General features: G+C 37.7%; 28 protein-coding genes and 3 pseudogenes (1 of these 31 running past the window's edge). 11 read left to right on the plus strand and 20 right to left on the minus strand.

The features are described from left to right. Positions 1 to 4204 carry the 3' portion of a calcium-binding protein gene (locus SAGCYANO_RS15360; RefSeq protein WP_237396192.1) on the plus strand. The gene continues 1136 nt to the left of window position 1, outside the view, so the window shows 4204 of its 5340 coding nt (coding positions 1137–5340); the start codon falls outside the window, past its left edge; its stop codon occupies positions 4202 to 4204. A 389-nt stretch (positions 4205 to 4593) separates the two neighbouring features. Next, positions 4594 to 4752, plus strand: a complete 159-nt coding sequence (locus tag SAGCYANO_RS15365; RefSeq protein WP_202220875.1) for a helix-turn-helix domain-containing protein — start codon at positions 4594 to 4596, stop codon at positions 4750 to 4752. Positions 4753 to 5712: 960 nt separating this feature from the next. On the opposite strand, the gene SAGCYANO_RS15375 is transcribed toward SAGCYANO_RS15365, so the two are convergent. The 6 genes from SAGCYANO_RS15375 to SAGCYANO_RS47585 all read right to left on the minus strand — a co-directional run bounded on the left by SAGCYANO_RS15375 (position 5713) and on the right by SAGCYANO_RS47585 (position 14160). After that, entirely contained in the window at positions 5713 to 6228 is a 516-nt protein-coding gene (locus tag SAGCYANO_RS15375) for a hypothetical protein (protein ID WP_202220877.1), read from the minus strand. A gap of 419 nt (positions 6229 to 6647) precedes the next feature. Next, entirely contained in the window at positions 6648 to 7232 is a 585-nt protein-coding gene (locus tag SAGCYANO_RS15380) for a PEP-CTERM sorting domain-containing protein (protein WP_202220878.1), read from the minus strand. A 152-nt stretch (positions 7233 to 7384) separates the two neighbouring features. Continuing rightward, a complete protein-coding gene (locus SAGCYANO_RS15385) occupies positions 7385 to 11719 on the minus strand; it encodes a DUF4347 domain-containing protein (protein WP_202220879.1) in 4335 nt (1444 codons plus the stop codon). A 1077-nt stretch (positions 11720 to 12796) separates the two neighbouring features. Beyond that, the gene (locus tag SAGCYANO_RS15390; RefSeq protein ID WP_202220880.1) at positions 12797 to 13276 is read right to left on the minus strand and encodes a helix-turn-helix domain-containing protein; all 480 of its coding nucleotides are present in this window, start codon (positions 13274 to 13276) and stop codon (positions 12797 to 12799) included. Continuing rightward, entirely contained in the window at positions 13254 to 13904 is a 651-nt protein-coding gene (locus SAGCYANO_RS15395) for an IS607 family transposase (protein ID WP_202220913.1), read from the minus strand. Before SAGCYANO_RS15395 ends, SAGCYANO_RS15390 begins: the two co-directional genes overlap by 23 nt. Before the next feature lie 121 nt (positions 13905 to 14025). Further along, a complete protein-coding gene (locus SAGCYANO_RS47585) occupies positions 14026 to 14160 on the minus strand; it encodes a hypothetical protein (protein ID WP_255502565.1) in 135 nt (44 codons plus the stop codon). A gap of 211 nt (positions 14161 to 14371) precedes the next feature. Here SAGCYANO_RS47585 and SAGCYANO_RS15400 point away from each other — a divergent pair, with 211 nt between their 5' ends. Together SAGCYANO_RS15400 and SAGCYANO_RS44775 are read left to right on the plus strand one after the other, a co-directional pair. Then, complete coding sequence (locus tag SAGCYANO_RS15400; protein ID WP_202220914.1) at positions 14372 to 14566, plus strand: hypothetical protein; 195 nt, start codon at positions 14372 to 14374, stop codon at positions 14564 to 14566. Positions 14567 to 15103: 537 nt separating this feature from the next. After that, positions 15104 to 15928 (plus strand): DUF362 domain-containing protein, encoded by an 825-nt coding sequence (locus SAGCYANO_RS44775; protein WP_237396193.1) that lies wholly within the window; start codon positions 15104 to 15106, stop codon positions 15926 to 15928. Positions 15929 to 15945: 17 nt separating this feature from the next. Here the strand turns inward: SAGCYANO_RS44775 and SAGCYANO_RS15410 are convergent, their stop codons facing one another. The 8 genes from SAGCYANO_RS15410 to SAGCYANO_RS15455 all read right to left on the minus strand — a co-directional run bounded on the left by SAGCYANO_RS15410 (position 15946) and on the right by SAGCYANO_RS15455 (position 20970). After that, complete coding sequence (locus tag SAGCYANO_RS15410) at positions 15946 to 16902, minus strand: replication initiation factor domain-containing protein (RefSeq protein ID WP_202220881.1); 957 nt, start codon at positions 16900 to 16902, stop codon at positions 15946 to 15948. Then, positions 16859 to 17221, minus strand: a complete 363-nt coding sequence (locus SAGCYANO_RS15415) for a hypothetical protein (protein WP_202220882.1) — start codon at positions 17219 to 17221, stop codon at positions 16859 to 16861. The genes SAGCYANO_RS15410 and SAGCYANO_RS15415 overlap by 44 nt, the downstream gene beginning before the upstream one ends. Positions 17222 to 18440: 1219 nt before the next feature. Then, a complete protein-coding gene (locus SAGCYANO_RS15425) occupies positions 18441 to 18692 on the minus strand; it encodes a hypothetical protein (RefSeq protein WP_202220884.1) in 252 nt (83 codons plus the stop codon). A gap of 45 nt (positions 18693 to 18737) precedes the next feature. After that, positions 18738 to 19505 (minus strand): hypothetical protein, encoded by a 768-nt coding sequence (locus SAGCYANO_RS15430; protein WP_202220885.1) that lies wholly within the window; start codon positions 19503 to 19505, stop codon positions 18738 to 18740. Further along, a complete protein-coding gene (locus SAGCYANO_RS15435; RefSeq protein ID WP_202220886.1) occupies positions 19502 to 19660 on the minus strand; it encodes a hypothetical protein in 159 nt (52 codons plus the stop codon). The genes SAGCYANO_RS15430 and SAGCYANO_RS15435 overlap by 4 nt, the downstream gene beginning before the upstream one ends. Continuing rightward, complete coding sequence (locus tag SAGCYANO_RS15440) at positions 19657 to 19974, minus strand: hypothetical protein (RefSeq protein ID WP_202220887.1); 318 nt, start codon at positions 19972 to 19974, stop codon at positions 19657 to 19659. Before SAGCYANO_RS15440 ends, SAGCYANO_RS15435 begins: the two co-directional genes overlap by 4 nt. Continuing rightward, a complete protein-coding gene (locus SAGCYANO_RS15445) occupies positions 19975 to 20232 on the minus strand; it encodes a hypothetical protein (protein WP_202220888.1) in 258 nt (85 codons plus the stop codon). 327 nt (positions 20233 to 20559) lie between these two features. Further along, the gene (locus tag SAGCYANO_RS15455) at positions 20560 to 20970 is read right to left on the minus strand and encodes a hypothetical protein (protein WP_202220890.1); all 411 of its coding nucleotides are present in this window, start codon (positions 20968 to 20970) and stop codon (positions 20560 to 20562) included. A 432-nt stretch (positions 20971 to 21402) separates the two neighbouring features. Here SAGCYANO_RS15455 and SAGCYANO_RS15460 point away from each other — a divergent pair, with 432 nt between their 5' ends. The 3 genes from SAGCYANO_RS15460 to SAGCYANO_RS15470 all read left to right on the plus strand — a co-directional run bounded on the left by SAGCYANO_RS15460 (position 21403) and on the right by SAGCYANO_RS15470 (position 22897). Then, the gene (locus tag SAGCYANO_RS15460) at positions 21403 to 21615 is read left to right on the plus strand and encodes a hypothetical protein (RefSeq protein WP_202220891.1); all 213 of its coding nucleotides are present in this window, start codon (positions 21403 to 21405) and stop codon (positions 21613 to 21615) included. Beyond that, the gene (locus SAGCYANO_RS15465; protein WP_202220892.1) at positions 21606 to 21761 is read left to right on the plus strand and encodes a hypothetical protein; all 156 of its coding nucleotides are present in this window, start codon (positions 21606 to 21608) and stop codon (positions 21759 to 21761) included. The genes SAGCYANO_RS15460 and SAGCYANO_RS15465 overlap by 10 nt, the downstream gene beginning before the upstream one ends. Before the next feature lie 536 nt (positions 21762 to 22297). Next, positions 22298 to 22897 carry a hypothetical protein gene (locus SAGCYANO_RS15470; protein WP_202220893.1) on the plus strand — a complete coding sequence of 200 codons (600 nt, stop codon included), beginning with the start codon at positions 22298 to 22300 and terminating at the stop codon, positions 22895 to 22897. Positions 22898 to 23559: 662 nt separating this feature from the next. Here the strand turns inward: SAGCYANO_RS15470 and SAGCYANO_RS15475 are convergent. Further along, entirely contained in the window at positions 23560 to 24312 is a 753-nt protein-coding gene (locus SAGCYANO_RS15475) for a hypothetical protein (protein WP_202220894.1), read from the minus strand. A gap of 30 nt (positions 24313 to 24342) precedes the next feature. Next, positions 24343 to 24747, minus strand: coding sequence for a hypothetical protein (locus SAGCYANO_RS15480; RefSeq protein WP_202220895.1), 405 nt, complete (start codon positions 24745 to 24747; stop codon positions 24343 to 24345). 139 nt (positions 24748 to 24886) lie between these two features. Here SAGCYANO_RS15480 and SAGCYANO_RS15485 point away from each other — a divergent pair, with 139 nt between their 5' ends. The 4 genes and pseudogenes from SAGCYANO_RS15485 to SAGCYANO_RS15500 form a co-directional block, all read left to right on the plus strand. Further along, positions 24887 to 25393, plus strand: a complete 507-nt coding sequence (locus SAGCYANO_RS15485) for a hypothetical protein (RefSeq protein WP_202220896.1) — start codon at positions 24887 to 24889, stop codon at positions 25391 to 25393. After that, on the plus strand, positions 25394 to 26422 hold the full coding sequence (locus SAGCYANO_RS15490; protein ID WP_202220897.1) for a hypothetical protein: 1029 nt from the start codon (positions 25394 to 25396) through the stop codon (positions 26420 to 26422). It begins immediately after the preceding gene. A gap of 279 nt (positions 26423 to 26701) precedes the next feature. After that, positions 26702 to 27886, plus strand: a complete 1185-nt coding sequence (locus SAGCYANO_RS15495; RefSeq protein ID WP_202220898.1) for a transposase — start codon at positions 26702 to 26704, stop codon at positions 27884 to 27886. Between the two features lie 357 nt (positions 27887 to 28243). After that, positions 28244 to 28795: pseudogene (locus SAGCYANO_RS15500) on the plus strand (DUF362 domain-containing protein); the annotation flags it as partial. A 721-nt stretch (positions 28796 to 29516) separates the two neighbouring features. Here the strand turns inward: SAGCYANO_RS15500 and SAGCYANO_RS15505 are convergent. The 4 genes and pseudogenes from SAGCYANO_RS15505 to SAGCYANO_RS15535 all read right to left on the minus strand — a co-directional run. Beyond that, positions 29517 to 35157 (minus strand): annotated as a pseudogene (locus SAGCYANO_RS15505) (AAA family ATPase). Between the two features lie 1008 nt (positions 35158 to 36165). Further along, a complete protein-coding gene (locus SAGCYANO_RS15515) occupies positions 36166 to 41706 on the minus strand; it encodes an ATP-binding sensor histidine kinase (RefSeq protein WP_202220900.1) in 5541 nt (1846 codons plus the stop codon). 195 nt (positions 41707 to 41901) lie between these two features. Then, positions 41902 to 47553 (minus strand): annotated as a pseudogene (locus SAGCYANO_RS44780) (AAA family ATPase). Positions 47554 to 48561: 1008 nt separating this feature from the next. Next, positions 48562 to 50434, minus strand: a 1873-nt coding sequence (locus tag SAGCYANO_RS15535) for a sensor histidine kinase (protein WP_237396195.1), incomplete at its 5' end; no start/stop codon positions are given.

The raw sequence follows: 50434 nt of genomic DNA on the forward strand, positions 1-50434 counted from the left end.
TGGTGAAATTAGCGTCATCGAACTCGCGATTGGTATTGCGGAATTGGCGGGCAATCCTCCCAACGCTAGATTTCAGGAGGCTTTCGATCAAATTACCGAACTGTTCGCTCTGTCAGATGCTCTCAATGAATCGATCGCTGGTGATGAAGGCATCCTCATTGATGTTGGTTCTTTCGAGTTGGGTAATTTTGATGCTAGCGATCCCGATGCCGATCCGACGGGCGTTGAAGCAGATCAAACCGAGTCCGAACCAGATTTAGAGCAACAACTCGATGATGCTCCTAATGGTGGTAGCAGAAATACCCAGAAAGCAAATACCAATAGAATACTTAATAACGATAATTTCGATATTCCTCTAATTAACGATCCCTTCAGCGCCATCGACTTACTCTTGGGTAAAGATGTCGCACTCTTTACTTACGATCTTCCTGCATTAGAAGTTGGATTCGACGTACAACAAACGTTTCCCATTTTTGGCCCGATTAGCGGTTTGCTGGAAGGGGATTTTAATGTCGCTTTGGATCTCGCTTTTGGCTTCGATACCTTTGGTTTCAATCAATGGGCGGCTAATGATTTCGACCTCGCAGAATCCTTTAGAGTCCTCGATGGTTTCTTTGTCAGCGATCGCGAAAATCCAGACGGTACAGGGGAAGATATCGATGAGTTGGTTGCTACCGCCACTATTGCAGCAGGTTTAGGTGTAGACCTTGTTATTATTTCGGGCTTTCTCAAAGGAGGTTTAGAAGGAATTATCGGTCTGGATCTAATTGATGGTGGTGAAATAAACGGCACAGATGATGGCAGACTGCGTGCTTCGGAGATTGCAGACCGCATTTCCACACCCTTTGAACTGTTCCAATTAAACGGTATCGTTAACGCCTTTTTGGGTGCAGAAGTTAACTTGTTTCGTAGGACGGTATTCGAGCAACGTATTGCCACTTTCCCCCTAGCTGAGTTTAGTGTCGGGGGTAAGGGAAATAGTTTTAGTAGTGTCTTGGATGGGGTAATTTCTGGCGGTACGGTCTTCTTTGATGCCAACTTCAATGGTATTCAAGACCCCAACGAACCCGTTACCATTAGTAATGCCGATGGTAGTTACGATCTCGATATTCCCTTCTCTCCCTTCGATCTTAATAGTAATGGTGTTATAGATCCCGAAGAAGGTAGAGTGGTTATTATTAACGGCATTGATATCTCCACTTCCTTACCTCAAACCGCACCGATTATTACTACTCCCAATGCGACTGTTGCCACACCTTTAACGAGCTTGGCCGCAGAAATTGCTGAACCCGATCTCGAAGCAGCACAAGCAGAAGTAATTAATGTTTTCGGTTTATCAGAAAATAGCGATTTATATAATGATGACCCCCAAACTTCCGACGTATCGGTCTTGGGTTTACAATCTCAACTGCAAAATTTGATTATTTTAGCTACCCAAACTATCGGTGCGACTTCTTTAACAGGGCAAACCATCAATGGTAGCGAAATTTTGAGTAAAGATGGTCTGATTTATCTCGATAACAACAATAACCAACAGTTCGACGATGGAGATTTAGAAGTAGTTCAAGCTGATGATGGCTCTCGTTTTTTCGATGTTAACGACAACGGAGAATTAGATAATAACGAGGTTTCTTCTACAGTAAATGAAGCACAAATTGCCAGTGCTATTCTGCAAGCGATTGTTGATCGCGCCAACAATGGGGGAGTCCCCGGTCTTGCCGATACTGATACCGTAACTGCTATTATTAACGAGGCTTTAACCTTTGCAATCGCCGAAGATAGCAATACCAATCTTAATGAAAATGCCATTTCTCAACTAACCGCAAGCATTGTGGAGAAAAACCTCAATATTGATGGCATATTAGGTAAAGCTTTCCTTTCTGAAGCCCAACAAAGACAACAAATTAGCGGTCGCTATGTCTTTATTGATGTTAACGATAATGGGATACAAGATACGGGCGAACCTTCTTCTTTAGTAGACGAAACAGGCGCAGATGAGCTAGATATTACTCCCTTTGACACCAATGAAAACGGTCTATTAGACGTGCGCGTTGTCGTCGAAGGAGAATCCCCAGATTTTGTCTTTGTAGATAGTAATGGCAACGGCGAATTCGATTCAGACGAACCCTTCTCAGTTGTTAATCCCAGCGGTGACAATAACTTAGAAATTGATTTTATTGATAATAATGGCAACGGTGTACAAGATGACAACGAATCCTTCTCGATCGCTTCTCCTCTCAATCCCGATGGTACTGAAATTGTAATTTCTCCTTTCGATCTTAATGAGAATGGGGTTTTAGAAGCAGGAGAAGACGATAACAATAACGGTATCTTAGATCCAGGAGAAGATAATAATCAAAATGGCGTCTTAGAATTAGACGAACTAGGACAAGTAGTGCTTGAAAGTCCCCCTGTAGATCGATGGTCCTTTGTAGATAGTAATAGCAACGGAGAATTCGATCGCGGAGAACTCTTCTCTCCTGTCTTTGATGATGGCACAGACCTCCTCGATCCTTTTGTCGAACCTGGTAAAGTATTTGTCGATGCTACAGAATCTCCCGAATTAGCTGGCGGGTTCCAACATCTAGTCACCAATCCTTTAGCAACCATCTCCCGTCTGCTTGCCGAAGCAACCGATACCGCAGTAGCTCAAAACCGAGTTAAAACCGCATTAGGACTACCAGAAGATGTGGATCTGCTCAACTACGATGCTTTAGAAGCAGCCTCCGACGACGATCCCAACTGGCTAGAAGTTTATGCAACACAGGTTCAGGTGCAAAATACCCTCGTCCAAATAGAGGCGGTAACGGGAGTTTCCGAAACCGAAATTGTTGAAGCACTATCAAATGAAATCGCTAACTCTGAAAATCTTGATTTGAGCGACTCAACTCAAGTAGAAGAAATCATCAACGAACTTGCTCCCGAATTAGCAGACAATACTGTTGATGGTGCAGCAGAAATCATTACTGAAACTAACGAACGCATTGATGACATCGCTGACGATAGCACGATGGACGATCGCGAAAAATCAATAGAAATAGTCCAAGTACAGCAAGTAGCTCAAAGCGATAATCCAGAAGGTTTAGTAGAAGATTTACTACAATTAGGAACACAAGAGAAAAATGTTGCACAAATTGTTGATAATAATACAAGAGCAAAACTTACCGAACAAATTGAAAATACAGAAGAAATAGACCCTACTACCCGTCCTGACTTTAGCAATAGTCGCCCCATCGCTGAAGCAGATTTGGCAGATACTGAGATTGGTACATCAGTCACGATCAATGTTTTAGACAACGATAGCGATCCAGACAACGATGCAATTGAAATTGTAGATATTTTTGCCTCTGATAATGCGGAAGTAGTTATTAACCCAGATAATACCCTTACCTACACTCCCAATAATGGTTTTACAGGAGAAGACATTATCTTCTATGCTATTCAAGATAGTAAAGGCAGTGTTGATAATAATATTGTCACTGTGACAGTGAGACCTGATGGAGTTCTCCGTGAAGGTAATGATGATAATGATTTTATTAATGGTAGTGAAGGTAACGATACATATATTGGCCGAGGAGGTAACGACTTAATCAGGAGTCATGAAGGTGACGATAGTCTGAGTGGCGGTCCTGGTGAGGATACTTTGGAAGCTGGTGTAGATGATGATAGTCTGAATGGAGGCAGTGGAAACGATCGTATGTTTGCTGGATCTGGCGACGATCTATTGATAGGTCGCCCCGGTAACGATATCTTGTTAGGGAGTGAAGGTGATGATACTCTGGAAGGAGGTATTGGTCGCGATCGACTCAACGGTGGACCAGGAAACGACCAACTCACAGGAGGAGGTAGTATTGACCGCTTTATCTTTAACACTAATCAGGAATTTCAGACTGAGGATTTAGGTATAGACACAATTACTGATTTTTCCAAAACACAAAGAGATATTATTCTCCTAGACCTGAGAACTTTTACTGCTATCAACAGCCAACCAGGAACAGGTTTCAGTATCGCCAGTGAGTTTGCAACAGTTACTGATGATGAATCAGCAGAAAATTCTAATGCAGTCATTGTCTATAACAGTGAAAATGGTAATTTATTCTATAACCCCAATGGTAGTGAAGCAGGTTTCAGCGATGGAGGTCAATTTGCCACTTTGACAAATACCCCAGAGTTAGAAGCAGGAGATTTATTTTTGAGAGGTTAGCGATCGCTCTTTATGGGTTTTGGGTAAAGGTAAGTCTGATATCATGTTCGCTGGTATCGTTTGTGTAAACCAAAGGATTTTTCAATAATGGATAATGGATAATGGATAATGGATAATTGATAATTACCTCTTCCTTTTAGGGAGAGGATTGAATCAAAGGAAAATTTTTTCTTGTTTCTCCTTAAAAGGAGAGGCTTTAAACCTTAATTATTCGGTAACTGTTGGATAAAATCTGGTATTATCTATAAAAATCTGGGATTATACCATGTCCGGTAGCATCGTTTTTATATAAAATTAAGGTTAAAATAGGAGAAAACCTTCTGCCTCCTGCCTCCTGCCTTATTTCCACCAAAGTCTAATCATTCAACCGGACATGATATTATCTGTTTATGCTACTTGGATTCAAAACTGAACTACATCCGAATAACCAACAAAAAACATTACTGGCTAAACACGCGCTTTGTAGTTTGCTGGCGCAAAGCTTTCCTATCGGAATGCTACCGCAAACGCTAACGTCACCCTTGGAGTTGGGGATTATGGTTAACTAGAAACATCCGTATAGCACAATTCCAATAATCCAGACAGCAAACTTAAGTTCCCTACTGCAATTGACTTACATAAACTTTTAGTAGCAATGGTTAAACCTAATAACTGTTGGTATTATGAAGTGTCTAAAACAGTGCCGAGCTATGCTTTGAGGCATTTATCCGTTGCTTGGAAGCGTTGTTTTGGCAAAGTCGCCTCCAAGGGAGGAGCTTCGCTATCAGGACAACCTCAATTCAAGAAAAAAGGTAGGGATGATAGCTTGACTTTAGATGGCTCAATATCGGTAGGCTTTAAAAGTTTTTTGTTTGCTGGCGCACAACGCAGGTTATCGCGTAAGCGGAAGGTCTTTCTATAGCGCTCTTATCCGGACATGATATCATACCTCTTTTCACCAACGCCCTGAATTCTGATAATTCCCAGAATACTAAAGCTTTCATCCCAAATTTCTGAATTCTAAATTCTAAATTCTAAATTCTAAATTCTGATAATTCCCAGAATACTAAAGCTTTCATCCCAAATTTCTGAATTCTAAATTCTAAATTCTAAATTCTGAATTCGGCGTTGGTGAATTACTGTATGATATTAATCTTAATTACTTAGGAGACAGGAGACAGGAGACAGGAGACAGGAGGTAAGAGGGAAGAAGAAAGAAGAAGAAAGAAGAAGAAAGAAGAGTAGAAAGAGAAAGTTTTTTGTTTGCTGGCGCACAACGCAGGTTATCGCGTAAGCGGAAGGTCTTTCTATAGCGCTCTTATCCGGACATGATATCATACCTCTTTTCACCAACGCCCTGAATTCTGATAATTCCCAGAATACTAAAGCTTTCATCCCAAATTTCTGAATTCTAAATTCTAAATTCTAAATTCTAAATTCTGATAATTCCCAGAATACTAAAGCTTTCATCCCAAATTTCTGAATTCTAAATTCTAAATTCTAAATTCTAAATTCTAAATTCTAAATTCTTACCCTTTCTTTTTCACCAACCATCCCCAGAAAGAAAGAGAAAACAAACCAATTAACATTCCCGGTTCTGGCGCTGCTTTCTTAACTTCGTTCTCTGAAATTTCCCGAAACTCGCGACTGAGAATTTCCCCAGACCAACCAACATTTGTAGCCTCAACTCCAGGAAGGACTGCCTGTAAAACTTCCTCGCTTTCCCAATAGGAATTAGAAAAGGCGATCGCTTCTCCAGCATCTACTCCATTAACTCCGTCTTCGTTGGCTGCCCAAAACCAGAAGTCTTCTCCCAAAACATCCCAGTCTAAAAAGGAACCGTCGGTCACTTCATAGCGCGTCCAATCTTCATCGACTATCCCAGAAGTATCGTCGTAACTAAAAAAACCGGTGCTGGTTTCGCCGCTGTCTAATCGATAATCCAAATCGTATCTGATAGTAGCAGCATTGGCGGCATTTGTTATGCAAAAAATTAGGGCGAAACTGGTAGTAAAAGCTCCTATTTTTGCGATGGTTGTTTTCATGTTTTTTGTGCTTAATAAAATTATTGGATTTGAGAAACCCGGTTTTTCCAAAAAGCAGGGTTTTTGGGCTGCAAAGGAACAGGCAAATTATCTAAGAGTGCCTGTTCTACGGTGTCGTTTTATATTATGTCCGCTGGTATCATTTGTGTAAAATCAAGGGTGAATATCTAAAGGAAATTTACGTTTTTTCAAGCTTTTAAGCCTTCTTCCCTCTTCTTTCTTCCTTCTTCCTTCTTCCTTACTTCACTATACAATACCAATGCTACCGGACATGATATAATATCATGTCCGGATAATTAGTGATAAAAAAACTTTCTCCTTCTCTTCTTCTTTCTTCCCTCCTGTAGGGGCGAACGGCCGTTGGCCCCTACTCCTAACTCCTCCGTCGTTTATTTATAACTATTCAACCGGACATGATATTACTTCTTGGATTTAACTTTTTTCAACAACAAACTGCTGCCCAAAATTCCCAATCCAATAATAGTATTAGGTTCGGGAGTTGACTTGAGGTTATCGTCGTCGCCACCACCAATAGGAACGGGAGGACGCCGGGCATAACTAAACTCTCCGGTACCTTCTACATCGCCGATATTGTAGGAGAAAGAAGACTCTTCTAACTCCAAGAAACCGGGGTTAAAAGAAAAGGTATCGTTTGCCAAACTCAACCCTAAAAATTCGCCGTCGAATAACAGGACTTCTGCGAATAGATCGTCATGGGTTTCGGAAGTGTATTTGGTTCCCAAAAACTCAAATTCAAAGTCATCGAGTTCGATAAATTCTTCGCCGACTCCGGTGACTTTCGAGTCTTTATAACTGAAGGAACCGTCAAAGGTTTGATCCAATAAAGGACCGGCGTCGATAGTTAAATCGAAATCGTAAGTTGTGGTGGTAGGTTCTTGAACGTCGGAAGAGAATTGGGCTTGGGCTTTATTAACGTTAATTACGCCGCAACCAAGGGCTAAAGTGGCAGCGAAAATTCCGAGTTTTTGGATTTTGTTAGTCATTGTTTTTGTTGTTGTTGTGAATATATTGTGTCGATCCCCCCCAGCCGCCCTTGAAAAGGGGGGAGGAAGAGGGGAATTATGAATTTGGAATTGGGAATTGGACCCCGTAGAACAGGCACTCTTAGATAATTTGCCTGTTCCACAGTTATTGCTTAAAATCCGAAATTGCTGGGGTCGTTCAATGCTTCTTCGGAAACGCCTTCCAGGGCGATAAAGGTGCGGGCACGACCGCTGCCATCGGGACCGTCTGCGTCGATGGAAATCATAGTGGTTCCACCACGGGAGGCGAACTTGATGTAATCGTCGGCGATCGCGTTGTCTCCTTCGTAACCGATACGATCTAATAGTTCAGTAAGGATAATTCGATCGCTGCCGGGCTCGAAGTCGGTTATCCGATCGCCCGCATCTAACAAGCTGTCGTAAACGAAGCTATCGCTACCTTCGCCCCCAGTCAAAATATCCCGACCTTGGAAACCAGTAATGGTATCGTCGCCATCGGTCCCAGTCAAAGTATCCCGACGGCCAGTGCCTTCTATTTCTTCCCCGGGGGTGACTTCGATATCTTCGCCGACACCGGATTCGATCTGGTCGTCTAAAGCAGAACCGGTGTTTTCGGCAACGACTTGTTCTATCTCTTTTGTGCCGGCGGTGACTTCCTGGAGGTCGTCGCTGGTTTCGCCCATTGTGATGGTTTGGACTTTGGCAACTTCTGTGCTGATGTCGGCCCCCGTGTTGCTGGATGCGGCATTGTCGATGCGATCGTTGCTTTCGGCTACGACATCGGCAACTTCAGTGGCTACGTCGGATACTAAGTTAACGTTAATTTCCGGGTCGATGGCTTTCGCTGCATTGGCGGCATCGTTAATTAACCCTTCTATGGGTTGGGCGGCTGTTAAGTTGAGTTGGCCATCCTTGACTTTGTTGGCAATGGCTTTTATAGCGGCCCCAGAGAGTTCGTCGAGATCGGCGGTGGAGGCACCATCCAGCAAGTGAGCTATTTGGGTGACGGTGTTTTGCACCTGAATCATGCTGTTGAAGACTTCGGCGGAGCCTGGTTCGTTGGCCTCGGTGGCGGCAACGGGATCGAGGGTGGCGAGGTCAATTTCCGATGGCAGGGAAAAGGCGTTTTTGACTTGGTTTTGCGCCTGTTGCACCGTGAGTCCTTGTTCCACTAAGTCCGCTGCTACGCTGGTTAACATGGTGACGACGGTGGAATCTGGGGTGGAATAGATGGGGGTTTCCAGGGGCAAACCGGTGGCGGTGTCGGTACCGCCGATGATGACGATACGACCTTCTTCGGGGTCAAAAATGCCGTTTTGGTTGGTGTCGAAGATTTCGTAGTCGATATCAAGCTCGAATTCACCTTTATCTCCAGTGATTGCAGATGGCTCGCCGTCGTCGAGTATGCCATTTTTGTTGGCATCGAAGAATCCGGTACCGCCTTTGATGTAATTGTCAATGCCGATGAAATTACCGCTTTTGTAGATATGGAAATCACCGCTGACAGTGGCCCCAAACCTGTCAGTTGCCGTCACTTTAATCCAGTTATCCCCAGTCAGCGAGGGATCGATAGTAAAGGTACGAGTATTGGGGTTGAACTTAATTGTGTTCACTAAAGGTGTGGGTGCACCGTTACGACCACCACGCAATGACTCGGCTTTATAAGTCAGGAAATCGCCAGGGTCTGGATCGGTGAAGGTATCCTCATCAAAGGTAAACTTTAAAGTATTGCGCAAGGCAGGATTCCGAGTCCAGTTAACTCCTTGCGTGAACAGGTGAGTCCCAGTCCTTTGTGGCGGGTTGTTGAAGATGCCTCGCTCTAGCTCGAAAGTGTCTTTAACAGTCTCGCCGAACTGATCTCGTGCTTCCACTTCGAGATTCAATTTGAACCAGTTCGGGTCATTTCCCTTTACATCAAAAGTACGGTTTGCCGGATCGAAAGTAAGCCAGGCCGGTAGGTTTCCGGCAGGAACCGCACTCTTCACATGGTTCCGCTGACTCTCCCCGTTCAACACCCTTACCGAGTAGGTCAGGCTATCTCCCGGGTCTGGGTCAGTGAAAGTATTCTCAGCAAAAGTAAAATCGGAAAAATTCCGTGCCGAAGAATCAGGGATGGGATTGCTAACTACTGGAGCCTCGTTAACATCAATCTCTTGAGCCAACGCCAGCATATTAACCCGCTTGAAGTTGTCTCCGGTATTAGTAACGTTATCGTCCTCATCATCGCCATCATTAATAGCAACCCCAGTATCGCCCAATAGCTGTCCGAACTCCTGGGGAGTCAAACGCCGACCCAGTTCTCGTTCTGCCAACTGTTGCGCCAATACCGCAATACCAGAGATATGCGGTGCTGCCTGACTCGTGCCATCAAAGGTAACAGTACCGCCATTATGGTTAGCACCAGTAATAGGAGCGCCGGGAGCAAAAACCGTAGTTAAATTTTCGTGGCGCTGAGAGAAAGGAGCGATGATGTCGGCATCCGTAGAATTAGCCAGGGCACCATCTGGATAACCCTTGCCTCCCACATTGGAATCGTAAACCGCCCCAATAGAAAGAGAATTCGGGTCTACCGAGGGATAGCTGACACCAGGTTTACTATCGTGGGAGTGAAACTTGTTGCCAGAAGAAGAACTGACGATAATGTTCTTGTCCGCTAACGCCTTAAGTTCGTCACCCCAACCATAATTCGGGATATTTGCAGCAGTGTAATTTTTCCCATCCGAGAGAGACATATTGACGCTGGCAATGTTGTATTTGTCAGCATTTTCCACCGTCCACTGCAAAGCATTTTCGATCGCCTCTGCATCTGCCTCAAGCTCGCCGTCAACAATCTTAAAAACCTTGAGATGAATGATGTCGGCCTCTGGAGCCATCCCCGTGTGAACTTTATCCGAGGAGGCAACAATGCTGGAAACATTAGAACCGTGCCCCTGGGGATCGCTGGCATCCGCATCCCCGTTAGCAAAATCGAAGGAATGAACGATGCGATCGCCAAAGAAGGGATGATCTAGATCGATGCCCGTATCCAAAATTACAGTAGCAAAACCGCTACCATCGATACCAGCAAAACGGGGATCAGCCCGGAAATCATCCATACCTATCAAAGAAGAAGATTTCGCGAGTCCCGGTACGAAAGCGTTTTCTTGTAATGCCGGCGCTGTTGTGAAAAACGGCGCTTCCGCTCCAGTGGTAGTAATTCCAGGCAATAGGGATTCAGTCTGGAGATTCAGATCGTAGAAAGTGCTGCTGTCGTCAGCAGAAGAAACCCGAAGATTATAAACCCCCCCGTCTAGGGTTTTGCTAATTGACTCTGCCGCAGCACCCGAGTTTTTAGAACTGGCAATGACCTCGCCTTTGCTATCGAGCAACTCGAAATCAGCATTAGCAGTCATGCCATCGAGGGATAAATCGACATTGCTGCGGGAACCCAGAGCGAACTTGTAGTAGTCGTCTCCGTCTTCCCGACCGACCCAGTCTTTGTAGTTTTTATTCCCACCCACGCGAACTTGGCTCGCATCGGCAATTTCGTCGCCGCCAGCATCCTCTTTGGGAGCCTCGTTATCGAGAATAGTCAGGGTAGCAGTCCTCCGAACGCCCAGCACTGTTAGCTCACTGGGATTACTCAAGGTGAGTTCGAGGCTTTCGTCACCCTCGACAGTTTGATCCTCGGTAATAGGAATGGTTATAGTTTTGCTTGCTTCCCCATGAGCAAATTCAACGGTTTGGGTCGCGTTATCGAAGTCTTCGCCTCCTTTGGCACTACCGTCGCTTAATTGCACTTCGACGGTGGATTTGCCTTCGAGGCTGACAGTGCGTTCGATGGTGACATCTGCTCCAATTACAGTGCCATCTTCCCTTACTCGGTAGGTAGCCTGGGAGAACTCCAAACTTGGTAGTTTCTCTGGGTCGAACACATCAGGTCGGAAAGTGAAAACCCCCGGATAGTTACGAATAACTTGAGGTTCAAAAGTCAGGCGAGTCTCAACCTCCCCGATAACAGTTTCCAACTCCCAACTGCCACCCTTGGCAGCATTACCAACTTTCTTGGTTGATGCCGCAATATTGGCACCAGTTAATTGATGGAGAACTTGCAAAAACTCAGGTTCCGCAGCGACGTTGCAACCATAGATAAGGATTTCCGACACACCCCATTCTAGAAGTTGCTGTCGATATTGTTGGATATTAGCGAGACTCAGAACGGTCTCACCTAAAGAGATACTCCCGGGAACGCCGTGACCGACTAAATGCAAGCTAGAAATCTTACTCTTGCCTATAGTCTGGGTAATTTGAGCGATGCTATCTCGTTGCGGATTGAGAACTAGCACCTTTGCCCCGGCACGAACTCCCACCTCTAATGTGGGTATTGCTTCGACATCGGGAGCGATCGCCACTAACATACCCTCTCCCGGGGCTTTGGGGAGGCGATCGTCCAGTTTAAAGGACCGAATTAATCGGCCATCTCGGTAATTACTTGCTGCTTCGAGCATGGTAGAATATCTTGATAATTAGCTTTTAATTTCATCGGGGGCCCGAAAGTTGGTAGCTTTCTTGCGCCCCTATTTTTTGACTCCCGGCCCACCAGAAAAATACTGATGGACAACTCGGTTTTGAGTCAGGTGGCCCTGAAAATCAATTGCTTTTCCTGCGCCCCTATTAAAACTATGAGGAAGAGCCAGCATTTTTATGCCAGTTTCCTACTATTTCTTTATTTTTGACTCCCCGGCCCACCAGAAAAATACTGACGGACAACTCGGTTTTGAGTCAGGTGGCCCTGAAAATCAATTGCTTTTCCTGCGCTCCTATTAAAACTATGAGGAAGAGCCAGCATTTTTATGCCAGTTTCCTACTATTTCTTTATTTTTGACTCCCCGGCCCACCAGAAAAATACTGATGGACAACTCGGTTTTGAGTCAGGTGGCCCTGAAAATCAATTGCTTTTCCTGCGCCCCTATTAAAACTATATTGATCGGAAAAATTCCTGATTTTTTTAACAAATTGCTAAGTTTAGTAAAGAATTACTTACCGAAAAATTGGGTTTAAAGCCTCGCCCTTGTAGGGCGACTTTTTATTTGAGTTTGCAAGTGAATTGAATATATGCTACAGTATTATTAGTTGCCGAGGGGCACTCGGAAACTCTAAACGGACGTGGAGGGAAGCGTCAGACTACCGCCAAGGAAGCAGCACCCTGTGTTAGCGACAGCTATGCGAAGCAAAGCGTCAACCCGGCGAAGAGCTACGGCTCAGTAGGAATCCCCGTGCCTTTAGGCCGGGGAGGATGTCAATTAGCAAGTATAGAATAGGCAAATTCAAAAGTTGTCGAAAATCGACAGTAGAAATCGACAACTTTTTTTTGATGAGTTTAAAATCCACTTGTGGTAAGACATTCAGCATGATTGAGTAGAGATCGACAAAAGTATTGTTTAAAGTTGTCGATTTTTGACAGCATTAAATTGTCAGGATGGTGTTATAATCCTTGTAGGGGTTTTCCGAGCCATAAACCACATCGTCATAATCAAAAAAATTTAGGGACGAATGGCCATTCGTCCCTACTATATACAGGATTATTAGATATCTTTTTTAGTTATAGTTACAGATTTAGGAGATACTTGATCTGGCAATATTTCGTAGGTTTTCACCCATCCAATTCTTGGTAATTTAATCTGAAACACGCCTACCGATATTGAGCCATCTAAGGTAAAGCTATCATCTCTACCTTTTTTCTTGAATTTAGGTTGACCAGACACTTTAGTAAAGCAGCGTTTCCAGGCTTGTGATAAATATCTCAAAGCATATTGAGGTGCACATTTAGAAACCTCGTAGTACCAATAGTTTAATGGTTTAACCATTGCTACTAAAAGTTTATGCAGGTCGATTGCCGTCGGAAATTTAAGTTTACCTGAAGGATTGTTGGAATTGTGAGTCAGGATGTTTTTAGTTAACCACAAGCCCCAATTGTAAGCATGACGCGCTACACCAGCGTGTTTAGCCAGCAAGGTTTTTTGCTGGTTATTTGGGTACAGTTCAGTTTTGAATCCTAGTAGCATTATTATCAATTTTCCTGACAACTTGATCTAATTCCTCTTGTAATCCAAGTAATAATTTTTTGTGTTTTTTTGATCTTGAACCGTAAAGCCTAGCTGAAAAAACTGTGATGATTTCTAGTACGTCTTGAGCTAATTCTTCTTCAAAACTTGGTTGTTCTCCTTTGTTAATAATAACTATCTCAATCCCCTGGAGTTCGCAAAAAGAAAAAACCAACTCAGCACCAAACCTTAACAATCTATCTTTATGAGTTAATACTAATCGCTTAGTTTGCTTCCTCAAGATTTTCTCTAATAATTTTTGCAACCCTTTTTTGCGGTAGTTCATACCAGAGCCTAAGTCTTTAATGATCTCAAATTTCCATCCTTTGGCAGCACAATAAGCCTCTAACATTGCTTGTTGCCTGTCTAAATCTGCCTTTTGGTCGTGGCTACTGACTCTGGCATAACAAATAGTAGAATTGTCTACATCTCCTAAATTGATAAGTTTAGAAGAGTCATAGAATCTAGTACCAGCCTGGCTTTTTCGGTCGGGTATCAGTTCTCCAGACAATTCCCATTTCCGGAGCGTATCAATCGACACTCCTAATAGTTTTGCTGCTGCACCTATTTTGATGAATTTGTCAGTCATAATCATAGACTATACTATATAATCATAGATTATACTAGATAATCATAGATTTTGTCAAACTGTTATTTACCCTCGTCTTTTAAACCTTGTTTGAGTAAGGCGAATATTTCAGATAAATTATCTACATAAGACTCAACTTTTGCTTCGTTGCCAAGTTCGCTGTTGCCTGGATATTCTCATTGCTGCCAATAGGGTGGACTGGTAATACAACAGTCGAGCGATCGCTTTGGTATGTCTCTGAGAATTTTAGCCGCATCTCCGCAATAAAGGAGATAGTTTTCTGGATTGATTAATTGCTATTAGAATAGTGATATTGGTCACGAAAGTTACTTATCTACTTCACTTTTGCATAGTTGAATAACTCACTCTTCACAATACCGAAAAATCACTCTTTACTCCAACTGCTAGTCACCACCATAACCATAAAAACAGAAGATGATAAAAGTGTAGAGTTCAAGGTAAGTCTCATGCCTCAAGTTAAATTACTCCCCGGCGCAATAAACGAAATTATGGCTTCTGTAGCTGACAAATGTGTTCTAACTCAATCAGACCGTTATGGCCTCATGGCTGCTATATTGGATGGTTCTCTCAGTGAAGAAGATCGTCGCAGTATTGAGAGATTGTTACGTTCTGTTGCGAAAGGACGGGTGAAAGTAGCATAGAGTTGTCTATCCTGACCAAGAAATAAGGTCTCTAGCCTCACTTTCAAGGGGGTTAAAAAAAAATAAAGTTCAATATTTCAAGCCTCTGACTTTCCTGCGGAATGCTGCGCAAAAAGGCAGAGAGAGGTACTGATAACTGATAACTGAAATGACCCCTGTCCAATTTTTTCTGGCACTTCAGCAATTAACAATTACAGGACTTACGCAAAGACACTATATATGGAGTGCTGCTCAGTTACGCTAGCGCTAACACCTACTGGACTGACACAGCTAAAATGGTGCATTAGACGTAGGTTGGGTTGAGGAACGTTAGCGGAGCTTATCCGTTAGGATAAACCCAACATTAGCAAAGTTTTGTTGGGTTTCACTGTCGTTCAACCCAACCTACATTTTTAGACGTGTCAGTCTACTACCAATAGCTGTCCAATTTTTTCTGGCACTTCAGCAATTAACAATTAATAATTACCTCTAATTTGAAGATCGGCATATAATCAAAAGGGTACAAAATTTACTCAAAACAAGTTCAATTAAAAAATCATGTCTACTGTAAGTTTAATCAGGACTAATTCCTATCAGATAAATGAATTAGAAAAATCTATAGAGGAACTTTTAGAACCATTAGGGGGAATCAATACCTTTGTCAAGCCTGGCGATCGCGTCCTACTCAAACCAAATTTGCTCACAGGTTCTCGCCCAACAAAAGAATGTGTAACGAGAAGAGAAATAGTTTATTGTGTAGCTAAAATTGTCAAAAAAGCAGGAGGCAAACCTTTTTTAGGCGACAGTCCAGCTTTCGGTAGTGCTCTGGGTGTTGCAAAAGCAAATGGTTATTTATCATTACTCGAAGAATTTGACTTACCAATAGTTGAGTTTCATGGCAAACGTTACGAAACAGTTAGTCAAGAGTTTAATCATTTGCTGTTAAGTAAATCCCTAGAAAATTTAGAAAATAGAAAAATGAGAGAATTTGATTATGTAGTAGATTTTTTAAAATTCATTTTACTAATACCTATAGTAATAAGTGAAATAGTAATATTGAGAATACCAGGATTAACATTAATAAAAGTATGTGAGAATCTAGAGATGTACAATATGTCAAATAAAATATGTAATATCTTAATATGGCATAACAATAACGTAAAACAATTCCTAATATTGTTATTTAACCTAGAAGATTTAGAAGAAGAAGAAATGACTAATGCAATGGCATCAATATTCGGGAGAAATTTATCAATGATATGTTTGATAGGACTAACAATAGCATCAATGTCATTAATACCATCAGTATTAAATATGATTGAATTAAATATAATTAAGTTAGGCAGGAACATTAAAGAAATAATTGATATTGTTGGAAAATAATAATTAGTTAAAAAATATTACTTACTATATCTAATTAAATCTTCATCCAAAGTACTAAATTTATATTTACCAAACTCAATCATCTCCTGAACTACACCATCCCCCAAAACCTCCCGAGCAATAGCTAAATTTTTAGAACACTGCCTAAACAACCACTCAACTTTTTTATCAAAACTGGTGGACTGTTTAGGAATAGAAAACTTCTCACAACCACCACAATAATCAACAAATTTTTCCCATTGCCTAAGTCTGGAACAACGAGAAACTCTCTTCTTAGAAGAATTCACAAAATCAACAGAACCACAAATATATTTAGGTATCTCATCAAGTCCTTGTTGTTGCAAAAACATTGCCATACCTCTTGCCCTATCATCCCTAAGCTCTAACTCCCAACGAATAGCATCTTTACCATGAACTGGAAGTGCCTCATAAACTCTGAGAAACTTTTTAGACGATCGCCTACCAAAAGTTTTAGTTACTCCAAGGCTAACATTAGTGCCTAAAGTAAACTGAAAATCTTCAAAAGGAGAACTGTGGAGACGAAAACCTCGCATATAACCAGAAGTAGCCCAAGAATGTAACTTCTTAGGAGTTAATTTTTTACTATAGTCATTAAAAGCAATATCAATCCTAGTTAACTTTAGTTGTTCATCTAATATAATTGAAGCTAATAAATTAGATTGATTGTCCAAAGTTAATTCATCTAGGTAAGAGCCAGGAATTAAGAAAAAGCCTTCAACCAAATCTTTAACAGAATAACCAACTCTCACAGCTTTAAGAGAAACTCCCGAACGATCATAAACTTTTCCCATTCTAGTAGGAGTGTCGCGCCATTGAAAAGTATCATCTAAAGATTTAGCAAAATTAATCAACTCAAATTCAGAACTAAACTGACAAACACCTTGTAACCAGTGAATACCAACCTCAAGTTCACCAAATCTTTTTGTACTTACCTTTCCATTCAACGCAACCATTTTTAATATTCAATAGCTTGGGTATTTTTCTAACAATTTTAGAGAAAGTTGCTGGAAAATTAGCAAGATGATTCCAGTAAAAACTAAATCTATTAGGAACCATACAACTTTCTTTATCTAAATCCAATTCATAATAATTAGGAGGTTGAGAATGAATGCGAAAACATTGAAAATTATAGCCTGCCAAATTTGCCTTAACCCAATTTTCAGAATGAGGGTCTAAAATCTCCTTGAAATAAATTTTCTGATATTCCTTGGGAAGTCTTCCATCTAAATTCTCACCTAAATCTAAAGTTGAATCATATAAATTAAACAACATTAAATCATGGCAAACAACTGGTTTGTTCCAACGTTTAAGCTGATGTTTTTCCTAAATAAAAATTTATTCCTATTAACATGACTATACCATTTTTCATAGCTGTGTTTTTCATGAATACTAACGTCCTTAGAGACTAGAATTGGATAACCTTCAAGATTAGGGATTAAAGCACCTTCACAATTAACTACATAATGAGTCTGTCTTCTAAGTTCAGAATCTACACTAGCCCAATCTTGAGCAGCATATAGAAGGTCAGATTTTTCTTGCGAACCTGGGAAAGGCGGTTGATAATTTTATCTGGATTTCTAGTAGCTCTACGACTACTCAAAAATTGAGGAGCCTCATCAAAAAATATCTCAGAATTTTTACAGAAATTAATCCTAATATTGAATCCTTACTCTCTCCATAAGGATTAAAATAGAAAAATTTACCTTCAATTAATTTTCGGCAAAGATTCCAATACTTCCTAAAAATCAAGTAATCCCAAAGTGCATCTAATCTAAAAGGAAAATTTGAAGCGATACACCTATTGTATTTATTTGCCATATACAAACCAATTTCGCAAATACTTAAAGACTTTCCGTATCCTTGAGCTCCAATAAATCCATAAGTCGGCATCGTTCTGATTTAAGAAAATATAATTAATTATAAATATGAAGTAATGAATCGGCATGAGATGCCAAAAGATTAATATAAAGTGATAACCTAAAAAATAAGGGATAGAATTTAATCTGTCTACAAGAATAAAGAATAAAGCAAAAAATATGTAATAAGCAACATGATTTTCATCGAAAATACATATAGGAGTATGGCAGAATTGCAATCTATGATTTATAGCCCTAAATCTGAAATTTAGACAGAGGATGATGAAAGTAAGAAACAAAATCAATAGTTTGATTTTTCGACTGATTTCAGGATTCAATAATATTGATACTAAAGTAGCAACAATACAGGATTTATTAGGAAGAAATAAAAATATATAGTGAAGGTTAAATGGAAATAAAACCAACCACCATTTAATCATTTCATATCCAGGATGCGGATGCGCTTCTGGAATCAAAAAGCCTATACACAGGCTAATAACTGGAAAATAAGATATTAGTCTTTTAAAAAATATCCTAAAGAATTTATCTCTAGAGGTTTCTACAAAATCATAATGTGGTGATGGCAACAATACCATCACCAAATAAACAACTATCAGTAAGACTGAAAATCTCAATTAGACAGCAGTGAAAGCTTTAGAAATTGAGAGCATAGCAATACGGGCAACAAATGGCGTAATTGATGCACCAAACGCAACCAAGGCTAAACCACCAACTGAAACAACAGCATCTTCAGCAGTATCAGCAATTTGTTCGTAGTTGGGAGCAGGAGGATCGTTAGCAAGAGCTGCTCCAGTTAATGCAGTCAAAGTAAGAAAAGTGATAGCACCAGTCTTACCGCATTTTTGAGTGATTTTTTTAAGATTCATAATTTTAGCAATAGTTAAAGAGAGAATGAGAGGAAGAAAAAAAGACTAAAAATGTATAACAGCTCTAATTATGAAGACAATTAAAAAAATGTGTTTCACGGCAGATGCAACCATTACAACTGCACAAAATTCCATGTCTTGACCAAAAAGTGTTATTTCAGGACAAGCAGTATCACCAGCAGTGAAATTGTATGAAGGTACAAAAATATCTAGGGGAAATTTTGTAGACAACTTGGAAAATAAATAATCAAAAACATTGTTACAACTAGAGTCATCGTTATCATCATCAGGATTGTCGCCAGGAAAAATTTCACCACCGCAACCAAAAGTAGATATCTCATCCTGATACAGACTATCATTGTAATTATACTCTCCTTGACTAAAATTGTAATAACTAAAGTCAACTTCTAAAGTTGAAGACTTGATATCATCTACAAAGTCAGCATTTAAAGAGGATAACTTATGGAAACAACTAGAAATCATGGAAGGTAATGCACCATTTTGAATAAATGAGCAATAAGAATATATGATTTCAGTACAGTAGTAATAGTTGCAATTTTCAGGCAAATCATCTTTATGAAAATCATAGTAATCCACAGACTGTGCTATTGACTTCCAGGAGTCATCACATTGTTGAGGGGAAAGAGAAGGAACTAATTGGATACTATGATAAGTACAAGTTTCACCAGTTCTAATAGATTGATAGGTATATGTACAAACAACTGAATTCGCCTCAGAAGCAAGTGAAGGTGAAGAATATAAAACTATTGATATCCATAGAATAAAGACAAAGAAAAATCTAAGAAAAATCACAACTTCCTCAAAAACATTCCCACTAAACTTGCTAACGCCACAAATGCAATCAGTGACAAACCAACTTCAGTTCCATAATCAACCGCTTTCATAGTTTCTTTTTCTATGTGATTAACCAATTCTTCTGCTGTAATTGTTGTTGCTATCAATTTCATATCGGCCTCAATTGCTTCAATATTCTCATCGCTACAACTGCCACCACTATGATGAGTTCAGTCATCAAAAAAGGCTGAATTAAACCTTTGATAGATGCTATCACAACATCAGTTTGTTCTATAGAACAAACTTGAGGAGACTGAACATTATCTTCAGCTACAAAACCAGCAATATCGTAACCATAAGCAAGACATTCTTCATCACTATCAACTTCCATTTGTTTACTCTGTGAAAGAGAAGTGCCATCATAGTCGTTATAAGAAACCTGGCATGTGCCATTACTGTGAAGCCTTGTTTGAAAGAATAAAGACATCTAGTTCAAGGAACTCCTGATTAGTAGAGCAGTAATAGTTACAGGAACTGCATAACCTAGAAATTCTGTGATGTAAGGGAAAAATTTGTCTTTTACCATAAGAACAAACTCTTCCTTACTTGGGAGTGGTGCATCTTCAAAAGTTCCTAGCTCAACAGCTAAAATTCCACCATTGCACAAACACCCCAGAAGAATAACTGGAATGCAGACACCACAAACAAATCTGGCAAAAAGGATACGACGAGATAACCTAGACATATTTCCATAAATTAGAACAAAAGTAGTTTCTTGAAGTAAACCAAGATTTTGATTGCCTTAAAAAATGCAATCAGTGTAAGCACCTGAAAAATACCACTATAAGCCTCAAATATAACAGCTGAACCAATAGGCGCTTGAATCGCGAATTCGGTTAGAACATTTGACAGCTTGATAGAATCAGGTGTTTCAGGTAAAAAGTTAATAAAAAAGTCTAATAAGACAAAGTCACACGATGGCAAAGACTGAGCTAATGCTTTTGAAGACAAGGTAAACAAAAACGCAATCAATGCTAAAATAATTTTGGAGAAAGTTCTACCAATATTATTTTTATTTAGATGACGACATGGCAGGAGCTGGTGGAGGCGATTGAACATTGCCCTTGGTAGTAAAGTCAATAAACCTATAATAAACATTTCCACCTAATCCCATTGCAAGAACTTGCAAAACTCCTTTAGAACCTAACTTAAATCTAGATGGGTCAAAACTTTGCACTGGAACTTTGCAGTTTATAGATGATTCAGTAGAGTTTTCTCCTAATGAATCTAAGACTTTTTCAATAGGCAAAATTTGAGAAGTCTCACCAATTTTTTGATACATTGCCGTAGCAAAGTTCAAGTGAACGTTATTAGGGTCCGGAGTTTTCGACCCATCTTTATTGTAGATAAAACACTCGGAGTGTCCTAAAAAAACAGCGTTGATTGTAAACAACGGTGAAAATGTTAATTTAATTTTTGCCATAACTTTAAATAATTTAAAGAAAGTTAATTTGATTTTGAGGTTATAATTCCAAGTAATCCTGAGATTAGATTAATTAAAATCAATCTCAGGCTTTTTTCTTCCTCTCAATGATTTAATAAAAGCATAGTCGATTTCAAGAATAAAAACATTGTTGAAATCACTGACTTTATAAAGTCAGCATTTGCCACAATTGAGATTTAGTAAGAATGAACAGTAACATTAAACTAAATTCATCTGAGATTTTAACTCTATTAATTTGTAAATATCCAATGACTATAAAGGATATTGTATCAAAATTGTTAGATATAGGAGTTATCAAATCTTCTAGCTATAGCAGAGGTTTGATAATGTCACTAAGGAGAAAAAATTTATTAGTTAAATCTCATGGGAAAATCACAAGAACTAATGAAGGAATGAAAATCATACAAGAATATGTACAATAATGATATTTCAAGGCTGGTAATTATCTGGCGCGCTCTCAGGTTTGCTTGTCAAGAAGTCAATGAAGATTACAAGGAAATTGCTATAAGTTGTCTGGTAAAAGCAACTGAACTTTTTCAGAATATGTCAGATGATGAAATCCAAGCAATCTATAACGATATCAACGAAAGTATAATTTTAAAGGAGGAAGAAAAATGTCTGTAGTACAAGGATTAAGAGAAATAATGTTGGTTAAAGTTAAAGAAGTGTTAGACTCTCCTCAGTTTTGGAATGAGGTCTTTGAAAGTGAGAGTAATAGTAAGAAAAATACTAAGGATGAAGAGTATCAGAAAAAGAAGTTGAAATCGTAGAAAGTGAAGAAGTTGAAAGTAATAATGTCAGCAATAATGATTCAATTTCAATATCACTTTCACAAATTTAAAAGTATTAAAAATCACTATCAAGTGAGATATTAAAAATAAGTGACTTTCTATGATAGTGATTAATAATATTCAATTTATAAAAACATTAAGCTAGGCAGAATTGTAGGCATTTTTAAGTGCCTATTTTTATATCTATTATCGCATTATCTTAAGCTTAGACTAGAATTGACTTTTGAAACAACCCCTAATAGCTGAAGGGTAATTACAGGAAGAGTTAGGGGCGTTTTTTATGGCAATTTAACCCCCTATTAGTAAGGGGTTAAAATGTCATGGCCTCGTCGGCACCCCAGGGGTCCCCGCCTCCTTCGGCCTTCTTATTTTTTACTCCTAATTAAATATTTTTCTTGAGATAAAAATCACTATTGAATAAATTGGACTTACCAAGTTTTGTATTATGTACAGTGACAACAGAACTGTTTAGTGTACAATAGAATGAACAGTAAACTGAACAGGATACAAAACAAATGATTGTCCAAGAATTACTATTAAGGTATGGCCTAAGCTCTCGCGCAGCGTTATACACCAGGTTAAAAATTCTAGAAATTGAATTAGCGAAAGATAATAATGATAAAGCTTTTGCAACTTCAAAACAATTAAAAGAGTTAGATATGTTGCACGAACATATTAAGGCTGGTAATAAAATGTCCACATTTGTTAGAGAAGTTAAAGCAGATGTAGTATATGGCAAGACTAAACAGTACAGTGAACAGTACAGTGAACAGTACAGTGAACAAGAAAAGTCCAAATTTGGCTCCATCACTGAACAGTTCACAGAACAGACCACAGTACAAAGTAAAAATAAAAGTGCTGAAATTCTTTTAGAAAATATAATAGGAGCAATTATTCATAATATGAATCCCCGTGAAAATTCACTTCAAATGCACAGAGATTTGAAAGAATGTTCAGAAGAAAAATGGTTACTTACTACTAAGCAATTAGAAGAATTAATAGGAAGAAAACCCAGGAAATTAAAAGATAAAAATTATTATATTTTTGGAGGGTGGAAGTTTGTAGTAACAGGAAAGTCAGGGAGTCAAAATCTTTGGCAAGTTGAAAAGTTGTAGAAAAGGACAAAAAAGTTTGAAAGCTCAAAGAATACTATAGTCGAAGAACACACAATCTAGGCCGCTACGCTAAATCTTTTCCCCAACACGACCCTACAAAATCTAATGTAAAAAGCAAAGGTTGTTGGTGGACGGGTCGGTTGGGTCGCTGACGCTAAAAGATTTGCCTAGATTGTGTTCAGCTTAAATTGTTACAGATAGGTTAAAAAATAAATGAATGATTGAAAAGTAAAAGCCTTATATATCAATGATTATAGTCAACACGCACCTAGGAAGCTGTGTCAAATATATGTGTATCAATGTAAAGTATATTTTCCCCATTGTCGCGATCGCTTTTCCTGGAAATTTTTTTCCACTTGGAAAGTTTAAAGAAGTAGCTAGGGGTAGTTTGAGGGTGCTAAGAGCAATGATTTATAATATCTCTGAGAAAAGAATAATCAAAAAATCTATGTAACCCCGATTAGCTCGTGATTTATGGAAGAATTACTACGAGGAGTTCTTATTTTTTTGTTGGGTGCTGAGAAGAATGAATTTTAATTCTATAGTCACCAACAAAAGGGAGTAGGGGTAATAGGAGAGAATTTTTCTACAGTAAGATTAATTGGACATAAAAAAAAAGGCGATCGCTCGCCTAGTCGAAGCATTTGTCTAATAGAATTAACCTAAAATATTATATCGTCTACTAAATCTTCTATTTGACTAGCTGAATATCCGGCTTTAATCATTTCTTCCACTATTGATTTTTGAGTGTTGGAAATTTTGGTCTTTTTAACTCGACGCTGGTACTCGTCACGGCAAAAATACCAAGTAATTGCTCCAGAGGTTTTACTTTCATATTTATCTAACCACCCAGATGCTGCTTTGGTATTTTTACTACCTGGAGGTTTTCCTCCTTTGTTCCTGGGTAAGTTGTTAGTTTTTGCTCCGGATGCCTGGAGATTTTCGGAGCAAATACTACCCTCAGATGTTTCGGAGCAAATACTGTTTTTTGTTGATATATCTAGTTTAGATAGTATTTGCTCCAAAGGTTGCTTGTCTAGTATTTGCTCCAAAAAGTTCATGTCAACTCGCCCACCGATAGACTGATATCTATTGATTAATTTTTTAATGTTGGCCTTGATAGAGTCTGGGGTGATGGAAGGTTTTTTAGATGCTGGAACTTTTGGGAGGTAGGCTAGTTTAACTTTTGTGTTAAGTAGTTTTATCCTACCCATTATTTCTCCGGTGTCCACTACTAATTCTCCGGTGTCAGGGTTGAATTTTTCTATTTGATAGGTTTGGCCTTTGAGATTGATTTTTCTTGTATTGAGTCGGGTGGTGTTGATTTCTATTAAGTCTCCTGTAGCTACTATGGCCATTTGATTACTCCTAGATGTGGCGATCGCTTTTTTCGATACATGAAAAATGCCGACCACTTATTGGGCGATCGGCATTGGTGATAGTTTTTATTCTGATGCACTTATGGAACCTGATATTTGACTCTTTAACAGAGAAAGTTCTTGTTCAAATTTTTCAGTGAACTGTTGATTTTCTTCTAACCCTTTTTCCAATATGCCACGGTGTGCATCAACATATTTGTAAAACATTTGTGTTAACAGTTCCAATTGGTTGGCTAGTTTTTTAAAATCTCCCCCTCTTCCAATGTCGTTATCGTCTGAGATTTTGCCTCCATCTGCTCCCGTATTATCTGCTCGACTACCTGACTGCGACTCACTTCTGGTTCGATTTGAGAAGCCAACATTTGTAAGTAGTCCAGCGCTGTCCGAGTCAAACTGACTGAGGTTGAATATTTCGGTTCGTTGTAATGTTTCGGGCTGATTTTGGGCATCTTGATTATTTAAACAACTCATACATATTCTAGCAATATGATATAGACTAAACATACAAACATTCTAGCAATAATATATTGCTATTACAACATTATATTGCTAAGATAAATATATACAAAAAAATAAGCTATAAGGCCATTAACCTAAAGGAGCAGGATTAATGAAAAAACTCAAACTCAAGTACATGAAGCGGAGAATCTACAAACTAGGAATCTCCCCAGCAGAAGTACGTAGTAAATTTGGCGACTTGAGATTCCGCAAAACCTGGGAAGCTGCTTATGCACACTACATAAAGAATGAGGTTGTGACCACCCAGCAGAGTCAACCAAAAGACAATGAGTGTAAGGTTGTTCCAGTTAGGCCAGTAATTGAGAAAGTAGTAAATCGCGATCGCGACAGTGGAAACGAATTCTATCGCGACTATAAGAAAGACAAAAATGGACAATTCTTATTATTTAATATAGAAGCTTACAGACAAAATAATGTCATTCCATTCAAACCAACCATCCGCAAAGGCAGAGTCAAAAGACAGAAAAGCTTTAGTCAAGGTAAGAAATTGTTATTATTTGAAGTTGAGAGAATTAAAGCCTACGCTAAGTCAGATAATTTATGGGCTGAAGAGTTTCCAGAAATTGCTAATATGTTTGAACAGTGGGCAAGAATTTAAATGAGGAAAATTCCACTACCAATATTTGAAGAAATAATTGTTGATAAAGACACTCCAGAGTGGATAAAATCCATCGAAAAATGTCGGAATAAATATGAATTATCTTCATGTGGTACTGAAGAATTACATCAATCTTTACTTGATAGCTCCTACAACTACATTAAATTTGGTATCAAAATTAAAGCAGCAATTCAAAATAAACTATACATTAAGAAAGGCTTTAAGACTTTTGAAGAATATTGCCTCAAAGTTTTCAGAATGTCTGAACCGTATTGTCGAAAAATTATGCGGGCTGCCCGTATGGCAATTATATTGATAAGATGTGGATTTAAAGAGCTGCCAAGATGTATCTCTCATGCCTACAAATTTGCTGAATTAGTGTCTGATAGACAAGGGAAACGCACTAATGAAGAAATTAAAATTGCTGCACAGAAATGGCAAGATGTATTAGATGCTGCTGAAATTTCTAAGACTCCTATCACTACTAATTTTATTCTTAAAGTCTTAGAGCCTAATTCATATACTCCATTTAAGGCTAAATTTAGTGAAGCAATTTATGATGCTTTGAGAGAATTAACTAATTTTTGGAGTTGGAAAAATAATTCAGAAGTTGATATAAATCAGTATCTCAGCATCACAATTGAACAAAGTTATTTACAATTAATTAATTCTCAAGAGTATCAAGAATATCAGGAAAGTGCTTATAAATATAAAGACCAGGAAGTTGATGAGTATTATTCAGTAAATGGTGGAAATAAAGTATCTAGAGAAGAAATAATACAGACAGTCTCAAAGGAACATTTAGAAGATGAATCAGAGGAAACTTCTACAGTAGTTGAGACTGAAACTAACAATTCAGTTGTAAGATATAACTCTGAAATAACTTTGGCTAAAGCTTTTAGTCATCCAATAAAGTACTTGGAAAAGTTAAGGGTTAGTAAACCTCATCTTTCAGAACAAGTTGACCATTATATCAAGTTTGTATTAGAGAAAAATGAGAATGAAAGATATGGAGACAGACCTCCGTGATTGGAAATAAATACCTTCTAAAAGACCTGCCTGATGATTTAACCAGCAGGAATTAATGAAACGGCTATTGATTTAGCTGTTGCAGGTTTACCTGCATATACTCAGTAAGTTACCTGCTTTGTAAGTAAAGTGAGCGTTTACGCTTTTGCCTCTTTATGAGCAACCTTACTGAGTTTATAAACACTGTACTTTGAGAGTAAAGTAAATGGTTATTGCAACCGTTTTCAGGTGATTTGTGAGTACATTGTTTTTTTCTTTAATTTGATATCACCACGACAAATGAGAAAAACAGTTATTGGAGGCGACATCTGTAAGTCGTCTATTGTTTGCTGGAAACTTGATGAGATTCCTACTGATTTACGCAAGTATTTTAGAGATAATAAGAGACTTAAGAGAACTGACCCGTTAACTTTCAACCTCAATTCAGAAAGTGTGGGAAAGTTTGTTGAGTTTTTACAAACTTCTGATGGTTTGGTGATGGAGCCAACTGGAGGCAATTATAGTTATCTGTGGGCTAAAATTGCTGAGACTCATCAAATACCTGTATTTTGGGTTGGTCATCCAGAGGTTAAGTATTTAAGGAAATCGGAGAGATTACCGGATAAGAATGACCAGGCTGATGCAATAGCATTAGCTGTTTATGGTTTGAAACATTGGGATAAGCCGGAAGCCTTTCTTAAGTTTGAGCCGGGCTTGATTAAAGAAATTAACGATAGATATTTACAGCTACATTCACTGGCTAGAATTCAATCCCCAATTATTAATCGCTTGAGACAACAAATGGCTAGGGAGTTTCCGGAAGTAGCTCATGTTAAGTCACTTCCAGCAGGTGATGGTTTATCTCCGCTATGGGCTTGGATTGCTGGTAGAGAAAGGTACACGAATAGAGGAGCTAATAAATATAGTAAAAAGTATGAAAAATCTGTAGCTCCTCAGTATGGAATAGAGATTTCTGAGTTTTCTAGGTTTTTAGCTAATCAACTGTGTGAATTGCATCTACATGAGTTTTTACTCCGGAGAGAGTTAGATAGTTTGGTTTATTCTCCAGAGTTCGATCACTTTAATCAAGTGTTCAATTTATATAATTTTGGTTTAATGGTCCGCGCTATGTTGTTGGTGCGTTGTTATCCATTTAGTAGATTTGAAAGTGAGGGAGCTTTTAAGAGACGTTTGGGATTTGGTAGAGAGGAAAAATCTTCTGGAGATATGGAAAGATTTAGTAAGTCTGGTTCTTCTTTGGCTAGGTCTGAATTGTATCTTTGGTGTGTGACTGTTGTGGGAAAAGGAAGACTTATTTCTAGAGTTGGATTGGAAATAATAGCCAAGTTTGAATACTATAGGGAACAGTTGCAAAAAGACCCTAATAAAGGCCAAAAGTTTACTGATTTAGTCAGGTCTCGAACTGTGGCTTTTATGTTGAGAAGATTGTTTCGGGACTTGAAAAGAAGTTGCATGAGAAGTTGATATTAAAAGTCGTCTAAAAATATCTCTAAAAATAGTAAATCATTCCTAAGACATCTAACAATCTTTGTTGTGTTCGTGATGCAATACTAAAATATTTATTAGACAACTTTCTAGCCTTACTAACAAATGTACTATTATTAGACAAGGTAGAAGCTACATAATGTCTTTCAGAAATTCTGTAATAAAGTTGAATTTTTTGATAATTCTGATTAAAGTAGGCAGAGTATTTAGTTTCATTTTTGTGGTAAAGAATTTGTTTAGATACTTGAAAACAATTTGTATGAGCGATCGCTATTAATAAAATTCATACTATTATTATGAGCGATCGCTTATACTTTAAACATCAGTCCCTTGTAGAGTAAAGAAGCAATGGCCGCAGATGTAATAATTAATTTACCTAAGCTTAAATCCCATGTTCAACTAACTATGACAATGGGAGTAAAAAACTTATTTGGTTGTGTCCCAGGAAAAATGAAAGCTTGGTGGCATTTAGAGGCAGGTAAAGATGCTCGCCGTTTTGGAAAAATGCTGGTAGAAACAGCAAAAACAATTAATCCAGATTTGACTATTATTGATAGTATTATCGCTCAAGAAGGTAATGGTCCTATTGGTGGAGAACCTCGGGAATTAGGTATTTTAGGGGCTTCGACAGATGTTTTTGCTCTCGATCAAACATTTATAGAAATTCTCAAAGTAAATCCGGCAGAAGTTCCAACAGTGGCAGTTGCTCGGGAAATGGGATTTTGTTCTGATTTAAATAAGGTTAATTTTCCATTATTACAACCTGCTGAATTGGAAGTAGAAAATTGGCAGTTACCCACAATTAAGAAACCTATTGATTTTGGAATTCCACGCATAGTTAGGTCTACTTTTAAACATCTATATGTTAAGTTTATTCAAGAAAAATGAATACTTATATCAATCCTAAATCATTATGACTAATAGGCATCTCTGAAAAAGAGGCGTTGCTGAATTGAAGTATGAATGCACGATTGTTTGGTTCTGCTCAAGCCCCCTAAATCCCCCATTCAACAAAAAGCGCAGCAACATCTGGCTTCCCCCGATCCTGCGGGGGACGGGAGGGGGATTAAGGGGGACTTTTAGAGTTTTATTCCCCCCACGCATTGGGGGGTTAGGGGGGCAAAATCATACCCAGAATCAGCAACGCCGAAAAAGAAATATATTGTGATAATAAGTGGGGTGGGTATCCTGCCTGCGGTGAAAATATCAGGAACGGGCAAGATGCCCATTCCACAAAACACAAAATACAAAACACAAAACTATTAAAATCATCCTGCATTTATCAAAATAATATGGGTCTAAAACCCCGCCTTTTAAGGCGCAATATTTTTGGAGCGAAGCTCAAATCCCCTATTTCCCTCCCTCCACGGTCGGGGTTAGGGGTGGGTTGGGAGGGGAGGGGCTAGGGGTGGGTTAACTTCTGACTTCTGACTTCTGACTTCTGATCTCATGTCCGTTGGTATCGTTTGTGTAAAAGTTAGCGTGGATATCTACAGGAAATTTAGGTTTTTTTCTTGCCTGTTGCCTGTTGCCTGTTGCCTGTTGCCTGTTGCCTATTTACTATACAAGACCGATGCTACCGGACATGATATGACTTCGTTAAGCAACGCTAAATACCAATAGGAATTTCAATGACAAATTCAGTACCTTGACCCAGTTGTGATTCACAACTTAATTTTCCATTATGTTTTTCTTCCACAATTTGACTAGCGATCGACAGTCCTAAACCTGTTCCTTTCCCCACTGCTTTAGTTGTAAATAGATGGTTAAATATTCGATTTTTCACTTCATCAGACATTCCACAACCATTATCTTGAATGCTAATTTTGACCATTTGAGTTACAGGGTCAAAATTTGTTGTTAACGTAATACTATAGGGATTTTGCTTCATTTGTGTCATTGAACGTCCTTCGCTCATCTCATCAAACACATCAATAGCATTGGCAATAATATTCATAAACACTTGGTTTAACTGTCCGGGAAATCCAATAATTTGTGGCAAATTTCCATAGTCTTTAATAATATTAATTTCTGGACGTTTGTCGTTTCCTTTCAACCGATGTTTGAGAATTAACACAGTGCTATCAATGGTCTCATGTAAGTCAAAAATTACTTTTTGTTCTCGATCGCTACGGGAGAAAATACGCATTGATTTACTAATCTCGGCAATGCGCTTCACCCCTGTTTGCATATCAGTGAGCATTGGGGGTAAATCTTCTAACACATATTCTAGCTGAATTTCTTCAGCATAAGCTTTGACTTGTTCCCCTGGTGGATGATTTTGTTGATAGATTTCTAAATAATTCAGCAACTCTTGTATTGCTTCCTCCGCTTGAGTAAGATTACCTGAAATAAAGCCTAATGGATTATTAATTTCATGGGTAATACCAGACATCATTTGCCCCAGAGTTGACATTTTTTCACTCTGAACTAACTGTAGTTGTGCAAGTTGTAATTCTGTTAAAGAGTGTTCTAATTGTTGAGCATATTCTTGAGATTTTTGATACAGTTGAGCATTTTCTAAGGAAATTGCTGCTTGAGAACACAAAGGTTTTAATACTTCAACTCGTTCTTCGGTAAATGCTCCTGCTGTTAAGTTATTTTCTAAATATAAAATTCCTAAAAATTCTCCACGACTGCATAATGGTAAGCATAATAAACTCTGGGGTTGATGTTGGATGAGGTAGTCATCTGATGCAAATTGACCTTGAGATGAAACCTCATCAAGATTGAGGGGTTTTAAACTGCGTTTGACTAAGTTAATTACACTGAGAGGAACGGCAAAACTCTCTTCAATTAGAATGGATTTTTCAGTGCAATAAATCGTTTCATCATCATTTGTATTGTGATGGGAAATGGCTTTAACTGTTAACTTTTCAGCTTGAGATAAGATTAAAACTCCTTTTGTGGCGCCTGCATTTTCCATCATCACTTGCATTAACTGAGAGATTAATTGATTGAGTTCAATTTCACTGGATAATGCTTGAGATGCTTTAATGATGCTGGTAAAGTCGAGTGCGTCTGAAATTCCGGTGGTATTGCTGTTAATTGTGGCTTGAGTGTAACTGCTGGTTTTTCCTAAACTGGCAATGGTTTTGAAGGGATTGAGACTAATTTTTTGTTGTTCTAAAATTGGTGCTAATAGCTGAGGATAACACTGTTCTAGGTTCTTGATTTTGGCTTTAGCACCCCAACGAGAATAGCAATAGTAGGCATCTATCATGTAGGTTTGAGCGACTTTTTTTCGTCCTAACTCTAGATAAAATTTAGCTGCTAATTCGTTGGCGAGTGCTTCTTCTTGGATATATTCATTTTCTTTTGCACCTGCAATAGCTTTGTCGTAGAGTTCCATTGCTTCTAGTTTTTTGCCCAAAACTCGATGTTTTTCTGCTTCTACTAAGTCAACCTTATGTTGATGATTCATGGGGGCGTGTTTTGCCCAATGCTGTTGCAATTGAGCTTGATTTTGTTCTACCCGTTGGAATAGTTCTGATGTCTCTGCTGATGGTAAACTAAAAGCAGCTAAAGCAGTTAAAGAATCATAAAAATAAAATACAGGTTCAGCAGAAGTTCCTACAACATTCATTAAGTAATGTCGAGTTTGAATAGCTTGACTTTGAGTAAGTTCAATTTCCCCGAAGAGATAACATAGCATTAACTTGTATAAATAAAAGACACATAACCCCCACAGGTCTTGATTTTCTATCAGTTTAGGAATAGATTCTGCTTCTTGGAGTGCCTCTCCTGATAAAATATTAGGGTTTTCTGCAAATCCTAACAAGTTTAAAATGGGTTGCCAATAGATATGACACCAATTTCCTGTATTTAATTGGTTTAATCGGACTAATTCATGACAGTAAGCACGAGTCTCTTGTTCTAAAGAGGTAAGAGGTTGACCGCTCCAAAAAGAATTGAAACAAAAAACATGGGCGCTATATCCGGCAAATTCTTGATTTCCAATCTCTAGAGCAATAGTATAACTATTTTGTAAGATTGCTAATGTGGTATTTAGATGAGATGTCCGATGAAAGATCAATAGTCCTGCTATAGTTAATACATTTGGTTCAACTATTTTGGCATTGAATTTGGAGACAACTTTAATGGCAAGCTTTCCCAGCTTTTCTCCTACATCGATTTCTTTTAAGGTATTACAAACAATGATGCCATAACTAACATAACCTACAGCAGAAACTGGTATATTTCCATATTGAATAGAAAGTTTAACACTTAAGGAAAGAATCATTGGAAATAAAGGAGAACCGGAAACATAGGTAGCGGGAATAATGCTATTGATAATCTGAAGAATGGCAATTTTTTCTGGATCTGTCATTAGTGGAAGATTTACCAAATCTTCAATATTCTGGTCTTCCAGCAGTTTTTTAGCTTCTATTATCGCTCTTTGAATATCTTCTGAATTCGGAGTTTCGGGCAGTATAACACCAAGCTGGTGTAAGAATTTTAGAGCAATAGTGATTGCATTAGTGGGGTTATTTTGAGCAGCATTTGAGAGGATTTTAATGCGGTAAACATTAACCCGGTCTAAGACAGTATGAGTTTGTTGAATGACTACATCAGCATACTGCTTCATCAGATCCAAGTCGCCACAGAGTAAAGCTAATTCGGTGGCTAAGTCATAAAAAGCTAACGTTAGTTGATATTGCTCTTGCCAAGGGTTTTTTCCGAGCAAAGATATTCCCGTATTTGCATATTCACGACCAGCTTGATATGCTGTTGCACTTTTAGCTTTCCTACAAGCAATTAGATTCAGTTCAGCCAATTCATGGCGTTCTTTCTGTTCAGCAATTAATTCCACACCATAGTTCAACTGATTAACAATTTCAAATATTCTTTCTTCTCGTTCATCTTCTGGTGTATTTGTTAATAACAATTTACCAATTTGGAAATGTGTTTCTTTCTTTTGGTCTTCAGGAATCAGAGAATAAGCTGCTTGTTGAATTCGGTCATGTAAAAACTTATAACTGGCTGAAAGATGACTGCCTTGAACTGGATTTATTTCTGTGGTTGTATCTGCATAAAACTTATAAATTTCTGTGGTAGGTAAAATCAATCCTTCTTTGAGGGCAACCCATAAATCTGTAGCGCTTTCCACTTCAGAAGTCTGTCTGACAATTGCCAGGGTTTCTAAATCAAATTGGTTGCCAATACAAGCAGCAAGTTTGAGGCAATCCTGAGTTACAGAATTTAATTTTTGCAACCGTTTACTCACAAATTCAACCACATCTTCACTCACTGCTGCCTGTTTCACTTGAGCTAAGTCGCATTGCCAAAACCCTTCTTCGGGATTAAAATAAATCAGTCTATCTTCATACAATGCTTTCAAAAATTGCGTGGCAAAGAAAGGATTTCCTTGAGTTTTTTGAGCAACTGCTTGAGTTAATGGAAAGGCTTTTTGTACAGAACAATGTAACGTATCTGCCACTAATTTGTTTAAATCATCTTGTTGCAATGGTGCTAATGTAATTGTATTAATAATTCCTTGCTCTTTCTGAATCTCATCCAAAGTTAACATCAAAGGATGAGCCGAATTTACTTCATTATCTCGATAAGCTCCAATTAACAATAAATATTCACTATTACCATCACTCATTAATAGTTTTAATAGATTAAATGAAGCCGAATCTGCCCACTGTAAATCATCTAAAAAATAACTAAGGGATGGTCTTTTGTGGTGAAAACTTGGATGAATTTTTGAAATAATAAATTAAACCGATTTTGGGCTGCAGTTCCTGACAGTTCAGCAACAGTAGGTTGAGAACCAATAATCTTTTCCAGTTCGGGGATAACTTCAATAATAACCTGTCCGTTTTCCCCAACCACAGCTAATATTTGCTCTTTCCATTGTTGCAATTGAGCATCATTTTCACTTAATAATTGCCCCATTAAATCTCGCAATGCTTGGACAAAAGCACTGAAAGGAATATTACGTTGAAACTGGTCATATTTTCCCTTAATAAAGTAACCTCTTTGCCGAACAATAGGTTTATGAACTTCATTGACAACTGCTGTTTTTCCCACCCCAGAATATCCCGCCACCAGCATCATTTCTGAACTTCCCCCAAGAGCGATCGCCCTTCCGTCCCCCCTGGTAATCCCTCTCCCGTCCCCTGTGTAATCCCCCTCCCGTCCCCCTTGGAAAGGGGGAGGCCAGATGTTGCTTCGCTTTTTGTTGAATGGGGAGACCAGCGGATGCTTCGCTTTTGATAGATGGGGGGATTGAGGGGGATTTCTTCCTTTTCAACAGAAAGCTGAGAAGATATAGGATTAGAAACACGCTCAAAGGCATCTAATAATTGTTGAACTTGTTGCTGTCGTCCATAGAGTTTTTCGGGGATAATAAAATGGTCACAAATATCTCGTTTGCCAATTTCAAAGAATTCAATTTTCCCAGTATTTTCTAATTGTTTTAAACAAGTCTCTAAATCTTTTTGAATTCCCCAAGCACTCTGATAACGTTCTTCCGCATTTTTCTCCATCAATTTGAGGATAATATTAGACAGTACTTTGGGATTTTTTTTTCTATTACTTAAAGAACTAGGCATCTTCGCAATATGACAATGAACTAATTCCATGGCATCTGTTGTTTCAAAGGGCAGTTTTCCACTTAATAATTCATACAAAGTCACACCAAAAGAATAAAAATCAGTTCGATAATCAATTCCTCGATTCATCCGTCCGGTTTGTTCGGGAGAAATATAAGCTAGAGTTCCTTCTAAAATATTGGGATTTTTCAGCACTTGGGTTTCTTTTGGCAGGACTGAAGCAATACTAAAATCAATTAGTTGAATCTCTAAAGATTGAGGATGAATTAAAATATTTGCGGGTTTAATATCTTTATGAATAATACGATGATGATATAGTTCTGCTAAAATTTCAGTCAGTTTAATTCCTATGGTTAGACATTGACTCAAACTCAGAGAATTATCTTTTTTAATATACTCGTCAAGAGAAATATAACCTTCATCCGCCATCACTAAAATTAAACTATTGCGATAGTTTTCCAGAGCTAGGGGTTGGACAACTCCAGATAAGTTCAGATTCTTTGTGATGGTGTATTGATGGCGAAATTGGACAAGTTCATTAAAACTGGGATATTCACTGCGTAATAATTTCAGAATAACAGGTTTGTTGTCTGAAATGTGTTGAGCACGATAAACTAAAGATTTTTTGCCTTGATGAATACATTCAATTGTCTGATAATTTTGAAAGTTTAAAATTTGATGATCGTTCATGGTTTTACTCTTGCTTTTAATTAAAGTTTTTATAGTTAATTTTTGGTTGAACATACATCTAGTTTAAATCAAAATCTGCTTAACCAACTCAGTGTTGTCACTTAATGGTATAATTCAACAATTAATAATTAATAATTAATAATTAATAATTCTATCAAATCCGCCTAATTGCAGATAGATACAATAAGGTCATAATCATGATTTTAAGCTATTAGACATCTCCAATAATAAAAAATAAAATCAATTATACTACATAAATTATCAATTATTTCTCCCTACCCCCTACTCCCTATTCCCTCTTTTCTGGGTCTATTGATTGTGAGGTTATTTAACTGGATTTGATATTACCTCTCCTGGAAAAGAAGAGGATTGACGCGGTAGGGAATTTTTTTTCTTCTCTTGGTCGATTGGATATGGCGAGGAAACCTCGCCATCCCACCCAACGGGTGCGCTCCGCTACGACCGCTTTTTTCTCCTTTAAAGGAGAGGCTTTAAACCTTAATTATTCGGTAAGAATTGTAAGAATTATTTTTCTGCCCAACTATGCGCCTAAAATACGCTCCTTTTTGAGCTTGAAGAGCTGAAAACCAGGCACTTTTTAAAGGCCCCAAAAAGGCACTTATACCAATTTGATAAATGTTTGTTACAAATGGTAGGGACGTTGCATGCAACGTCCCTACGAAAGAAGGAAGAAGGAAGAAGGAAGAGGGGAAAGGTATTGAAAAAAGGGAAAACAATAGATATAAATATCTAAAATGAACTGGAGAAGCTATTTTGAAGCATATCCGATAAAAGTCTATTTTTTGTAGCATTCTTTTTCAAAGTGGTATTATCTTTATATGTCAATGCTTTTAGATTTAATCAGCAAGCCCTAATTAGCCATAATAAAAACGTTATTCTGTTATATGATAAATTTATCCCTATTCCCTGTTCCCTATTCCCTATTCCCTATTCCCTAAATTTTTCCGAAGTGGTTATTCAAAGAGACATGATATAAATTCAACTCAATCAAGAATTGGTAGAAATAGGAATTTCAATAACAAATTCAGTTCCCTTACCCAGTTGTGAATCACAACTTAATTTTCCATCATGTTTTTCTTCCACAATTTGACGAGCAATAGACAGTCCTAAACCTGTTCCTTTCCCTACTTCTTTGGTTGTAAATAGATGATTAAATATTCGATTTTTCACTTCATCAGACATTCCACAACCATTATCTTGAATGCTAATTTTGACCATTTGAGTTCCATTGTCTAAATTTGTTGTTAACGTAATACTATCGGGATTTTGCTTTATTTGTGTCATTGAACGTCCTTCGCTCATCTCATCAAACACATCAATAGCATTGGCAATAATATTCATAAACACTTGGTTTAACTGTCCTGGAAATCCAATAATTTCTGGCAAATCTCCATAGTCTTTAATAATATTAATTTCTGGACGTTTGTAGTTCCCTTTCAAGCGATGTTTGAGAATTAACAAAGTGCTATCAATTCCTTCATGCAAGTCAAAAGTGACTTTTTGCTGTTGATCGCTACGGGAGAAAATACGCATTGATTTACTAATCTCGGCAATGCGTTTCACCCCTGTTTTTATGGCAGCAAGCATTTCTGGTAAATCTGCTAATACATATTCCAGTTCAATTTCTTCAGCATGGGTAGTCACAGCTTCCCCTGGTGGATGATTTTGTTGATAGATTTCTAAATGCTCCAGTATATCTTGTAACGCTTCTTCGAGTTGAGTAATATTACCCGAAACAAAGCCTAATGGATTATTAATTTCATGGGTAATACCAGACATCATTTGCCCTAGAGCTGACATTTTTTCACTTTGAACCAGTTGCACTTGTGTTTGTTGTAATTCTGTTAAAGACTGTTCTAATTGTTGAGCATATTCTTGAGATTTTTGATACAGTTGAGCATTTTCTAAGGAAATTGCTGCTTGAGAACACAAGGGTTTCAATACTTCAATTCGTTGTTCAGTAAATGCTCCTGCTGTTAAGTTATTTTCTAAATATAAAATTCCTAAAAATTCTCCACGACTGCATAATGGTAAGCATAATAAACTCTGGGGTTGATTTGGGATGAAGTATTCATCAGATGCGAATTGAGGTTGAGATGAAACTTCGTCAAGATTTAGTGGTTCTAAACTGCGTTTGACTAAGTTAATTATACTGATGGGAACGGCTAAACTCTGTTCAACTGGAATAGATTTTTCAGTGCAATAAATTGTTTCATTATCATTGGTATTGTGAGTGGAAATTGCTTGAACTGTTAATTGTGATAGTTGGGATAAGATTAAAACTCCTTTTGTGGCCCCGGCATTTTCCATCATTACTTGCATTAATTGAGAGATTAATTGATTGAGTTCAATTTCACTGGATAATGCTTGAGATGCTTTAATGATGCTGGTAAAGTCCAGTGCGTCTGAAACTCCTGTAGTATTGCTGTTAACAGTTACTTTAGTGTAACTATCTGTATTTCCTAAACTGGCAATGGTTTTGAAGGGATTGAGACTAATTTTTTGTTGTTCTAAAATTGGTGCTAATAGTTGAGGATAACGTTGTTCTAAGTCTTTGATTTTGGCTTTAGCTCCCCAATGGGAATAGCAATAGTAGGCATCTATCATGTAAGCTTGAGCAAATTTTTCTTTACCCCATTCTAGATAGAATTTAGCTGCTAATTCGTTAGCTAAAGCTTGTTCTTGGATGTATTCATTTTCTTTTGCACCTGCAATGGCTTTGTCATAAAGTTCTATTGCTTCTAATTTTTGGTCTAAAACTCGATGTTTTTCTGCTGCGACTAAATCTACTTTATGTTGATGATTCATGGGAGCATGAGTTGCCCAATGCTGTTGCAATTGAGTTTGATTTTGTTCCACCCGTTGGAATAGTTCTGATGTCTGTGCTGCTGATGAATCGAAAGTAGCTAAAGCGGTCAAAGAATCATAGAAATAAAACGCAGGTTCCACAACCATTCCAGGAGCAGCTATTAAATAACGCTTGACCTCAACTGCTTGGTTTTGAGCAGATTCAATTTCCCCAAATAGGTAACACAGCATTAACTTATAGATATAGAAAGCATATAAACCATAAAAATCTTGAGCTTCGAGTAGTCGGGGCAAAAATTCTGCTTCTGGAAAAGCTTCCCCAGATAAAATACTCGGATGCTCCGTATTTCCCTGCAAATTTAAAATCGATTGCCAATAGATTCGCAACCAATTAGCTGCTATTAATTGATTGAATTGCAATAATGCATTCAAGTAGGTGTGAGTTTCTGTCTCTAAGCTAGAAAGAAGCTGACCGCACCAAAAAGAATTCAGACAAAAACCATGGGCGGAATATCCCGCAAATTCTTGATTTCCAACTGCTAGACCACTTGTATAACCCTCTTGCAGCAGCGGTAGCGTTTCTTTAATATGAGATTTACTGTGTAAGATGAATGTCCCCACCATAAATAATATCTCTGGTTTAATAGCTTTAGCATCGAGTTGAGAGGCAACTTGAACTGCCAATTGACCAAACTTTACCCCTGTCTCCACATCTTGCTGCATATTACAAGTGGTGTTGCCATGACTGACATAAGCACTGGCTGAAACTTCGGTATTTCCATATTGAATTGAGAGCTTAACTGATAAGCTTGCCAGTAATGGATATAACAGAGAACCCGAAAGGTAAGTGGCGGGTAGAATGCTCTTGGCAATCTGCAAAATAGCAATTTTCTCCCCATCTGTCATTATTGACAGGTGAACCAAGTCTTCAATTTCCCGGTTTCCCATTAGTTTTCCAATTTCCGCAACTGCCTGTTGAACATCATTCTGTGTGGGTTTTTCAGGAAAGGTAATACCCAACTTTTGCAAGAATTGTTTGCCAATGCTGATGGCTTGGATCAGTTGATTTTGAACAGTATTTGATTGAATTCTAAGTCTGTAAACATTAACCTGTTCTAATAAAGTATGAGTCTGTGCAATGACCGTTTCAATTAACTGTTCCATTGCCTCAAAGTCACCGCATAGTGAAGCTAATTCCGCAGCCAATTCATGGAACTCTAAACTCATTTCATATTGTCGTAGCCAAGGTTTTTCACCAAGCAAAAATAAGCCAATGTCGGCATATTCACGACCTGCTTGATAAGCAGTAGCACTTCGGGCTTTACGACAGGCAATTAAATTCAGTTCAGCAAGTTCATCTCTTTCTTGTTGTGCTGCAATTAATTCAACACCATAATTCAATTGATTGACAATTTCAAATATTCTCTCTTCTCCTTCATCTTCTGGTGTATTTGTTAATAACAATTGACCAATTTGGAAATGTGTTTCTTTCTTTTGATCTTCAGGAATCAGAGAATAAGCTGCTTGTTGTACACGGTCATGTAAAAACTTATAACAGGCAGAAATATGACTGCCTTGAATTGGATTTATTTCTGTCATTGTATCTGTATAAAACTTATAAATTTCTGTGGTAGGTAAAATCAATCCTTCTTTGAGGGCAACCCATAAATCTGTAGCGGTTTCCACCTCAGAAGTCTGTCTGACAATTGCCAGGGTTTCTAAATCAAATTGGTTGCCAATACAAGCTGCTAATTTCAGCACATCCTGAGTAGCATAATTTAATTTCTGTAATCTTTTACCAACAAACTCAACTACATCTTCACTAACTGATGCTAGTTTAACTTGAGCTAGATCGCATTGCCAAAATCCTTCTTCAGAATTAAAATAAATCAGTCTATCTTCATATAATGCTTTCAAAAATTGAGTAGCAAAGAAAGGATTTCCTTGAGTTTTTTGAGAAACTGCTTTAGTTAATGGTAAGGCTTTTTGTAAAGAACAATATAACGTATCTGCTACTAATTGGTTTAAATCATCTTGTCGCAATGGAGCTAATGTAATTGTATTAACAATTCCTTGATTTTTATGAATTTCATCTAATGTCAACATCAATGGATGAGCCGGATTAACTTCATTATCTCGATAAGCTCCAATTAACAATAAATATTGACTATTAGCATCACTCATCAACAGCTTAATTAGGCTCAATGAAGCTGAATCTGCCCATTGTAAATCATCTAAGAAAATGACTAATGGATGGTCTTTTGTGGTAAAAACCTGAATAAATTTTTGAAACAGTAAATTAAACCGATTTTGTGCCGCAGTTCCTGACAGTTCAACAGCCGCAGGTTGTTTCCCAATAATTTTTTCGAGTTCGGGAATAACTTCAATAATAACCTGTCCGTTTTCCCCAACTGCTTTTAATATTTTATCTTTCCATTGTTGGAGTTTGACATCATTTTCACTCAATAATTGCCCCATTAAATCCCGCAACGCTTGTACAAAAGCTGAAAACGGAATATTGCGTTGAAACTGGTCAAATTTCCCTTTAATAAAATAGCCCCGTTGACGGACAATCGGTTTATGAACTTCATTGACAATGGCTGTTTTTCCTACCCCAGAATATCCCGCCACCAGCATCATTTCTGAACCTCCCCCCAAGAGCGGTCCCCCTTCCGTCCCCCTTACCAAGGGAGAGACCAGCAGATTCTTCGCTTTTATTTCTCCCTTTTGAAAAGAAGAATCAGAAGAGATAGGATTAGCAACACGCTCAAAAGCATCTAATAATTGTTCAACTTGTTGCTGTCGTCCATAGAGTTTTTCAGGAATAATAAAATGGTCACAAATATCTCGTTTACCAATTTCAAAGAATTCAATTTTCCCAGTATTTTCTAATTGTTCTAAACAGGTTTCTAAATCTTTTTGAATTCCCCAAGCACTCTGATAACGTTCTTCAGCATTTTTCGCCATCAACTTCATCACAATCTTAGAGACAACTTCCGGTATCTCTTCCCTATCCCCTAATTTTGGAGGCACTTTAGCAATATGACAATGAACTAACTCCATGGCATCAGTGGTTTCAAACGGCAGTTTTCCACTGAATAATTCATACAAAGTCACACCAAAAGAATAAAAATCAGTTCGATAATCAATTCCTCGATTCATCCGTCCGGTTTGTTCTGGAGAAATATAACCTAGAGTTCCTTCTAAAATATTAGGATTTTTCAGCACTTGGGTTTCTCTGGGAAGCAAAGAAGCAATACTAAAGTCAATCAGTTGAATCTCTAAAGTTTGAGGATGAATTAAAATATTTGCAGGTTTAATATCTTTATGAATAATACGATGCTGATAAAGTCCAGCTAAAATTTCAGCCAGTTTAATTCCAATAGTTAGACATTGACTTAGATTCAGAGAATTATCTTGAGTATGCTCGTCAACAGAAATATAGCCTTCATCCGCCATAACTAAAATTAAACTATTGCGATAGTTTTCCAGAGCAAGTGGTTGGACAACTCCAGATAAGTCCAGATTCTGTGCGATGGTGTATTGATGGCGAAATTGGACGAGTTCATTAAAACTGGGATATTCACTGCGTAATAATTTCAGAATAACAGGTTTGTTGTCTGAAATGTGTTGAGCGCGATAAACTAAAGATTTTTTTCCTTGGTGAATACATTCAATTGTCTGATAATTTTGTAAGTTTAAAATTTGATTACCCTTCATGGTTTTACTCTTGCTTTTAATTAAAGTTTTTATAGTTAATTTTTGGTTGAACATACATCTAGTTTAAATCAAAATCTGCTTAACCAACTCAGTGTTGTCACTTATATCATGTCTCTTTAAATAAATAACCGCAATAAAAAATTTAGAGAGTAGGGAGTAGCAATACTTTTGAGAAATGGTATAAGTTCAACTCAATTAAGAATTGGTAGAAATAGGAATTTCAATGACAAATTCAGTTCCCTTACCCAGTTGTGAATCACAACTTAATTTTCCATCATGTTTTTCTTCCACAATTTGACGAGCGATCGACAGTCCTAAACCTGTTCCTTTCCCCACTTCTTTAGTTGTAAATAGATGATTAAATATTCGATTTTTCACTTCATCAGACATTCCACAACCATTATCTTGAATGCTAATTTTGACCATTTGAGTTCCATTGTCTAAATTTGTTGTTAACGTAATACTATCGGGATTTTGCTTTATTTGTGTCATTGAACGTCCTTCGCTCATCTCATCAAACACATCAATAGCATTGGCAATAATATTCATAAACACTTGGTTTAACTGCCCTGGAAATCCAATAATTTGTGGCAAATCTCCATAGTCTTTAATAATATTAATTTCTGGACGTTTGTAGTTCCCTTTCAAGCGATGTTTGAGAATTAACAAAGTGCTATCAATTCCTTCATGCAAGTCAAAAGTGACTTTTTGCTGTTGATCGCTACGGGAGAAAATACGCATTGATTTACTAATCTCGGCAATGCGTTTCACCCCTGTTTTTATGGCAGCAAGCATTTCTGGTAAATCTGCTAATACATATTCCAGTTCAATTTCTTCAGCATGGGTAGTCACAGCTTCCCCTGGTGGATGATTTTGTTGATAGATTTCTAAATGCTCCAGTATATCTTGTAACGCTTCTTCGAGTTGAGTAATATTACCCGAAACAAAGCCTAATGGATTATTAATTTCATGGGTAATACCAGACATCATTTGCCCTAGAGCTGACATTTTTTCACTTTGAACCAGTTGCACTTGTGTTTGTTGTAATTCTGTTAAAGACTGTTCTAATTGTTGAGCATATTCTTGAGATTTTTGATACAGTTGAGCATTTTCTAAGGAAATTGCTGCTTGAGAACACAAGGGTTTCAATACTTCAATTCGTTGTTCAGTAAATGCTCCTGCTGTTAAGTTATTTTCTAAATATAAAATTCCTAAAAATTCTCCACGACTGCATAATGGTAAGCATAATAAACTCTGGGGTTGATTTGGGATGAAGTATTCATCAGATGCGAATTGAGGTTGAGATGAAACTTCGTCAAGATTTAGTGGTTCTAAACTGCGTTTGACTAAGTTAATTATACTGATGGGAACGGCTAAACTCTGTTCAACTGGAATAGATTTTTCAGTGCAATAAATTGTTTCATTATCATTGGTATTGTGAGTGGAAATTGCTTGAACTGTTAATTGTGATAGTTGGGATAAGATTAAAACTCCTTTTGTTGCCCCGGCATTTTCCATCATTACTTGCATTAATTGAGAGATTAATTGATTGAGTTCAATTTCACTGGATAATGCTTGAGATGCTTTAATGATGCTGGTAAAGTCCAGTGCGTCTGAAACTCCGGTGGTATTGCTGTTAATTGTGGCTTGAGTGTAACTATCTGTATTTCCTAAACTGGCAATGGTTTTGAAGGGGTTTAGGCTAATTTTTTGTTGTTCTAAAATTGGTGCTAATAGTTGAGGATAACGTTGTTCTAAGTCTTTGATTTTGGCTTTTGCTCCCCAATGGGAATAGCAATAGTAGGCATCTATCATGTAAGCTTGAGCAAATTTTTCTTTACCCCATTCTAGATAGAATTTAGCTGCTAATTCGTTAGCTAAAGCTTGTTCTTGGATGTATTCATTTTCTTTTGCACCTGCAATGGCTTTGTCATAAAGTTCTATTGCTTCTAATTTTTGGTCTAAAACTCGATGTTTTTCTGCTGCGACTAAATCTACTTTATGTTGATGATTCATGGGAGCATATTTTGCCCAATGCTGTTGCAATTGAGCTTGATTTTGTTCAACTTGCTGGAGTATCTCTGAGTTTTTATTTAATTGTAAATTTGAGGCTACCAAAGCAGTTAAAGAATCATAGAAATAAAATGCAGGTTCACCCACTGTCCCAGCACCGCCTTTGAAATAATCCCTAACTTCAATTGCATGACTTTGAGCGGATTCAATTTCCCCGAACAAGTAGCAAAGCATCAGCTTATTTAAATATAAGAAATATAACCCCATGAAGTCACGATCCGAGAGTAGTTGAGGGAGACATTCTGTTTCTTGAAGCACTTCTCCAGATAATAGACTTGGATACTCACAAACCTCTAGTAAATTTAAAATTGATTGCCAATGAATTCGAGACCAACGAATTGCTGTCAATTGATTCAATTGCTTCAACTTACTGCAGTAGGCACGAATGACTTGCTCTAAAGTCAAAAGAGGCTGTCCGCACCAAAAAGAATTGAAACAAATATGGTGGGCAGCGTATCCAACATATTCCAAGCTGCCAACTTCTAAACCTGCCGTATACCCCTGTTGCAGTAACGGTATAGTTTTTTTGATGTGAGATTTGCGGTGCAAGATAAATAGCCCCACCGCGTCGAAGACCTCTGATTTAACTGCTTTGGCATCCAGTTTTGAGACAATCTGGAGTGCTAGCTGACCAAATTTCACCCCTGCCTCAACATTTTGATTGACATTACAAGCAATAACACCGTAGCACAGATAAGCAAAAGCTGAAGCTGATGTATTGCCATACTCAGTTGATAGCTTAACTGAGAACATAACCAATAATGGAAATAAAGGAGAACCTGAGACATATGCCACTGGCATGATACTACTGGTAGTCTGTAAAATGGTGATTTTCTCTCTATCTATCATAATTGGCAAATTAAGTAAATCTTCAATTTCTCGGTTTCTAATTAGTTTTTCAATCTCTACAATGCTATTTTGAAGATCATCTGGTGTTACCGTTTCGGGAAAAGTGACATCCAACTGCTGTAGGAATTTTAAAGCAATATTAATGGCTTCAGTTATTTGATTCCGAGAAGCATTTGATTGGATTTTAATGTGGTAAACATTAACCCGGTCTAAGACAGTATGAGTTTGTTGCAATGACTACATCAGCATTAACTGCTTCCATCAGCCTCAAAGTCGCCACAGAGTAACGCTAATTCGGCTGGCTAAGTCATGGAACGCTAAACGTTAGTTGATATTGCTGCTTGCCAAGGGTTTTTCCGAGCAAAGATATTCCCGTATTTGCATATTCACGACCAGCTTGATAAGCTGTTGCACTTCTTGCTTTCCGACAAGCAATTAGATTCAGTTCAGCCAATTCATGGCGTTCTTTCTGTTCAGCAATTAATTCCACACCATAGTTCAACTGATTAACAATTTCAAATATCCTTTCTTCTTGTTCAGTCTTCTGGTGTATTTGTTCAATAACAACTGACCAATCTTGAAATGTGTCTCTTTCTTTTGGTCTTCAGGAATCAGAGAATAAGCCGCCTGTTGAATTCGGTCATGTAAAAACTTATAACTGGCTGAGATATGACTACCTTGAACTGGATTTATTTCTGTGGTTGTATCTGCATAAAACTTATAAACTTCTGTCGTAGGTAAAATCAATCCTTCTTTGAGGGCAACCCATAAATCTGTAGCGCTTTCCACTTCAGAAGTCTGTCTGACAATAGCCAAGGTTTCTAAATCAAATTCATTGCCAATACAAGCAGCAAGTTTGAGGCAATCCTGAGTTACAGAATTTAATTTTTGCAACCGTTTACTCACAAATTCAACCACATCTTCACTCACTGCTGCCTGTTTCACTTGAGCTAAGTCGCATTGCCAAAACCCTTCTTCGGGATTAAAATAAATCAGTCTATCTTCATACAATGCTTTCAAAAATTGCGTGGCAAAGAAAGGATTTCCTTGAGTTTTTGAGCAACTGCTTGAGTTAATGGAAAGGCTTTTTGTACAGAACAATGTAACGTATCTGCCACTAATTTGTTTAAATCATCTTGTTGCAATGGTGCTAATGTAATTGTATTAATAATTCCTTGCTCTTTCTGAATCTCATCCAAAGTTAACATCAAAGGATGAGCCGAATTTACTTCATTATCTCGATAAGCTCCAATTAACAATAAATATTCACTATTACCATCACTCATTAATAGTTTTAATAGATTAAATGAAGCCGAATCTGCCCACTGTAAATCATCTAAAAAAATAACTAAGGGATGGTCTTTTGTGGTGAAAACTTGGATGAATTTTTGAAATAATAAATTAAACCGATTTTGGGCTGCAGTTCCTGACAGTTCAGCAACAGTAGGTTGAGAACCAATAATCTTTTCCAGTTCGGGGATAACTTCAATAATAACCTGTCCGTTTTCCCCAACCGCAGCTAATATTTGCTCTTTCCATTGTTGCAATTGAGCATCATTTTCACTTAATAATTGCCCCATTAAATCTCGCAATGCTTGGACAAAAGCACTGAAAGGAATATTACGTTGAAACTGGTCATATTTTCCCTTAATAAAGTAACCTCTTTGCCGAACAATAGGTTTATGAACTTCATTGACAACTGCTGTTTTTCCCACCCCAGAATATCCCGCCACCAGCATCATTTCTGAACTTCCCCCCAAGAGCGATCGCCCTTCCGTCCCCCCTGGTAATCCCTCTCCCGTCCCCTGTGTAATCCCCCTCCCGTCCCCCTTGGAAAGGGAGGCCAGATGTTGCTTCGCTTTTGTTGAATGGGGAGACCAGCGGATGCTTCGCTTTTGATAGATGGGGGATTGAGGGGGATTTCTTCCTTTTCAACAGAAAGCTGAGAAGATATAGGATTAGAAACACGCTCAAAGGCATCTAATAATTGTTGAACTTGTTGCTGTCGTCCATAGAGTTTTTCGGGGATAATAAAATGGTCACAAATATCTCGTTTGCCAATTTCAAAGAATTCAATTTTCCCAGTATTTTCTAATTGTTTTAAACAAGTCTCTAAATCTTTTGAATTCCCCAAGCACTCTGATAACGTTCTTCCGCATTTTTCTCCATCAATTTGAGGATAATATTAGACAGTACTTTGGGATTTTTTTTTCTATTACTTAAAGAACTAGGCATCTTCGCAATATGACAATGAACTAATTCCATGGCATCTGTTGTTTCAAAGGGCAGTTTTCCACTTAATAATTCATACAAAGTCACACCAAAAGAATAAAAATCAGTTCGATAATCAATTCCTCGATTCATCCGTCCGGTTTGTTCGGGAGAAATATAAGCTAGAGTTCCTTCTAAAATATTGGGATTTTTCAGCACTTGGGTTTCTTTTGGCAGGACTGAAGCAATACTAAAATCAATTAGTTGAATCTCTAAAGATTGAGGATGAATTAAAATATTTGCGGGTTTAATATCTTTATGAATAATACGATGATGATATAGTTCTGCTAAAATTTCAGTCAGTTTAATTCCTATGGTTAGACATTGACTCAAACTCAGAGAATTATCTTTTTTAATATACTCGTCAAGAGAAATATAACCTTCATCCGCCATCACTAAAATTAAACTATTGCGATAGTTTTCCAGAGCTAGGGGTTGGACAACTCCAGATAAGTTCAGATTCTTTGTGATGGTGTATTGATGGCGAAATTGGACAAGTTCATTAAAACTGGGATATTCACTGCGTAATAATTTCAGAATAACAGGTTTGTTGTCTGAAATGTGTTGAGCACGATAAACTAAAGATTTTTTGCCTTGATGAATACATTCAATTGTCTGATAATTTTGAAAGTTTAAAATTTGATGATCGTTCATGGTTTTACTCTTGCTTTTAATTAAAGTTTTTATAGTTAATTTTTGGTTGAACATACATCTAGTTTAAATCAAAATCTGCTTAACCAACTCAGTGTTGTCACTTAATGGTATAATTCAACAATTAATAATTAATAATTAATAATTAATAATTCTATCAAATCCGCCTAATTGCAGATAGATACAATAAGGTCATAATCATGATTTTAAGCTATTAGACATCTCCAATAATAAAAAATAAAATCAATTATACTACATAAATTATCAATTATTTCTCCCTACCCCCTACTCCCTATTCCCTCTTTTCTGGGTCTATTGATTGTGAGGTTATTTAACTGGATTTGATATTACCTCTCCTGGAAAAGAAGAGGATTGACGCGGTAGGGAATTTTTTTTCTTCTCTTGGTCGATTGGATATGGCGAGGAAACCTCGCCATCCCACCCAACGGGTGCGCTCCGCTACGACCGCTTTTTTCTCCTTTAAAGGAGAGGCTTTAAACCTTAATTATTCGGTAAGAATTGTAAGAATTATTTTTCTGCCCAACTATGCGCCTAAAATACGCTCCTTTTTGAGCTTGAAGAGCTGAAAACCAGGCACTTTTTAAAGGCCCCAAAAAGGCACTTATACCAATTTGATAAATGTTTGTTACAAATGGTAGGGACGTTGCATGCAACGTCCCTACGAAAGAAGGAAGAAGGAAGAAGGAAGAGGGGAAAGGTATTGAAAAAAGGGAAAACAATAGATATAAATATCTAAAATGAACTGGAGAAGCTATTTTGAAGCATATCCGATAAAAGTCTATTTTTTGTAGCATTCTTTTTCAAAGTGGTATTATCTTTATATGTCAATGCTTTTAGATTTAATCAGCAAGCCCTAATTAGCCATAATAAAAACGTTATTCTGTTATATGATAAATTTATCCCTATTCCCTGTTCCCTATTCCCTATTCCCTATTCCCTAAATTTTTCCGAAGTGGTTATTCAAAGAGACATGATATAAATTCAACTCAATCAAGAATTGGTAGAAATAGGAATTTCAATAACAAATTCAGTTCCCTTACCCAGTTGTGAATCACAACTTAATTTTCCATCATGTTTTTCTTCCACAATTTGACGAGCAATAGACAGTCCTAAACCTGTTCCTTTCCCTACTTCTTTGGTTGTAAATAGATGATTAAATATTCGATTTTTCACTTCATCAGACATTCCACAACCATTATCTTGAATGCTAATTTTGACCATTTGAGTTCCATTGTCTAAATTTGTTGTTAACGTAATACTATCGGGATTTTGCTTTATTTGTGTCATTGAACGTCCTTCGCTCATCTCATCAAACACATCAATAGCATTGGCAATAATATTCATAAACACTTGGTTTAACTGTCCTGGAAATCCAATAATTTCTGGCAAATCTCCATAGTCTTTAATAATATTAATTTCTGGACGTTTGTAGTTCCCTTTCAAGCGATGTTTGAGAATTAACAAAGTGCTATCAATTCCTTCATGCAAGTCAAAAGTGACTTTTTGCTGTTGATCGCTACGGGAGAAAATACGCATTGATTTACTAATCTCGGCAATGCGTTTCACCCCTGTTTTTATGGCAGCAAGCATTTCTGGTAAATCTGCTAATACATATTCCAGTTCAATTTCTTCAGCATGGGTAGTCACAGCTTCCCCTGGTGGATGATTTTGTTGATAGATTTCTAAATGCTCCAGTATATCTTGTAACGCTTCTTCGAGTTGAGTAATATTACCCGAAACAAAGCCTAATGGATTATTAATTTCATGGGTAATACCAGACATCATTTGCCCTAGAGCTGACATTTTTTCACTTTGAACCAGTTGCACTTGTGTTTGTTGTAATTCTGTTAAAGACTGTTCTAATTGTTGAGCATATTCTTGAGATTTTTGATACAGTTGAGCATTTTCTAAGGAAATTGCTGCTTGAGAACACAAGGGTTTCAATACTTCAATTCGTTGTTCAGTAAATGCTCCTGCTGTTAAGTTATTTTCTAAATATAAAATTCCTAAAAATTCTCCACGACTGCATAATGGTAAGCATAATAAACTCTGGGGTTGATTTGGGATGAAGTATTCATCAGATGCGAATTGAGGTTGAGATGAAACTTCGTCAAGATTTAGTGGTTCTAAACTGCGTTTGACTAAGTTAATTATACTGATGGGAACGGCTAAACTCTGTTCAACTGGAATAGATTTTTCAGTGCAATAAATTGTTTCATTATCATTGGTATTGTGAGTGGAAATTGCTTGAACTGTTAATTGTGATAGTTGGGATAAGATTAAAACTCCTTTTGTGGCCCCGGCATTTTCCATCATTACTTGCATTAATTGAGAGATTAATTGATTGAGTTCAATTTCACTGGATAATGCTTGAGATGCTTTAATGATGCTGGTAAAGTCCAGTGCGTCTGAAACTCCTGTAGTATTGCTGTTAACAGTTACTTTAGTGTAACTATCTGTATTTCCTAAACTGGCAATGGTTTTGAAGGGATTGAGACTAATTTTTTGTTGTTCTAAAATTGGTGCTAATAGTTGAGGATAACGTTGTTCTAAGTCTTTGATTTTGGCTTTAGCTCCCCAATGGGAATAGCAATAGTAGGCATCTATCATGTAAGCTTGAGCAAATTTTTCTTTACCCCATTCTAGATAGAATTTAGCTGCTAATTCGTTAGCTAAAGCTTGTTCTTGGATGTATTCATTTTCTTTTGCACCTGCAATGGCTTTGTCATAAAGTTCTATTGCTTCTAATTTTTGGTCTAAAACTCGATGTTTTTCTGCTGCGACTAAATCTACTTTATGTTGATGATTCATGGGAGCATGATGTTGCCCAATGCTGTTGCAATTGAGTTTGATTTTGTTCCAC

The sequence above is a fragment of the Okeania sp. KiyG1 genome, from assembly GCF_014132355.1.
GTDB lineage: Bacteria > Cyanobacteriota > Cyanobacteriia > Cyanobacteriales > Microcoleaceae > Okeania.

Excerpts from the sequence above, each read along its gene's own strand:
- SAGCYANO_RS15365 (WP_202220875.1), top strand. The coding sequence starts at position 4,594 with ATGCTACTTGGATTCAAAACTGAACTACATCCGAATAACCAACAAAAA.
- SAGCYANO_RS15375 (WP_202220877.1), bottom strand. The coding sequence starts at position 6,228 with ATGAAAACAACCATCGCAAAAATAGGAGCTTTTACTACCAGTTTCGCC.
- SAGCYANO_RS15380 (WP_202220878.1), bottom strand. The coding sequence starts at position 7,232 with ATGACTAACAAAATCCAAAAACTCGGAATTTTCGCTGCCACTTTAGCC.
- SAGCYANO_RS15385 (WP_202220879.1), bottom strand. The coding sequence starts at position 11,719 with ATGCTCGAAGCAGCAAGTAATTACCGAGATGGCCGATTAATTCGGTCC.
- SAGCYANO_RS15390 (WP_202220880.1), bottom strand. The coding sequence starts at position 13,276 with ATGCTACTAGGATTCAAAACTGAACTGTACCCAAATAACCAGCAAAAA.
- SAGCYANO_RS15395 (WP_202220913.1), bottom strand. The coding sequence starts at position 13,904 with ATGACTGACAAATTCATCAAAATAGGTGCAGCAGCAAAACTATTAGGA.
- SAGCYANO_RS47585 (WP_255502565.1), bottom strand. The coding sequence starts at position 14,160 with ATGCGGCTAAAATTCTCAGAGACATACCAAAGCGATCGCTCGACTGTT.
- SAGCYANO_RS15400 (WP_202220914.1), top strand. The coding sequence starts at position 14,372 with ATGCCTCAAGTTAAATTACTCCCCGGCGCAATAAACGAAATTATGGCT.
- SAGCYANO_RS44775 (WP_237396193.1), top strand. The coding sequence starts at position 15,104 with ATGTCTACTGTAAGTTTAATCAGGACTAATTCCTATCAGATAAATGAA.
- SAGCYANO_RS15410 (WP_202220881.1), bottom strand. The coding sequence starts at position 16,902 with ATGGTTGCGTTGAATGGAAAGGTAAGTACAAAAAGATTTGGTGAACTT.
- SAGCYANO_RS15415 (WP_202220882.1), bottom strand. The coding sequence starts at position 17,221 with ATGTTGTTTAATTTATATGATTCAACTTTAGATTTAGGTGAGAATTTA.
- SAGCYANO_RS15425 (WP_202220884.1), bottom strand. The coding sequence starts at position 18,692 with ATGAATCTTAAAAAAATCACTCAAAAATGCGGTAAGACTGGTGCTATC.
- SAGCYANO_RS15435 (WP_202220886.1), bottom strand. The coding sequence starts at position 19,660 with ATGAAATTGATAGCAACAACAATTACAGCAGAAGAATTGGTTAATCAC.
- SAGCYANO_RS15440 (WP_202220887.1), bottom strand. The coding sequence starts at position 19,974 with ATGTCTTTATTCTTTCAAACAAGGCTTCACAGTAATGGCACATGCCAG.
- SAGCYANO_RS15445 (WP_202220888.1), bottom strand. The coding sequence starts at position 20,232 with ATGTCTAGGTTATCTCGTCGTATCCTTTTTGCCAGATTTGTTTGTGGT.
- SAGCYANO_RS15455 (WP_202220890.1), bottom strand. The coding sequence starts at position 20,970 with ATGGCAAAAATTAAATTAACATTTTCACCGTTGTTTACAATCAACGCT.
- SAGCYANO_RS15460 (WP_202220891.1), top strand. The coding sequence starts at position 21,403 with ATGTACAATAATGATATTTCAAGGCTGGTAATTATCTGGCGCGCTCTC.
- SAGCYANO_RS15465 (WP_202220892.1), top strand. The coding sequence starts at position 21,606 with ATGTCTGTAGTACAAGGATTAAGAGAAATAATGTTGGTTAAAGTTAAA.
- SAGCYANO_RS15470 (WP_202220893.1), top strand. The coding sequence starts at position 22,298 with ATGATTGTCCAAGAATTACTATTAAGGTATGGCCTAAGCTCTCGCGCA.
- SAGCYANO_RS15480 (WP_202220895.1), bottom strand. The coding sequence starts at position 24,747 with ATGAGTTGTTTAAATAATCAAGATGCCCAAAATCAGCCCGAAACATTA.
- SAGCYANO_RS15485 (WP_202220896.1), top strand. The coding sequence starts at position 24,887 with ATGAAAAAACTCAAACTCAAGTACATGAAGCGGAGAATCTACAAACTA.
- SAGCYANO_RS15490 (WP_202220897.1), top strand. The coding sequence starts at position 25,394 with ATGAGGAAAATTCCACTACCAATATTTGAAGAAATAATTGTTGATAAA.
- SAGCYANO_RS15495 (WP_202220898.1), top strand. The coding sequence starts at position 26,702 with ATGAGAAAAACAGTTATTGGAGGCGACATCTGTAAGTCGTCTATTGTT.
- SAGCYANO_RS15515 (WP_202220900.1), bottom strand. The coding sequence starts at position 41,706 with ATGAAGGGTAATCAAATTTTAAACTTACAAAATTATCAGACAATTGAA.